At 60.2% G+C, this 57,032-nt stretch carries 52 protein-coding genes and 3 pseudogenes (2 of these 55 cut by a window edge); 26 read left to right on the top strand and 29 right to left on the bottom strand.

Annotation, left to right across the window (positions count from 1 at the left end; translation table 11 throughout):
- The 6 genes and pseudogenes from BLQ55_RS13975 to BLQ55_RS32835 all read right to left on the bottom strand — a co-directional run.
- Positions 1-27: the beginning of a heme biosynthesis protein HemY gene (locus BLQ55_RS13975; RefSeq protein WP_092254474.1), read on the bottom strand. The gene continues 1,221 nt to the left of window position 1, outside the view; 27 of the gene's 1,248 nt are visible here — the first part of the coding sequence; its start codon is at positions 25-27; the stop codon falls past the left edge of the window.
- Positions 24-1,157, bottom strand: a complete 1,134-nt coding sequence (locus BLQ55_RS32505; RefSeq protein WP_256326577.1) for a uroporphyrinogen-III C-methyltransferase — start codon at positions 1,155-1,157, stop codon at positions 24-26. The genes BLQ55_RS13975 and BLQ55_RS32505 overlap by 4 nt, the downstream gene beginning before the upstream one ends.
- A gap of 36 nt (positions 1,158-1,193) precedes the next feature.
- Positions 1,194-1,940, bottom strand: a pseudogene (locus BLQ55_RS32510) (uroporphyrinogen-III synthase); the annotation flags it as partial.
- On the bottom strand, positions 1,937-2,878 hold the full coding sequence (gene hemC, locus BLQ55_RS13985) for a hydroxymethylbilane synthase (RefSeq protein WP_092254477.1): 942 nt from the start codon (positions 2,876-2,878) through the stop codon (positions 1,937-1,939). The gene hemC and the pseudogene BLQ55_RS32510, both read right to left, overlap by 4 nt.
- A 138-nt stretch (positions 2,879-3,016) precedes the next feature.
- Complete coding sequence (locus tag BLQ55_RS13990) at positions 3,017-3,763, bottom strand: LytR/AlgR family response regulator transcription factor (RefSeq protein ID WP_060740100.1); 747 nt, start codon at positions 3,761-3,763, stop codon at positions 3,017-3,019.
- Positions 3,760-3,990 (bottom strand): annotated as a pseudogene (locus tag BLQ55_RS32835) (sensor histidine kinase); the annotation flags it as partial. The gene BLQ55_RS13990 and the pseudogene BLQ55_RS32835, both read right to left, overlap by 4 nt.
- A 235-nt stretch (positions 3,991-4,225) precedes the next feature.
- On the opposite strand from BLQ55_RS32835, the gene argH reads away from it, so the two are divergent.
- A complete protein-coding gene (gene argH, locus BLQ55_RS13995) occupies positions 4,226-5,620 on the top strand; it encodes an argininosuccinate lyase (RefSeq protein WP_092203267.1) in 1,395 nt (464 codons plus the stop codon).
- A gap of 130 nt (positions 5,621-5,750) precedes the next feature.
- Here the strand turns inward: argH and BLQ55_RS14000 are convergent, their stop codons facing one another.
- The gene (locus BLQ55_RS14000; protein WP_092203269.1) at positions 5,751-6,410 is read right to left on the bottom strand and encodes a glutathione S-transferase family protein; all 660 of its coding nucleotides are present in this window, start codon (positions 6,408-6,410) and stop codon (positions 5,751-5,753) included.
- 124 nt (positions 6,411-6,534) lie between these two features.
- Here BLQ55_RS14000 and BLQ55_RS14005 point away from each other — a divergent pair, with 124 nt between their 5' ends.
- The 3 genes from BLQ55_RS14005 (at position 6,535) to BLQ55_RS14015 (ending at position 10,382) form a co-directional block, all read left to right on the top strand.
- On the top strand, positions 6,535-6,819 hold the full coding sequence (locus tag BLQ55_RS14005) for a hypothetical protein (protein WP_092203271.1): 285 nt from the start codon (positions 6,535-6,537) through the stop codon (positions 6,817-6,819).
- A 305-nt stretch (positions 6,820-7,124) separates the two neighbouring features.
- A complete protein-coding gene (locus BLQ55_RS14010) occupies positions 7,125-7,373 on the top strand; it encodes a TIGR02647 family protein (RefSeq protein WP_060740096.1) in 249 nt (82 codons plus the stop codon).
- A gap of 168 nt (positions 7,374-7,541) precedes the next feature.
- A complete protein-coding gene (locus tag BLQ55_RS14015; protein ID WP_092254480.1) occupies positions 7,542-10,382 on the top strand; it encodes a class I adenylate cyclase in 2,841 nt (946 codons plus the stop codon).
- A gap of 13 nt (positions 10,383-10,395) precedes the next feature.
- On the opposite strand, the gene rnk is transcribed toward BLQ55_RS14015, so the two are convergent.
- From rnk to cyaY, 3 genes are all read right to left on the bottom strand, one after another.
- Positions 10,396-10,806, bottom strand: a complete 411-nt coding sequence (gene rnk / locus BLQ55_RS14020) for a nucleoside diphosphate kinase regulator (protein ID WP_060740094.1) — start codon at positions 10,804-10,806, stop codon at positions 10,396-10,398.
- A gap of 212 nt (positions 10,807-11,018) precedes the next feature.
- Positions 11,019-11,234: a DUF1289 domain-containing protein gene (locus tag BLQ55_RS14030; RefSeq protein ID WP_092203277.1), complete on the bottom strand. Its 216-nt coding sequence runs from the start codon at positions 11,232-11,234 to the stop codon at positions 11,019-11,021.
- Positions 11,235-11,238: 4 nt separating this feature from the next.
- On the bottom strand, positions 11,239-11,571 hold the full coding sequence (gene cyaY, locus BLQ55_RS14035; protein WP_092203279.1) for an iron donor protein CyaY: 333 nt from the start codon (positions 11,569-11,571) through the stop codon (positions 11,239-11,241).
- A gap of 185 nt (positions 11,572-11,756) precedes the next feature.
- Here cyaY and BLQ55_RS14040 point away from each other — a divergent pair, with 185 nt between their 5' ends.
- From BLQ55_RS14040 to BLQ55_RS14065, 6 genes are read left to right on the top strand one after another with little or no spacing between them, the layout of a single operon-like run.
- Complete coding sequence (locus tag BLQ55_RS14040) at positions 11,757-11,927, top strand: LPS translocon maturation chaperone LptM (protein WP_072406122.1); 171 nt, start codon at positions 11,757-11,759, stop codon at positions 11,925-11,927.
- A gap of 9 nt (positions 11,928-11,936) precedes the next feature.
- Positions 11,937-13,184 (top strand): diaminopimelate decarboxylase, encoded by a 1,248-nt coding sequence (gene lysA, locus BLQ55_RS14045; protein ID WP_092174851.1) that lies wholly within the window; start codon positions 11,937-11,939, stop codon positions 13,182-13,184.
- 4 nt (positions 13,185-13,188) lie between these two features.
- Positions 13,189-14,019, top strand: coding sequence for a diaminopimelate epimerase (gene dapF / locus BLQ55_RS14050; protein ID WP_092203281.1), 831 nt, complete (start codon positions 13,189-13,191; stop codon positions 14,017-14,019).
- A 13-nt stretch (positions 14,020-14,032) separates the two neighbouring features.
- On the top strand, positions 14,033-14,755 hold the full coding sequence (locus tag BLQ55_RS14055) for a DUF484 family protein (RefSeq protein ID WP_060740089.1): 723 nt from the start codon (positions 14,033-14,035) through the stop codon (positions 14,753-14,755).
- Positions 14,756-14,757: 2 nt separating this feature from the next.
- Positions 14,758-15,657, top strand: coding sequence for a tyrosine recombinase XerC (gene xerC, locus BLQ55_RS14060; protein WP_092203293.1), 900 nt, complete (start codon positions 14,758-14,760; stop codon positions 15,655-15,657).
- Positions 15,654-16,358, top strand: a complete 705-nt coding sequence (locus tag BLQ55_RS14065; RefSeq protein WP_092203283.1) for an HAD family hydrolase — start codon at positions 15,654-15,656, stop codon at positions 16,356-16,358. Before xerC ends, BLQ55_RS14065 begins: the two co-directional genes overlap by 4 nt.
- Positions 16,359-16,562: 204 nt before the next feature.
- Here BLQ55_RS14065 and sutA read toward each other — a convergent pair whose 3' ends face one another.
- The 4 genes from sutA to glnK all read right to left on the bottom strand — a co-directional run bounded on the left by sutA (position 16,563) and on the right by glnK (position 19,332).
- The gene (gene sutA / locus BLQ55_RS14070; protein WP_092204737.1) at positions 16,563-16,886 is read right to left on the bottom strand and encodes a transcriptional regulator SutA; all 324 of its coding nucleotides are present in this window, start codon (positions 16,884-16,886) and stop codon (positions 16,563-16,565) included.
- A 102-nt stretch (positions 16,887-16,988) separates the two neighbouring features.
- Positions 16,989-17,414: a secondary thiamine-phosphate synthase enzyme YjbQ gene (locus tag BLQ55_RS14075; protein WP_003177301.1), complete on the bottom strand. Its 426-nt coding sequence runs from the start codon at positions 17,412-17,414 to the stop codon at positions 16,989-16,991.
- A gap of 211 nt (positions 17,415-17,625) precedes the next feature.
- A complete protein-coding gene (locus BLQ55_RS14080; protein ID WP_092204738.1) occupies positions 17,626-18,960 on the bottom strand; it encodes an ammonium transporter in 1,335 nt (444 codons plus the stop codon).
- Positions 18,961-18,993: 33 nt separating this feature from the next.
- Complete coding sequence (gene glnK / locus BLQ55_RS14085) at positions 18,994-19,332, bottom strand: P-II family nitrogen regulator (RefSeq protein ID WP_002555808.1); 339 nt, start codon at positions 19,330-19,332, stop codon at positions 18,994-18,996.
- Between the two features lie 415 nt (positions 19,333-19,747).
- Between glnK and BLQ55_RS14090 the strand changes: the two genes are divergently transcribed.
- Positions 19,748-20,008: an accessory factor UbiK family protein gene (locus BLQ55_RS14090; protein WP_018605561.1), complete on the top strand. Its 261-nt coding sequence runs from the start codon at positions 19,748-19,750 to the stop codon at positions 20,006-20,008.
- 57 nt (positions 20,009-20,065) lie between these two features.
- Here the strand turns inward: BLQ55_RS14090 and BLQ55_RS32840 are convergent, their stop codons facing one another.
- Both BLQ55_RS32840 and BLQ55_RS32845 read right to left on the bottom strand, forming a co-directional pair.
- Complete coding sequence (locus BLQ55_RS32840) at positions 20,066-20,929, bottom strand: methyl-accepting chemotaxis protein (protein WP_371128534.1); 864 nt, start codon at positions 20,927-20,929, stop codon at positions 20,066-20,068.
- Positions 20,924-21,706 (bottom strand): annotated as a pseudogene (locus BLQ55_RS32845) (MCP four helix bundle domain-containing protein); the annotation flags it as partial. The pseudogene BLQ55_RS32845 and the gene BLQ55_RS32840, both read right to left, overlap by 6 nt.
- Before the next feature lie 512 nt (positions 21,707-22,218).
- Here BLQ55_RS32845 and BLQ55_RS14100 point away from each other — a divergent pair.
- Genes BLQ55_RS14100 through BLQ55_RS14110 form a run of 3 tightly spaced genes read left to right on the top strand, consistent with a single transcriptional unit; the run spans position 22,219 to position 25,772 of the window.
- Positions 22,219-23,589 carry a cytochrome c gene (locus tag BLQ55_RS14100; protein WP_092254551.1) on the top strand — a complete coding sequence of 457 codons (1,371 nt, stop codon included), beginning with the start codon at positions 22,219-22,221 and terminating at the stop codon, positions 23,587-23,589.
- A gap of 3 nt (positions 23,590-23,592) precedes the next feature.
- A complete protein-coding gene (locus BLQ55_RS14105; protein WP_092204740.1) occupies positions 23,593-24,141 on the top strand; it encodes a sugar dehydrogenase complex small subunit in 549 nt (182 codons plus the stop codon).
- Complete coding sequence (locus BLQ55_RS14110; RefSeq protein WP_092204741.1) at positions 24,138-25,772, top strand: GMC family oxidoreductase; 1,635 nt, start codon at positions 24,138-24,140, stop codon at positions 25,770-25,772. Before BLQ55_RS14105 ends, BLQ55_RS14110 begins: the two co-directional genes overlap by 4 nt.
- Before the next feature lie 7 nt (positions 25,773-25,779).
- Here BLQ55_RS14110 and BLQ55_RS14115 read toward each other — a convergent pair whose 3' ends face one another.
- Positions 25,780-27,057, bottom strand: a complete 1,278-nt coding sequence (locus tag BLQ55_RS14115; protein WP_092254489.1) for a sensor histidine kinase — start codon at positions 27,055-27,057, stop codon at positions 25,780-25,782.
- Between the two features lie 259 nt (positions 27,058-27,316).
- On the opposite strand from BLQ55_RS14115, the gene BLQ55_RS14120 reads away from it, so the two are divergent.
- Complete coding sequence (locus BLQ55_RS14120) at positions 27,317-28,810, top strand: YifB family Mg chelatase-like AAA ATPase (RefSeq protein WP_092254492.1); 1,494 nt, start codon at positions 27,317-27,319, stop codon at positions 28,808-28,810.
- Positions 28,811-28,816: 6 nt separating this feature from the next.
- Here the strand turns inward: BLQ55_RS14120 and BLQ55_RS14125 are convergent, their stop codons facing one another.
- The 3 genes from BLQ55_RS14125 to BLQ55_RS14140 all read right to left on the bottom strand — a co-directional run bounded on the left by BLQ55_RS14125 (position 28,817) and on the right by BLQ55_RS14140 (position 33,488).
- The gene (locus tag BLQ55_RS14125; RefSeq protein WP_092254495.1) at positions 28,817-30,031 is read right to left on the bottom strand and encodes an aldose 1-epimerase family protein; all 1,215 of its coding nucleotides are present in this window, start codon (positions 30,029-30,031) and stop codon (positions 28,817-28,819) included.
- Between the two features lie 373 nt (positions 30,032-30,404).
- Positions 30,405-32,381 carry a methyl-accepting chemotaxis protein gene (locus tag BLQ55_RS14130; RefSeq protein ID WP_092254498.1) on the bottom strand — a complete coding sequence of 659 codons (1,977 nt, stop codon included), beginning with the start codon at positions 32,379-32,381 and terminating at the stop codon, positions 30,405-30,407.
- A 186-nt stretch (positions 32,382-32,567) separates the two neighbouring features.
- Positions 32,568-33,488: a LysR substrate-binding domain-containing protein gene (locus BLQ55_RS14140; protein ID WP_092204747.1), complete on the bottom strand. Its 921-nt coding sequence runs from the start codon at positions 33,486-33,488 to the stop codon at positions 32,568-32,570.
- Between the two features lie 159 nt (positions 33,489-33,647).
- Between BLQ55_RS14140 and BLQ55_RS14145 the strand changes: the two genes are divergently transcribed.
- Positions 33,648-35,042, top strand: coding sequence for a NorM family multidrug efflux MATE transporter (locus tag BLQ55_RS14145; protein WP_092254554.1), 1,395 nt, complete (start codon positions 33,648-33,650; stop codon positions 35,040-35,042).
- A 111-nt stretch (positions 35,043-35,153) separates the two neighbouring features.
- Here BLQ55_RS14145 and BLQ55_RS14150 read toward each other — a convergent pair whose 3' ends face one another.
- On the bottom strand, positions 35,154-36,827 hold the full coding sequence (locus tag BLQ55_RS14150) for a putative bifunctional diguanylate cyclase/phosphodiesterase (RefSeq protein ID WP_092204749.1): 1,674 nt from the start codon (positions 36,825-36,827) through the stop codon (positions 35,154-35,156).
- Positions 36,828-37,099: 272 nt separating this feature from the next.
- Between BLQ55_RS14150 and rep the strand changes: the two genes are divergently transcribed.
- Both rep and BLQ55_RS14160 read left to right on the top strand, forming a co-directional pair.
- The gene (gene rep, locus BLQ55_RS14155; RefSeq protein WP_092254500.1) at positions 37,100-39,109 is read left to right on the top strand and encodes a DNA helicase Rep; all 2,010 of its coding nucleotides are present in this window, start codon (positions 37,100-37,102) and stop codon (positions 39,107-39,109) included.
- Positions 39,110-39,167: 58 nt separating this feature from the next.
- Positions 39,168-39,740, top strand: a complete 573-nt coding sequence (locus BLQ55_RS14160) for a xanthine phosphoribosyltransferase (protein WP_014340844.1) — start codon at positions 39,168-39,170, stop codon at positions 39,738-39,740.
- 103 nt (positions 39,741-39,843) lie between these two features.
- Here BLQ55_RS14160 and BLQ55_RS14165 read toward each other — a convergent pair whose 3' ends face one another.
- Positions 39,844-41,775, bottom strand: coding sequence for an acetyl-CoA hydrolase/transferase C-terminal domain-containing protein (locus tag BLQ55_RS14165; protein WP_092254503.1), 1,932 nt, complete (start codon positions 41,773-41,775; stop codon positions 39,844-39,846).
- A 713-nt stretch (positions 41,776-42,488) separates the two neighbouring features.
- On the opposite strand from BLQ55_RS14165, the gene lanM reads away from it, so the two are divergent.
- Genes lanM through BLQ55_RS14185 form a run of 4 tightly spaced genes read left to right on the top strand, consistent with a single transcriptional unit; the run spans position 42,489 to position 47,898 of the window.
- Positions 42,489-45,422, top strand: a complete 2,934-nt coding sequence (gene lanM / locus BLQ55_RS14170; RefSeq protein ID WP_170847658.1) for a type 2 lanthipeptide synthetase LanM — start codon at positions 42,489-42,491, stop codon at positions 45,420-45,422.
- The gene (locus BLQ55_RS14175) at positions 45,419-46,300 is read left to right on the top strand and encodes an ABC transporter transmembrane domain-containing protein (protein WP_092254506.1); all 882 of its coding nucleotides are present in this window, start codon (positions 45,419-45,421) and stop codon (positions 46,298-46,300) included. The genes lanM and BLQ55_RS14175 overlap by 4 nt, the downstream gene beginning before the upstream one ends.
- Positions 46,293-47,171 carry an ABC transporter ATP-binding protein gene (locus BLQ55_RS14180; protein WP_092204754.1) on the top strand — a complete coding sequence of 293 codons (879 nt, stop codon included), beginning with the start codon at positions 46,293-46,295 and terminating at the stop codon, positions 47,169-47,171. The genes BLQ55_RS14175 and BLQ55_RS14180 overlap by 8 nt, the downstream gene beginning before the upstream one ends.
- On the top strand, positions 47,164-47,898 hold the full coding sequence (locus BLQ55_RS14185; protein ID WP_092204755.1) for an AAA family ATPase: 735 nt from the start codon (positions 47,164-47,166) through the stop codon (positions 47,896-47,898). The genes BLQ55_RS14180 and BLQ55_RS14185 overlap by 8 nt, the downstream gene beginning before the upstream one ends.
- 72 nt (positions 47,899-47,970) lie before the next feature.
- On the opposite strand, the gene BLQ55_RS14190 is transcribed toward BLQ55_RS14185, so the two are convergent.
- The 5 genes from BLQ55_RS14190 to dadA all read right to left on the bottom strand — a co-directional run bounded on the left by BLQ55_RS14190 (position 47,971) and on the right by dadA (position 52,044).
- Complete coding sequence (locus tag BLQ55_RS14190; RefSeq protein ID WP_092204756.1) at positions 47,971-48,384, bottom strand: c-type cytochrome; 414 nt, start codon at positions 48,382-48,384, stop codon at positions 47,971-47,973.
- Positions 48,385-48,567: 183 nt separating this feature from the next.
- Positions 48,568-49,116, bottom strand: coding sequence for a cupin domain-containing protein (locus BLQ55_RS14195; protein WP_017135864.1), 549 nt, complete (start codon positions 49,114-49,116; stop codon positions 48,568-48,570).
- A 128-nt stretch (positions 49,117-49,244) separates the two neighbouring features.
- On the bottom strand, positions 49,245-50,318 hold the full coding sequence (gene alr, locus BLQ55_RS14200; RefSeq protein WP_092204757.1) for an alanine racemase: 1,074 nt from the start codon (positions 50,316-50,318) through the stop codon (positions 49,245-49,247).
- A 96-nt stretch (positions 50,319-50,414) separates the two neighbouring features.
- Positions 50,415-50,768 carry a RidA family protein gene (locus BLQ55_RS14205; protein WP_060740072.1) on the bottom strand — a complete coding sequence of 118 codons (354 nt, stop codon included), beginning with the start codon at positions 50,766-50,768 and terminating at the stop codon, positions 50,415-50,417.
- Positions 50,740-52,044, bottom strand: coding sequence for a D-amino acid dehydrogenase (dadA, locus tag BLQ55_RS14210; RefSeq protein WP_092254557.1), 1,305 nt, complete (start codon positions 52,042-52,044; stop codon positions 50,740-50,742). Before dadA ends, BLQ55_RS14205 begins: the two co-directional genes overlap by 29 nt.
- A gap of 156 nt (positions 52,045-52,200) precedes the next feature.
- Here dadA and BLQ55_RS14215 point away from each other — a divergent pair, with 156 nt between their 5' ends.
- Positions 52,201-52,689, top strand: coding sequence for an Lrp/AsnC ligand binding domain-containing protein (locus BLQ55_RS14215; RefSeq protein WP_003206849.1), 489 nt, complete (start codon positions 52,201-52,203; stop codon positions 52,687-52,689).
- A gap of 41 nt (positions 52,690-52,730) precedes the next feature.
- On the opposite strand, the gene BLQ55_RS14220 is transcribed toward BLQ55_RS14215, so the two are convergent.
- A complete protein-coding gene (locus BLQ55_RS14220) occupies positions 52,731-53,084 on the bottom strand; it encodes a YkgJ family cysteine cluster protein (RefSeq protein WP_092204759.1) in 354 nt (117 codons plus the stop codon).
- A gap of 145 nt (positions 53,085-53,229) precedes the next feature.
- On the opposite strand from BLQ55_RS14220, the gene BLQ55_RS14225 reads away from it, so the two are divergent.
- Positions 53,230-54,537 (top strand): NAD(P)/FAD-dependent oxidoreductase, encoded by a 1,308-nt coding sequence (locus BLQ55_RS14225; RefSeq protein ID WP_092254509.1) that lies wholly within the window; start codon positions 53,230-53,232, stop codon positions 54,535-54,537.
- Between the two features lie 113 nt (positions 54,538-54,650).
- On the opposite strand, the gene BLQ55_RS14230 is transcribed toward BLQ55_RS14225, so the two are convergent.
- Positions 54,651-54,896, bottom strand: coding sequence for a DUF1127 domain-containing protein (locus BLQ55_RS14230; RefSeq protein ID WP_092204761.1), 246 nt, complete (start codon positions 54,894-54,896; stop codon positions 54,651-54,653).
- 179 nt (positions 54,897-55,075) lie between these two features.
- Here BLQ55_RS14230 and BLQ55_RS14235 point away from each other — a divergent pair, with 179 nt between their 5' ends.
- A complete protein-coding gene (locus BLQ55_RS14235; RefSeq protein ID WP_092204762.1) occupies positions 55,076-56,509 on the top strand; it encodes an aminotransferase-like domain-containing protein in 1,434 nt (477 codons plus the stop codon).
- A 61-nt stretch (positions 56,510-56,570) separates the two neighbouring features.
- Positions 56,571-57,032, top strand: the 5' end (the start) of a protein-coding gene (locus BLQ55_RS14240) for a phospholipase D family protein (protein WP_092254512.1). It continues 1,104 nt past the right edge of the window; the window shows 462 of its 1,566 coding nt (coding positions 1-462); its start codon is at positions 56,571-56,573; its stop codon lies off the right edge, out of view.

Raw genomic sequence — 57,032 nt, forward strand, 5'->3', positions numbered from 1 at the left:
GAACAGAATCACGTAGAGACGCTTCATGGCGTGGCCTCCTGCGCGCCTGGCGCGGGCAGCGGCTTGACCGACTCCTGGGCATTGAGGTTGCGACGCTCAAGGTAGGCCTGGACGCTGCTCAGCGTGCCCGTGAGGTCCGGGGTGACCACCGTCACCGGCTGCCTGGACAGCTCGCCCACGCGCTCGAGCATGATTTTGCTTTGCGGATTGTCCTGGTTGAAGTTGTTCTTCAATACGTCCCGGGCCTCGGTCAGCGCCTGGGTGTATACCGGCGCCTGACCATTGAGGGCGGCCCATTGCGCCTGCTCCAGCGCCAGGCTCAAGGCCAGGCGCACTTGCACGAGGCTTTGTCCGGCCAGCAGCGGACGAACGTTCTCGTCGGCGTTGAAGTCGATGCGGATGTAGCGCGAGATCTGGTCCCACCACTGTGCCCACCGGCTGGCCCCATCGCCATCGGCAGTCAGGCCCAGCAGCGACTCTCCACGATCCTTGTACTCGGGTGCCAGTTCGGTCAGTTGCAGCACCTGGTCACGCAAAGCGCCCAGTTGCAGGAACAGCCCGGTACGATCCGGTTGTTCGGTGCTGCGTAGCGCAGCGAGGGTCTTGGCCAGTTGCTCGCGGGCGGCGAACGAACCGGGGTCGTTCTGTTCGCGCAGGATTTCGTCAGCGCCCTGGACCAGCGCCTGGGCACTGTCGATGTCTTGCAGGGCGGAAAGACGCAGGCTGGCCAGGCGCAACAGGTGCTCGGCTTCCGCCAGGCGCCAATCCTTGCGGCTGGCACCCAGCACGGTTTCCAGGCGCTGGTTCAGGTGCTGCTGATCGCCTTGCAGCTGGGCCACCTGGCGGCGCCGCTCCTCCAGCTCTTCGGCCGGGGGCAATTGCGCCAGGCGCTCGCTCAGGCGTTGCTCGTTGAGCTTGAGGGTCTGGGCCTGGTCGTTCAGCGCCTGGACCTGGGCGGACTGCTGCTGGTTATTGGCTTGCAGGTGACGTACCTGCCACACGCCCCAACCGCCCACGGCGACACCGGCGGCGCCGAGCAGCAAGGCAACAATGGCCAGCCCGTTGCCGCGGCGCGGCGCGACTGGGGGCGGGGGTTCAACCGGCGCATCGATCGCTGGCTGGTCTAGATCTTCTTTTGGCAAGGCTGTTTCGCTCACGTATCCATCCTTTGCATTAGAAAACGGCACGGAGTGTTCCCGTAACGCCGCCAGCAAAGCCGCGGCATTGGCGCCACGGCAATCCACAACTGTTCGGGCCCCGGCGGCACGCGCCATCTCGGCAACCCTTGGGCTTGGAACAAACAACGGTAACCGCGCCAGGGCCGGCCACGCATCGCCGGCCAGCCGCTGCAGATGCTCCAGACCCTGCCCACTGCTGACCACCAGTGCGTTCAAGCGTTCCGCTTCGACTATCGACGGCAACACCCCTTCACCGTAACTGGGCAAGTGGCGGCGGTACAATTCCAGATAATCGACACTAGCACCTTGCTCGCGCAAACGCTCTGCCAGCAAGCCGCGCCCGCCTTCACCCCGCACGATCAAGACCTTGGGGTCGGGCCGCGAAACAGCCTGGCGCAAGACCAAATGTTCCAGCAAGGCTTCGCTGTCGTCGCCGTTATCGGGATAAAACACCGTGAGGCCGGCATCGGCAAGGATCTGTCCGGTGGCCGCGCCCACGCTGAACCAGGGTTGATCCGGAGGCTGGGGCCAGTGTTGGCGCAGCAGCTCGACGCACAGGCGTGCGGCCGGCTTGCTGACCACGATCACGGCAGTGTATTGGTCCAGTGCCTGGAATATCGCCCGCCCGGCGTCGGACAGCGGGACCGGCTCGATATCCAGCAACGGCAGGCTGCTGCTGTAGACCCCCGCTTCGGCCAGGACAGCCGCCAGCGCCGACGACTCGTCCGCCGGCCGGGTGAGCAACAGCCGCCAACCCGTCACGCGTGGCCGGCCTCGCCGTAGACCGCCTTGAGAATGTCGGCGGCCCCCTGGCTCAACAAGTCTTCAGCCACCCGCACGCCCAACGCCTCGGCATCCTGGCGCGGTGCCCGGGCTTCGGCGCTGAGCAGACGGCTCCCGTTGGGCTCCCCCACCAGGCCGCGCAACCAGACCTGTTCGCCTTCCAGCACGGCATAACAGGCAATCGGTACCTGGCAGCCGCCATTGAGGTGTTTGTTCAGCGCGCGCTCGGCGAATACTCGCGTGGCGGTGTCTGCATGGTGCAGCGGCGCCAGCAGGGCGTGGATGTCGCTGTCGGCGCTGCGGCACTCGATACCCACCGCCCCTTGCCCACCGGCCGGCAGGCTGTCGTCGACGCTGATGGCCGAGGTGATGCGGTCTTCGAAGCCCAGGCGGATCAGGCCGGCGGCGGCGAGGATGATGGCGTCGTACTCACCGGCATCGAGCTTGGCCAGGCGTGTGTTGACGTTGCCGCGCAGGAAACGGATTTGCAGGTCCGGACGACGCGTCAGCAATTGGGCCTGGCGACGCAGGCTGGACGTGCCGACCACACTCCCGGCAGGCAGCGCCTCAAGGCTGGAGAAGGTATTGGAGACGAACGCGTCGCGCGGGTCTTCCCGCTCGCAGATGCAAAACAGGCCCAGGCCTTCGGGAAAGTCCATGGGCACGTCTTTCATCGAATGCACGGCGATGTCGGCTTCGTTGTCCAGCAGCGCGGTTTCCAGCTCTTTGACGAACAAGCCCTTGCCGCCGATTTTCGACAGCGGCGAGTCCAGCAGCTTGTCACCGCGACTGACCATGGGCACCAGGGTCACGATCAGGCCGGGATGAGCCGCTTCCAGGCGGGCTTTGACGTATTCGGCCTGCCAGAGGGCCAAGGCACTTTTACGGGTGGCGATGCGGATCTCGCGAGGGAACATGAATCAATCCGTACTTAAAAGATACGGCAGATAATAACAGCTCAGTCAAAACCGCTTTGATTTGAATCACGACCCCAAGGCCTCCCTGGCCGCCAGATCCTGGAAATGAAACACGTTGAACGCCTTGGACCGCCTGGCTTAAAGCTGCTGCATCATCTTGCGCACGCCGGCCACGTGCCGCCGGCTGACAATCAGCGCGTCGCCATTGAGGCCTTTGAGGAACAGCTGGAAATGCCCAAGGGGGGTGCGTTGCAGACGCTCGATGCGCTCGCGGGCCACGAGGGCGTTGCGGTGGATGCGTACGAAGCGTTCGCCGAACTCGTCTTCAAGGGCCTTGAGGGGCTCGTCGAGCAACACCTCGCCACTCTCATGGCGCAAGGTCACGTATTTATGGTCGGCAATAAAGTAGACCACCTGGTTCAAGGGGATCAGCTCGATGCCTTTTCGGGTGCGGGCACTGATGTGGCTGCGTGGGCCACTGCCGCTTTCGGCGGCTGGACGGGTCAGCGCCGCCAGTTGCACGCGGTTGGGTCGCTCAGCCTTGCGCAAGGCTTCGAGCAACGCCTCGGACGCCACCGGCTTGACCAGGTAGCCCACGGCACCGGCCTGCAACACCTCGGGTGGGAAGTCGTCCCGGGTGGTACAGAACACCACGGCGGGCGGCGACTCTCGTTCGCACAACTTCGCCGCCACCTGCAGGCCGTCCAGGCCAGGCATGCGAATGTCGAGCAGCACGATATCCGGCTTGTGGCTGTCAATAAGGGCCAATGCCTCGTCGCCATTGGTGGCGCTCGGCTCCAGGACACTGTAACCCTCGAGCTCGCCAACCATTCGGCTCAGGCGCTCGCGGGCCAGTGGTTCGTCATCAACGATCAGGACATTCATATTGCGCTGGATTCCTGCGTGAGTCTCGCACAAGGATAGCGTAGACAGGGGAAGTGACATCCGTCACCGCGATCCACGCTAAGACTCGTTCGAGGGCCAAAAAGTGCCGCGAGGCGGGTGCCTATCTTTACCAGCGCTTGCCGACCGATGCCCGAGGCCCGTTGTCGCACGGCGTTGCCGTAGGGATTATTAACTGTCGATCTGACCAATATGAGCTCCCCCTTCTTCTATGTGTCCGGTACGCCATGGATGGAAAAAGCAAAAGTCCTACCGTCCACTGTAGACGGTTGCCACGATGATATTGCTCAATCGAAAAATATCGTTGTGCGAAAACCCGGTTGGATCCCGGGTCTCGATCGAAAAAACCTGCCGACCAGTGCCAGCGCCAGTCCCGGCAACCCTGCTATCATCCGCCGCAGCCTTTAACCGCTACTTTTTCCACAGCCGATCACGAGCGAATTCATGAGCACTGACAAGACCAATCAGTCCTGGGGCGGCCGCTTCAGTGAACCCGTCGACGCCTTCGTCGCCCGCTTCACCGCCTCCGTCAACTTTGACCAGCGCCTGTATCGCCACGACATCATGGGCTCGATCGCCCACGCCACCATGCTGGCCAAGGTCGGCGTGCTGACCGATGCCGAGCGCGACAGCATCATCGATGGCCTGAAGACCATCGAGACTGAAATCGAGGCCGGCCGGTTCGACTGGCGCGTCGACCTTGAAGACGTGCACATGAACATCGAAGCACGCCTGACCGATCGCATTGGCGTGACCGGCAAGAAGCTGCATACCGGCCGCAGCCGCAACGACCAGGTCGCCACCGACATCCGTCTGTGGCTGCGGGATGAAATCGACCTGATCCTGGGCGAAATCACGCGCCTGCAAAAAGGCCTGCTGGAACAGGCCGAGCGCGAGGCCGAGAGCATCATGCCGGGCTTCACGCACCTGCAAACCGCTCAACCTGTAACGTTTGGGCATCACATGCTGGCCTGGTTCGAAATGCTCAGCCGCGACTACGAGCGCCTGGTGGACTGCCGCAAGCGCACCAACCGCATGCCCCTGGGCAGCGCCGCGCTGGCCGGCACCACGTACCCGATCGATCGTGAGTACACCGCGCAGCTGCTGGGCTTCGACGCCGTGGGCGGCAACTCGCTGGATAACGTCTCGGACCGCGATTTCGCCATCGAATTCTGCGCCGCCGCGAGCATCGCGATGATGCACCTGTCGCGCTTCTCCGAAGAGCTGGTGCTGTGGACCAGCGCGCAGTTCCAATTCATCGATTTGCCCGACCGTTTCTGCACCGGCAGCTCGATCATGCCGCAAAAGAAAAACCCCGACGTGCCGGAACTGGTGCGCGGCAAGAGCGGCCGGGTGTTCGGCGCACTGATGGGCCTGTTGACCTTGATGAAAGGCCAGCCGCTGGCCTACAACAAGGATAACCAGGAAGACAAGGAACCGCTGTTCGACGCCGCCGACACCTTGCGCGACTCGCTGCGGGCCTTCGCCGACATGATCCCGGCCATCAAGCCCAAGCACGCGGTGATGCGCGAAGCGGCCCTGCGCGGTTTCTCCACCGCCACCGACCTGGCCGACTACCTGGTGCGCCGTGGCCTGCCGTTCCGTGATTGCCATGAGATTGTCGGCCATGCCGTGAAGTACGGCGTGGACACCGGCAAGGACCTGGCGGAAATGAGCCTGGACGAACTGCGCCAGTTCAGCGACCAGATCGAGCAGGACGTGTTTGCCGTGTTGACCCTCGAAGGCTCGGTCAATGCCCGTGACCACATCGGCGGCACCGCGCCGGCGCAGGTCAAGGCAGCGGTTGTGCGCGGCCAGGCGTTGCTCGCCAGCCGCTAAAGCCAGAAGCATCGCGAGCAAGCTCGCCCCCACAATGGTTCTCCGGTGAACACACCCCTTGTGAACATCCAGAGATTCAAATGTGGGAGCGAGCCTGCTCGCGATAGCTGACTTCAAATCACCGAAAAGCTCACTTCTTGGCGGCAACCATCGCCAAAAACGTCGGCATCTCCGCCTCCTTGTCCGCAGCGATCCGCCGCACGTTCGGGTTCTGCTCCAAGCGCTCCATCAGCGCCTTGGCCGCCGGCATGTCCGCCAGCCAATCGATATCGAAGACCTTCCTGCCCACTTGCAGGGCCAGCGAAAGGCTGTAGTAGAAATACAGGTCGGCAATGCTCAGGCTGTCGCCCGCCACATAGGGCGAGAATTTGCCGTGCCGGCCGAGCGAGGCGAACCCCAGCAACAATTCGGACTTGGACTTTTCCTTGATGGCATCGGCCACCGTCATGCCGAAAAACGCCTCGCTATAGCAGGCCCGCCCCGGCAGCTCGATGTACAGCTCGATTTCCCGGCACAAGGCCAACACCTGGGCGCGCTCGAACGGTTCGGTCGGCAGCAGGGCTTTACCCGGTTGGGTTTGCTCGATGTATTCGAGGATGACGCTGGTCTCGTTGATAAAACCCTGCTCGGTCTTCAGCACCGGCACCTTGCCGCGCGGGCTGATGGCCAGGGCTTCCGGGGTCTGGTTGCCAAAGAACGGTACTTCTTCGAAGGGCACGCCCTTCTCCAACAATGCCAGCTTGACCATGTTGTAATAATTACTGACAGAGAAACCATAAAGCTTGAGCATTACAAAGCCTCCAGGCCGTGCGGGGTTGGCAGCCTTGCGTTATAGACCGTCGAGGGGTTTCTTGCCAGGCGCATCACGCCGCTGAATGCAGGTAAACTGGCGGCCTTTCCTACAGGAGCCTGCCATGAGCGAGCCAACCGATATCGACAGTGACGAAGAAGAGTTCGTCGAGAACACGCTGATCGAAGCCATCGAAAACCAGATCGAAAGCGACAACCCGCCAGCGGCCAAGGCCACGTTCAACAAGCTGACCCTGGTCGGTTACGAGCGCGAAGAAATCCTCAACCTCATGGCCCATGTACTGGCCCATGAAATCGACGCGATTCTCGAAGAAGACCGCCCGTTCGACACCCAATGGTACGAAGCGGCGCTGCGCGCCCTCCCCGAGTTGCCGCCGGAAAAGAAATAAACCGGCAGGCGCCGTTGTTAGCCGGGTCACGCTTGTAGGAGCTGTCGAGTGCAGCGAGGCTGCGATCTTTCCACCGCCAGTTGAATCGAGAGCGAAAAATCAGGATCAAAAGATCGCAGGCTTCGCCAGCTCCTACAAAGTCCGGCGGGGATAAATCCCCTCGCCACAAGGTGCTCTACCTGGCAGAACAGCGGTGTTCCGTCACCCAAAAGAAAAAAAGCATGCCCCTGACACTGGACAGCTCGGCCGACTACGCTCACCTTAGTGACGCTGTCGTCCAAATTCCTAGAAAGTCTGGAGTCCTTATGTCGCTTACCCCTGAGTTGGTTGCCGAACTGGAAATCCTTGCACTCTTCAACCTGGACAGTTCCCAGGAAGGCCTGAAAATTCATCAGACCGCTGCCCCTAAAGCGATTGCCGCTGCCCAACGCCTGTACGAGAAAGACCTGATCACCCAGCCCGACGGTGGTTACCTGACCAGCCTGGGACGGGATGCCGCCCAAAATGTCCAAACCGTCCTGACGATACTCAGCGTTCAACAAGAAGCCGCCTGATCCCCCTGCCGCCCACGGAAATCTCCTCTACGGGATTTCCGCAGGCGCACTGGCGCCCGGCGTAAAGAACCGGCATTAAAAATCCTGTTTCCAGCTTAAGTATTCCCAAGACCGGGCGCTAACCTGCCATCACCCCACGTTCGACGCCGCGAGCCGGTTTTAGCTGACATGACCCGCAACCATGAAATCCGCCCCGATCTGGACGAGGGAATCGACCGCAAGGTCCTGAGCCAGTTACGCGCACGTTTTCTCAAGCTCAACACCGTGCGGCTGGAGCGCGCCCTCGAAGGCCTGTCGCCCCGCCAGCAAGGCGTACTGACGCTGCTGCCGCTGTTTTTCCACGTCAACCATCCGCTGCTGCCCGGCTACGTCTCCGGTAGCACGCCCGCCGGGCTGTCGAACTACGAACCTGACGCCAACGTCCTTGCCGAAGCCCAGCGGCTGACCCGTTCGTTTTCCTACAAGCCCCGGCACGGCAGCAACCCGCCGCGGCCGATCCTTGGCCTGTTCCTGATGGGCAGCCTCGGCACCCTGGCCCAGGCCGACCAGAGCGACATGGACGTGTGGGTGTGCCACGGGCCGGACCTGAGCGACGATGAACTGGCCGAGCTGCGCAAGAAATGCCAGTTGCTGGAGACCTGGGCCGCGACCCAGGGCGCCGAAGCCCACTTTTTCCTGATCGACCCGGCGCGTTTCGTACGGGGCGAGCGGGACAACCAGCTCAGTTCCGACGATTGCGGCACCACCCAGCATTACCTGTTGCTGGACGAGTTCTACCGCACCGCGATCTGGCTGGCCGGGCGCACGCCGATCTGGTGGCTGGTGCCGGTCTACGAAGAAGAGAACTACGAGCAGTACACCCATACGCTGATGTCCAAGCGTTTCATTCGCGCGGATGAAACCCTGGACCTGGGACACCTGGCCTACATTCCGCCGGGCGAATTCGTCGGTGCCGGGCTCTGGCAGCTGTTCAAGGGTATCGAATCGCCCTACAAGTCCGTGCTCAAGCTGCTGCTGACCGAGGTCTATGCCAGCGAACACCCGAACGTGCGCTGCCTGAGCCTGCGCTTCAAACAGGCCGTGTTCGCCAACCGCCTGGACCTGGAAGAGCTGGACCCGTACATGCTGGTTTACCGCCGCATCGAGGAATACCTCGATGCCCGTGGCGAACCCGAACGCCTGGAGTTGATCCGCCGCGCGCTGTACCTGAAGGTCAATCGCAAACTCACCGGCCAGGCGCGCAGCAGTGGCTGGCAACGGGTACTGCTTGAGCGACTGGCCCGGGAATGGGGCTGGGACCAGCGTCAACTGGCATTGCTGGACAGCCGCAGCCAGTGGAAAGTCCGCCAGGTCAGCCACGAGCGGCGCGCCCTGGTCAACGAACTCACCCACAGCTACCGCTTCCTGACCCAGTTCGCCCGCACCGAGAAAACCGTCAGCCTGATCAACAAGCGTGATCTCAACGTGCTTGGCCGGCGCTTGTATGCCGCCTTCGAGCGCAAGGCCGACAAGGTCGAGTTCATCAACCCCGGTATCGCGCCGGACCTGGCCGAAGACACCCTGACGCTGGTCCAGTCACCCAACAAGAAGGAACCGGGGCAGAACCAGTGGGGCCTGTACAACGGCAGCCTCAACGCCTTGGAGTGGGAGAACTTCGCGCCGATCAAACGTTGCCGCGAGTTGCTGGAGCTGTTGACCTGGTGCCACCGCAACGGCGTGATCGACAGCAGCACGCGCCTGGCGCTGCACCCAGGTGACAGCGACCTGAGCGAGTTCGAACTGTTCAACCTGCTGGGCAGCCTGCAACAGTCCATCGCCCTGCCCCTGGTCACGGTGGATGAAGCGCAGTTGCTGCGCGCCAGCGTGCCCAGCGAAGTGCTGATTCTGGTGAATGTCGGCGTCGACCCGCTCAAGCACCATCGCGACCTGAATATCCTGATGACCACCGAGCGTACCGACTCCCTGAGCTATGCCGGGGTCCGGGAAAACCTGGTGCTGACCCTCGACCAGGTCACGCTCAATAGTTGGAATGAAGTGCTGGTCAACCGTTTCGACGGCGAACACGCCCTGCTCGACTGCCTGCGCGACTACCTCAACGACCTGCCCGTCACCCAGCGCCAACCGCGCTTGCAGGTGCGCTGCTTCTGCCACAACCGCGCCCAATTCATTGCGCGGCGGGTCGAGGAAGTCATCGAAACGGCGCAGACCCTGCTGTTGAGCAGGCTCAATCACCGCTACCTGCTTCAGGTCCAGCAGCATTACCACGTGCTGGAACTGGTGCCCGGCCAGGTCAATCATGTGGCCCTGGGCAGCTTGTCGGCGCTGATGGATTACCTGGGCGAGGAACTGATGGCCTACAGCCCCTTGCAGCTGGACCCGATGGCCCTGGAAGACCACGACCTGGCGCTGATCCTGCCCATGGGCCAGCCCGAGTGTATCCAGGTGTTCTACCGGACCAACGAGGACGAAGCCGATCTGTACGTGCTCGATGAATTCAATGCGCTGTGGCAACAGCACGTGCCCTATCACGACGAACAAAGCCTGCTGGTGCCGCTGCAGCGCTTCCTGCAATCGGTGCTGTACCGTCGCGACGCCCTGTTGCCGCTGGACGCCGCCCAGCCGCTGACCCTGGAAACCCTGTACTACCAGTTGCTGCCTTCAGGTGGCCGGGCGCGCCGGATCGAAGCGCGGCAAGCCCCACAGACACCGGTCGACAAGCCGTTCTATGACGTGCAGGCGATCATCGGCAAAGCGGCGCACGGGCAGGTGCACGTCACCCTGTACTGCGATCAGCAGGAATTTTCCGAACTGGAACATGGCGACCAACTGTTCCGCGTGGTCGCCAGGGAGATCGTCGAACAGCGCCGCGAAGCCCAGCGCTATCGCTGCTACATCACCGACCTGGATCTCTCGGGGCTGGTGGGCGACGGGGCCTGCTCAACCAATTTGTACCTGCGCTACAAGGCCGACCTGGAACGCGCCCTGAACGAGGCGCTGGCCCTGGTCTGAAGCACCCGGGCACTCAGAGGTGGAAATCGCCGCCTGCTTCGGGCTGGTATTCGACGTCCAGCAAGGTCAGTTTCAACGTCTTGCCGCCCGGGGCCGGCCAGTCGATGTGCTGGCCGACCTTCAGGCCCAGCAAGGCACTGCCCACCGGTGCCAGGATCGAGATCCGGCCTTCGTCGGCATTGGCGTCCTGTGGATAAACCAACGTCAGGTGATAGTCCTTGCCGCTGCTTTCTTCGCGGCAGTGCACACGCGAGTTCATGGTCACGACATCGGCAGGCACTTCTTCGTGGCCCACCACGTTCTCGGCGCGATCCAGTTCGGTTTGCAACGCAATCACGCCTGGCAGCGTTTCATCAAGACTGTCGATCAGGCGTTCCAGACGCTGTACGTCCAGGCGGGTAAGGGTGATGGAAGGTGCGGTCATGATCCAGGCAGACTCCTTTCTTCTGCACAAAAAAAGCAAAACCCCGCCACAAAAAGGCGGGGTTTTCACGGGCCTCGACGAATTGAGGCGTAGCCGGACACTATCAGTAGGAGCTGACGAGTGCAACGAGGCTGCGATCTTGATCCGAGCAATTCAGCCTCAAGCGAAAACCGCAAAGATCAAGAACAAAAGATCGCAGCCTTCGGCAGCTCCTACAGGGATCTGCGCTTGAGCGCCTCGGCACAGATGACCCGCCGGCGCTCATCATCGGCCGAGCGCCATTCGCGGATATCTTCCACATGGCGGAAACAGCCGAGGCAGACCTTCTGCTCATCCAGCTTGCACACGCTGGTGCACGGCGACGGCACCGCGGGGCTGACGTTGCTGTAGAGCGGCTTGGGGGGCCGTGGCGGGGCGGTCTGGCTCACGCCGTCACAGGCCTTCGAACTCGAGTTCCACGCCCGCCTGCAGCTTGACGATGCGCTCGAGCATCTCACCCAGTTGCTCTTCGCTCTTGTCACACATCCAGCGCTCGCTTTCCTCGTCGTAGTCGAAATGAAAGCCGCCGGAGACCGCCGCCAGCCACAACTGCCGCAACGGCTCCTGGCGACTGAAGATCAGTTGGCTGCCGTTTTCGAACTTGACGGTGAGTACACCGGCGGAGATTTCCAGATCGATGTCCAGGCCACTGTCATCGAACACATCCTCCAGCGTTTGCTGGGTCGCATCGACCAGATCGTGGAAACGGGCTTCAGTCAAACTCATTTGCGGCAACCTCGAAAATGTCTGCTCATGCTCAAGCGCCGCAAGATACGGACGCCGCCCGGCGATTGCAAAGGATATACCGATCAACGACAACAGTGCCGCCGGACGGGCGCCCCGTTGCATAGGCAAGCTGACGGGTGGCCGGTATACTCCGGCGCAATTAATGCATTTTCAAGGATTTCGCCATGAAGCGCCTGATCTCTTCCCTTGCTGCGCTCGTCGCGGTTGCCTGCCTCGTGACAGCCTGTGGTCAAAAAGGTCCGTTGTACCTGCCTGATGACAGCAAGTCCCCTGAAGAACAGGCCAAGTCGTCGCAATCCAAGACACACTCGCACGACACCCACACCACCTACTAAGGGAACGCCATGGACGCTTTTAACTACCGTGGCGGGGAGCTGTTCGCGGAAGGAGTTGCCCTGTCCGCGATCGCCGAACGTTTCGGCACGCCGACCTACGTCTATTCCCGTGCCCACATCGAAGCCCAGTACCGGACGTTCGCCGATGCGCTCGACGGCATGCCGCACCTGGTGTGTTTCGCCGTCAAGGCCAACTCCAACCTGGGCGTGCTCAATGTCCTGGCGCGCCTGGGTGCCGGTTTCGACATCGTCTCCGGTGGCGAGCTCGAGCGTGTGCTGGCCGCTGGTGGCAGCGCCGACAAGATCGTGTTCTCCGGCGTCGGCAAGACCCGCGAAGACATGCGCCGCGCCCTGGAAGTCGGCGTGCACTGCTTCAACATCGAATCCACCGATGAGCTGGAGCGCCTGCAGGTCGTCGCCGCCGAGCTGGGCGTTCGCGCGCCGGTTTCCCTGCGCGTGAACCCGGACGTCGACGCGGGCACCCACCCGTACATTTCCACCGGCCTGAAGGAAAACAAGTTCGGCATCGCCATTGCCGACGCCGAGGACGTGTACGTACGCGCCGCCCAACTGCCAAACCTGGAAGTGCTGGGTGTCGATTGCCACATCGGCTCGCAACTGACCACCCTCGAACCGTTCATCGATGCCCTCGACCGCCTGCTGGCGCTGGTCGACCGCCTTGGCGACTGCGGCATCTACCTGCGCCACATCGACCTGGGTGGCGGTGTCGGCGTGCGCTATCGCGATGAAGAGCCCCCCCTGGTGGCCGACTACATCAAGACGGTGCGCGAGCGCCTCGAAGGCCGCGACCTGGCGCTGATGTTCGAGCCCGGCCGCTATATCGTGGCCAATGCCGGCGTGCTGCTGACCCAGGTCGAATACCTCAAGCACACCGAACACAAGGATTTCGCCATCGTCGATGCGGCGATGAACGACCTGATCCGCCCGGCGCTGTACCAGGCGTGGATGGATGTCACCGCCGTGCGCCCTCGCGACACCGCGGCCCGCCCCTACGACATCGTCGGGCCGATCTGCGAAACCGGTGACTTCCTGGCCAAGGGTCGGGAGCTGGCGCTGGAAGAAGGCGACTTGCTGGCCGTGCATTCGGCCGGTGCCTACGGGTTTGTCATGAGTTCCAACTACAACACCCGCGGCCGTTGCGCCGAGGTGCTGGTGGACGGTGATCAGGCATTCGAAGTGCGTCGCCGCGAGACGGTAGCCGAGTTGTTTGCCGGCGAAAGCCTGCTGCCGGAGTAAAACCATGCTGCTGCGTTTTACCAAGATGCACGGCCTGGGCAATGACTTCATGGTCCTCGACCTGGTCAGCCAGCACGCGCATATCCTGCCCAAGCATGCCAAGCAATGGGGAGACCGGCACACCGGTATCGGTTTCGACCAGTTGCTGATCGTCGAGGCGCCCAACAACCCGGACGTGGATTTCCGTTATCGGATCTTCAACGCCGACGGTTCGGAAGTGGAGCAATGCGGCAACGGCGCGCGCTGCTTCGCCCGCTTCGTGCTGGACAAGCGCCTGACCGCCAAGCGGCAGATCCGTGTCGAGACCAAGAGCGGCATCATCGAACTGGATGTGCGCAGCGACGGCCAGATCGGCGTCAACATGGGCGCCCCGCGCCTGGTACCGGCGGACATTCCATTCGAAGCGCCGGCCCAGGCCCTGAGCTATCCATTGGAAGTCGATGGCAACACGGTGGAGCTGGCGGCAGTCTCCATGGGCAACCCCCATGCCGTGCTGCGAGTGACCGATATCAACAGTGCCCCGGTGCATGAGCTGGGGCCGAAAATCGAACATCATCCGCGCTTCCCCGCGCGGGTGAATGTCGGTTTCCTGCAAGTCATCGACCGTCACCGCGCACAATTGCGCGTCTGGGAACGCGGTGCCGGGGAAACCCAGGCCTGCGGTACCGGCGCCTGTGCCGCTGCCGTCGCTGCGATCAGCCAGGGGTGGATGGATTCGCCATTGTTGATCGACCTGCCCGGCGGGCGCCTGTCCATCGAATGGGCAGGCCCTGGCCAACCGGTGATGATGACCGGCCCGGCAGTGCGCGTATACGAAGGACAAGTTCGTCTTTGAGTGAGCCAAACCCATGACCGATCAGCCACAGGTTCCAGCCCCACAGCCCGACGAATCTCCCAGCCTTCCAGAAGTCGCGGCCGTGACCGCTTACCTGGAGGCTCATCCGGACTTCTTCGTCGAGCATGAAGAACTGCTTGCGACGATGCGCATCCCCCACCGGCGCGGCGACACCGTGTCGCTGGTGGAGCACCAGATGAAGATCCTGCGCGAGCGCAACATCGAAATGCGCCATCGTCTTTCGCACCTGATGGACGTGGCCCGGGACAACGACCGGCTCTTCGACAAGACCCGTCGACTGATCCTGGCCCTGATGGACGCCAGCACCCTCGAAGACCTGGTCATGAGCGTCGAAGACAGTCTGCGCCAGGATTTCCAGGTGCCCTTTGTCAGCCTGATCCTGTTTGGCGACAACGCCATGCCGGTGGGCCGCTGGGTGACCCACGCCGAAGCGCAAACGGCCATCGGCGGCCTGCTCACGGAAAACAAAAGCGTCAGCGGCAGCCTGCGCGAACATGAGCTGGACTTCCTGTTCGGCGAAGAACAGCGCAAGCAGATCGGCTCCACTGCCGTCGTCGCCATCGCCCACCAGGGCGTGCACGGCGTACTGGCCATCGCCAGCCGCGATCCGCAGCACTACAAGAGTTCGGTGGGCACGCTGTTCTTGAGCTACATCGCCGAAGTCACCGGCCGGGTGCTGCCAAGAGTCGCCGGTTCGCTGCGCTCGGTACGCTGATGATGGAGCGGCAACTGGACGCCTACTGCGAACACCTGCGCAGTGAGCGTCAGGTGTCGCCCCACACGTTGTCGGCCTATCGCCGCGACCTGGAAAAAGTGCTGGGCTGGTGCCAGAAGCAGAACATCGGCAGTTGGTCGGCCCTGGACATCCAGCGCTTGCGCAGCCTGATCGCCCGCCTGCATCAACAGGGGCAGTCCTCCCGCAGCCTGGCGCGACTGTTGTCGGCGGTGCGCGGCCTGTATCACTACCTCAATCGCGAAGGCCTGTGCGATCACGATCCGGCCACCGGCCTGGCACCGCCCAAGGGCGAACGCCGGCTGCCGAAGACCCTCGACACCGACCGCGCCCTGCAATTGCTTGAAGGCGCCGTCGAAGATGACTTCCTGGCCCGGCGCGACCAGGCGATTCTCGAGCTGTTCTATTCGTCCGGCCTGCGGCTTTCAGAGCTGACGGGGCTTAACCTGGATCAACTGGACCTGGCCGACGGCATGGTCCAGGTGCTCGGCAAGGGCAGCAAGACCCGCCTGCTGCCCGTCGGCCGCAAGGCCCGTGAAGCCCTGGAACTGTGGCTGCCCCTGCGGGCCCTGGCCAACCCCGCCGACGACGCGGTATTCGTCAGCCAACGCGGTCGGCGCCTCGGCCCGCGGGCGATTCAGTTGCGGGTCAAGGCCGCCGGCGAACGCGAGCTGGGGCAGAACCTGCACCCACACATGCTCAGGCACTCCTTCGCCAGCCATCTGCTGGAATCCTCCCAGGACCTGCGCGCCGTTCAAGAGCTGCTGGGCCACTCGGACATCAAGACGACACAGATCTACACCCACTTGGACTTCCAGCACCTGGCGACGGTCTATGACAGTGCCCACCCCAGGGCCAAACGCATCAAGGGCGACGAATCATGACCATCGAACTCATCACTTTCGACCTGGACGACACCCTGTGGGACACCGCCCCGGTGATCGCCAGCGCCGAAGCCATACTCCGCCAATGGCTGACCGACAACGCACCGGACCTGGGCGGGCTGCCGGTGGAGCATCTTTTTTCGATTCGCGAGCAAGTGTTGCGCGAAGAACCCAACCTCAAGCATCGCATCAGTGCGTTGCGCCGGCGGGTGCTGTTCCGCGCCTTGCAGGATGCCGGCTACGACCAGTGGCAAGCCTCTGAACTGGCGGACCAGGCTTTCGAGACGTTCCTGCACGCCCGTCATCAGCTGGAGATTTTTCCCGAGGTGCAGCCCACCCTGGAAATCCTGGCCAATCATTTCGCCCTCGGCGTGGTCACCAATGGCAACGCCGACGTGCGACGCCTGGGGCTGGCGGACTACTTCAAGTTCGCCTTGTGCGCCGAAGACATCGGCATCGCCAAGCCTGACGCCCGGTTGTTCCACGAAGCCCTGCAGCGCGGCGGCGCCACGGCACAGACCGCCGTGCACGTTGGCGATCACCCGGGCGACGACATCGCCGGCGCCCAACAGGCCGGCCTGCGCGCGGTGTGGTTCAACCCGGCAGGCAAGCCCTGGAATGCCGACCATGTACCGGATGCGGAAATTCGCAGCCTGACCGAACTGCCGGGGTTACTGGCTGGGTGGCATAGCCAACCCTGAACCCCGCTTCACAGCCGCCAAAGCCTCTGCGGGAGCGAGCCTGCTCGCGAAGGCGGCGGCACAGCCAACATCGATGCCAACAGACCCACCGCTATCGCGAGCAAGCTCGCTCCCACAGGGACAGGGCCTGGCCCGGAATAGAATCGCGCCCATGAAAAAGCCCGCAGCGACGGCGGGCTTTTTCAGCAAGCAAGAAGCCGGTACTCAGATAGGGCGGCTGCCGTACTTGTTGTCAGGCTTCTTGGGCGGATCAGCGACCACGTTGGCTTCCACTTCCTGCACCTTACCGCCCCTGGCCAGGAACTCCTCCATGGCCTTGGCGAGCGCATCACGCTCCTTGTTCTTGGCCTCTACGCTCGGCAACTCGTCGACCGACACCGCGGCCTTGGCCTTGCCCTTGGCGGTAGGTGCCGGAACATCGGCCCCATCGTCGTCGGCAACGTCTTCAGCCACCGCTTCAAGGCCTTCTTCGGTCTCGTCTTCGTCGCCTACTTCGAGGTCGTCGTTTTCCAGATCATCGTCGCTCATGTTCTACCTCATGACTTGCGAAAAGCAGATTAGTTATAGCCCAGCTTCGCCATCTGTTCGAAGGCTGCCGGAAAAAATTCAACATCCGCTGGCAATCAGCGGTTATGCCCCTTCACCGTACAAGGTGGCGAGGACTTTACGAGCACCGCCGTGATCACGGTGCTCGCCCAGATAAACACCTTGCCAGGTTCCCAATGCCAGCCGTCCCGCCGTAACCGGCAGGCTGAGCTGGCAACCGAGCACACTGGCCTTGAAGTGCGCCGGGAGGTCGTCCAAGCCTTCGTCGTTGTGCTCATAGCCGGCGGTTCCTTGTGGGATCAGCCGGTTGAAAAATCGTTCGAAGTCTCGACGTACCGCCGGATCGGCGTTCTCGTTGATGGTCAACGAGGCCGAGGTATGCTGCAGCCACAGATGCAACAGACCGACACGACACGCCTGGAGTTCAGGCAGGCCGGCCAGCAACTCGTCCGTCACCAGATGAAAGCCCCGGGGCCTTGCCCGCAGGGTTATCAGCGTCTGTTGCCACATACAGATCTCCGCACGTTCGGCGCGCATTCTAGCGCGCTCTGGGAAAAAACAAAGGCCCTAATATTCTTGCCTCGATGTAAGCCTTTGGCGGTATAAAAACCCATGTCGCATCCACAACAAAAGGCGTCGGAAAAACCGCCACACCTTGTGAGCAATGACAAATTCCAGACAAAAAAATGCCCGGCGAACCGGGCATTTTTTTTGCGTGTGCTTACAGGTTGTAGCCACGCTCGTTGTGCTGGGCCAGATCCAGGCCCACCGCTTCTTCTTCCTCGGTGACACGCAGACCCATGACGGCGTCCAGGACCTTGAGGATGATGAAGGTGACGATCGCGGTGTAGACCACGGTGAAACCCACGCCCTTGAATTGAATCCATACTTGCGCGCCGATATCGGTCACGGTGCCGAAGCCACCCAAGGCCGGTGCGGCGAACACACCGGTCAGGATCGCGCCGAGAATACCGCCGATGCCATGCACGCCAAAGGCATCCAGGGAGTCGTCATAACCGAGCTTGCGTTTGAGGGTAGTGGCGCAGAAGAAGCACACCACACCTGCCGCCAAGCCGATAACCAGGGCGCCCATCGGGCCCACGGTGCCGGCAGCCGGGGTGATTGCAACCAGGCCAGCCACCACGCCCGAGGCAATGCCCAGCGCGCTTGGCTTGCCGTGGGTGATCCACTCGGCAAACATCCAGCCCAGCGCCGCCGCAGCGGTAGCGATCTGGGTCACCAGCATCGCCATGCCGGCAGTGCCGTTGGCGGCGACAGCGGAACCGGCGTTGAAGCCGAACCAGCCGACCCACAGCATGGCCGCGCCCACCAGGGTATAACCCAGGTTATGGGGTGCCATTGGCGTGGTCGGGAAGCCTTTGCGCTTGCCCAGTACCAGGCACGCCACCAGACCGGCGATACCGGCGTTGATGTGCACCACGGTGCCGCCAGCGAAGTCCAGCACGCCCCAGTCCCACAGCAGGCCGCCGTTGCCGGACCAGACCATGTGCGCAATCGGTGCATACACCAGGGTGAACCACACGCCCATGAAGATCAGCATGGCGGAGAACTTCATCCGCTCGGCAAATGCACCGACGATCAGGGCCGGGGTAATGATGGCGAACGTCATCTGGAAGGTGATGAACACCGCTTCAGGGAACAGCGCCGCCGGGCCGGTCAGGCTGGCTGGCGTGACACCCGCCAGGAACGCTTTGCCGAAACCGCCAATGAAGGAGTTGAAGTTGACGACGCCCTGCTCCATGCCGGTGGTGTCGAACGCGATGCTGTAGCCATAGATGACCCACAGGATGCTGATCAGACCGGTAATGGCAAAGCACTGCATCATCACGGAAAGAATGTTTTTCGACCGGACCATGCCACCGTAGAACAGTGCAAGGCCTGGAATGGTCATGAACAGTACAAGAATCGTGGCCGTGAGCATCCAGGCGGTATCGCCGGAGTTCAAGACGGGGGCTGCCGCTTCTTCTGCCATGGCCAGGCCAGGCATTGCGAAGGACAACAGGGCTCCTAGCCCTGCGAATTTACGCAGAGTCATATTGTTTTCTCCTGGGGCGTTGGGTTTGGCGGCTTAGATAGCGTCGGTATCGGTTTCGCCGGTACGGATGCGGATAGCCTGTTCCAGATTGACCACAAAGATCTTCCCGTCACCGATCTTGCCGGTGTTGGCGGCCTTGGTGATTGCCTCGATCACCCGGTCCAGATCCTTGTCGTCAATGGCGACATCGATCTTCACCTTGGGCAAGAAATCGACCACGTATTCCGCGCCGCGATACAGCTCGGTGTGACCTTTCTGCCGACCAAAGCCTTTGACCTCAGTAACGGTAATGCCCTGCACGCCGATCTCGGACAACGACTCGCGCACGTCGTCCAACTTGAACGGCTTGATGATGGCAGTGACTAGCTTCATGAAACTTTCTCCCGAATTGGTGGACTTGCCCCAGGAAAACAAACCCGACTCAAGTCTAAGCGCAGTGCCTGGCTTTGTAACGCGTCGTCGGCCCAAGTTGCCCGACAGGTGCCAGTTAACCGATCCTGACGAAACTCCCCGTTCCGCCTGCTGCACTGCATTCGTCACAGCGACTGCATCAGTGCATGGGTCATCAGCCTCTAAGCAGAAACCTTGCCATCTGTGCCCAAACCCTCTGATTTCAGCCCCTTGGCCACCGGCTCGACGTGCACCGCACCACGAACCGCAGCGATACGCACAACAACAGTGCAGCGCCGCCCGGCCCCATGCGCGAAAAGCGTGCATCCCTGGCTGGCGAATTGACTATAGACACTGCGTGGTACACTGCCCGCCATCGTTTCCAGGACACCTGCACATGCTTGCGCCCAAAGACCTCCTCGACGCCCTGAGCGGCCACGCCTCCCGTATCTTGAGTGGCGACACGCCGCTGCCCAAAAGCGAAATCGAAAGCCAGTTCAAGGCCCTGCTGCAAAGCGGCTTCAGCAAGCTGGACCTGGTCAGCCGGGAAGAATTCGACAGCCAGATGGTCGTGCTGGCCCGGACCCGGGCACGCCTCGAAAGCCTGGAGGCCAAGGTCGCCGAGCTGGAAGCGCGACTGGCTCCAGCCCAGCAATAAATAAGCCGCGCGCCTGCGACATACGCCCGGGAGCCCAGGCGTATTCAACCTGAAGGGTCAGAGACGGAAACGGCCAACCAGGGTATTGAATGACAGGGCCAGGTTGGACAGCTCCTGGCTCGAAGCATTGGTCTGGTTCGCCCCGGCCGCAGTCTGGGTCGAGAGATCCTGGATATTCACCAGGTTGCGATCGACCTCGCGGGCCACATGGGCCTGTTCCTCCGACGCCGTGGCAATCACCAGGTTACGGTCATTGATCTGCGAGATGCCGTCGGCGATCTGCTCCAGCGCCTCGCCAGTGGCCCGGGCCAGGCCCTGGGTCTCGGTCACCAGCACCTGGCTCTTGCCCATCGCATCAACCGCACTGTCGGCACGGTCCTGGACCGCGTGGATCATGCTCTCGATTTCACCGGTTGACGCCTGGGTGCGGGCCGCCAGGGCGCGAACCTCATCGGCCACCACGGCAAAACCGCGGCCCTGTTCCCCGGCGCGTGCCGCCTCGATGGCCGCGTTGAGCGCCAACAGGTTGGTCTGTTCAGCGATCCCGCGGATCACATCCAGCACCTTGCCAATATCGCGCACCTGCACCGCAAGATCCCTGACCAGCCCGGTGGACGCGGTGATTTCCTGGGTTGCGGTATTGATCGCCTGCACCGCGCTACGGGCCTGATCACGCCCTTCGCTGGCTTGTGAGCTGGTCGATTGCGAAGCCTGTGAAGTGGAGACCGCGTTGCGGGCCACTTCCTCGACGGCGGAAGTCATCTCGGTCACGGCCGTGGCGGCCTGCTGGATTTCATCATTCTGTCGGATCAAGGCACGACTGCCATCATCAGTGACCGCCGTCAGCTCCTCGGCGGCGGAAGCCAATTGGTCCGAAGCGCTGGCAATCTGCTGGATGGTGGTCTTCAAACTCGTCTGCATGTCGCCCAGGGCCTTGAGCAACTGGCCGGCCTCGTCGCGACTGTTGCTGGTGATGTGCTGAGTGAGGTCGCCCTGGGCGATGCGTTGTGCGCAATCGACCGCCACGGCAATCGGTCGACTGATCAGGCGACTGATAAACATGCCCAACAGCAGCGCGGCGATAAACGCCACGACGATGCCGCTGTACAACACGGTCTTGGCCGTCAGCTCCTGCTGCGTGGCGGCCTTGGCGTCTTCGCTGATCTGTCGGTCATTGGAGTCGATCATGATGGTCAACTGATCCATCACCTTGCGATAAGCCTTCTGCAAGTCACCGAGCAACAGGGTACGACCGTTCTCCAGGTCGCCAGCCGCCATCATCGCCACGTACTGCTGCACCATGGCCTGGTAGACCGGCCAATCGCGGGCCATCTGGTCGCCGGCGATGCGCTCGTCTTCAGCCAGATTGCCTTTGCGGTAATCGGCGAAAGCCTTTTCGCTGGCCAACTGATTGGCTTTCATCGAAGCGAGGAACTCATCCTTCATGCTCTGCGGAGCATTGCCGGCGGTAGCGACATACAGCCGGTACATGTCGCGCGTCTGGCCGACCGCCTTGGTCTTGGTCTGCGACGTATTGGCGACCGAGACCAGGTTGTTGTTGAACACTCCCTGCAAACGTGTCGACAGCGCGGAAACCCCACTGACGCCAAGCATGCCCACGGCGAGCGTTATCAGGGCGCAGAGGAAAAACGAGGCGATCAATTTGGTCGATAGTTTTGCGTCGTTGAGCCAGTTCATCGGTGGATCCTCATGGGATGCTGGTCCAGCAGCCCGGTCATGTGTGCATTTCCCTGCCCCGCGTAACGCCAGGTTAAGGGCCTGTGTCCTGATTCCATCGCCGCTCGGGTCCGCCCTGCCGACACGGGCATCGTTGGCGCGGCGCTTGATGGTTTTTCGTCATGACGTCGTACAACATCACGAAAATGTTAGCCACATCCCTTTGTTTACCCTCAATCTGGATGAAGCAATTTCCTTTCTTTCTTGCCCGTTTCGTTGACGGCGATTTTGCTCAGCATTTCCTGAAATGCCCGTAATAGAGCTATCAAATAAAACAAATAGATAGTAGCTCTTAGCCATAATCGTTGCAAAATGTTACATCATGTGAAATCTTTATCGCAACGCAAGACATCGTACAACTATGCAGATTCAACGAACCGAGCCAAAGGCCGCGCGTCGAAATTCATGAGGAGTGACACATGTATCCGCAGAGGAGGGATCAGCCATTGCCCGGCGTGGGCAAGGTGAAGTCCATGATGAATATGCTCGCGGGTGGCCTGGTCCTGATGACGGTCAGCCTGGCGACCCACGGCGAGACACTCGACACCAGCGCTTCGCCCGGCAAGCGACTGGCGGTGGCCGCCGATTGCGTGGCCTGCCATAGCACCGTCGGTGGCAAGCCCTTTGCCGGCGGTTACCCACTCAGCTCGCCGATGGGCACCCTCTACTCGACCAACATCACCCCTTCCAGGAGCGCCGGCATCGGCCAGTACACTCAGGCAGACTTCGCCCGCGCCGTGCGCGACGGCGTGACGCCGGACGGCACCCACCTGTATCCGGCGATGCCCTACACCTCCTACGCCAAGATGACCGACAGCGACGTCGCCGCCCTGTACCGGTACTTCATGGATGAAGTCGCGCCGGTGGATACGCCCAGCCCCAAGACCGAACTCGACTTTCCGTTCAATGTCCGCGCCTCGATGCTCGGCTGGAACGCCTTGTTCCATAGCCAGAAACGCTTCGAGGCGGATCCGGGCAAGTCCGCCCAGGTCAATCGCGGCGACTACCTGGTCAATGCACTGGCCCATTGCGACACCTGCCATACCCCACGCAATGTCCTGATGGCGGCGGATAACGCCAAGGCGCTTTCCGGTGGTTCATTGGGGGCCTGGTACGCCCCGAACATCACCTCGGACAAGACCAGCGGGATCGGCGCCTGGTCGAGCGACGAGCTCGTTGCCTACCTGCGCAGCGGTCATGTGGAGGGCAAGGCGCAGGCTGCCGGGCCCATGGCCGAGGCGGTCGAGCACAGCCTGCAGTACCTCGGCGAGGAGGACCTCAAGGCCATCGCCGCCTACTTGCTGCAGACCCAGCCAATCGCCACCGGCGAACGCCAGGCCCGCCATACCTTCGGCCAGGCCTCGAACGACGAACTCAACCTGCGCGGCGGCAAGCCGCAGGACAATCCGGGCTGGCACATCTACAGCGGCACCTGCGCCAACTGTCACCAGGCCAACGGCGAGGGCACTCGTGAGTATCCGTCACTGTTCCACAACACCGCGACCAGCCGCCGCGACAACCTGATCGCGACCATCGTCTACGGCGTGCATCGCGAAGTCGACGGCGTGGCAATCGACATGCCGGCCTTCGGTCCCGGCGCGCTGTTCACCGATCGCCTCGACGACCAGCAGATCGCCGACGTCAGCAACTACGTCCTGTCCCGCTACGGCAACGCCGGCTTGAACGTGACTGCCACCGATGTGGCACAGGTACGCGAAGGCGGACCCAAGGCCCCCATCGCCGTGCTGGCGCGCTACAGCGTACCGGCACTGGTTGTGCTCGGCCTGCTGGTCCTCCTGGGGCTCTACAGACTCAAGGCTCGTCGCCGACCGCAGGAGGCCTGAGCAATGGACACTTCAATGATCGACACCCACATGCCCGTTTCATCCACCCCCACCGCCCAACTGTCCCGCCGCAGCCTGCTGCGCGGGTCGGTCACCCTGGGCCTGGTGGCCCTGGTCGGAGGCCTCGGCCCCTGGCAATCGGTGATGGCCGAGGGCGACCAGGACTTTATCGCCCTGTCGCAATTCCTGGTCAGCCGTCCGGTCAATCCGGTCCTGGCGGCGCGCTACTACCGCGCCCTGAGCCGGCGCGCACCGAACTTCAGCGGCAATGTCGGCGCCCTCAGGCAACTGGTCGACGGGCAGGGCTTCAAGCATGTGGATGAATACCTGGCCCAGGCCAACCCGGACCCATCGTTGAAAGCGACGGCCATCAGCATCATTTCGGCCTGGTACCTGGGCATCGTCGGCGAGCTCGCCGATGCCGAACTGATCAGTTACTCCGAGGCGCTGATGTATCGGCCGACCCACGGCATTCTCATCATTCCAACCTACGGTGGCGGCCCCGCATCCTGGGGCGCCAAGCCAGCCGACACGCAGGATTTCAAACTATGAGCAGCGTTGTTTACGACGCCGATGTGGTCGTCATCGGCTCCGGCGTGATGGGTGGCCTGATTGCCAGCGAGCTGGCCAAGGCGAATAAATCCGTGATCGTCCTCGAAGCGGGCCCACGGGTGAACCGCCGTGACATCGTCGAGACCTTCCGCAACGCGCCGGTCAAGCTCTCGCTGGCCAACGCCAAGCTGCAGGGTGCCGGCTCGCCTTACCCGAGCCTGCCTCATGCACCTTCCACCTATGGCGACTACCTGCAGCAGGTCGGCCCGGTGAAATACAACACCTCCTACCTGCGGGTGGTCGGCGGCACCACTTGGCACTTCGGTTCCTCGCTGTGGCGCATGCTGCCCAATGACTTCCGCCTCAACTCCCTCTACGGACGCGGGCGTGACTGGCCGATCAGCTATGACGAACTGGAACCCTTCTACGCCCGTGCCGAGACCGAGCTGGGCGTGTCCGGGGTCGACGGCCAGGATGAAAGTGGCCAGGGTGGCGCGGCTTATCCACCACGTTCGATTCCCTACCCGATGGAAGGCCTGAAGCCCAGCTACATGTTCAAGCGCCTCTCGAGCCTGTTGAGCAAGGGTGGCTACAACCCGATCCTCGAACCCAATGGCCGCGCCACCCGCCCCTATGGCAAACGCCCACCGTGCGCGGGCAACAACAACTGCAACCCGGTCTGCCCGATTGCCGCCAAGTACGACGGCTCGATGCATATCGACGAGGCCGAGCGCCATGGCGCCAAGGTGCTGGACAACTCCGTGGTGTACCGGATCGAGGCCGGCGACGACGGCAAGATCAGCGCGATCTGGTACATGCGCCCCGACAAGACCCAGCATCGCCTGACCGCCCGGTACTTCGTGCTGGCGGCCTATGGCATCGAATCGCCGAAGCTGTTGTTGATGTCCACGTCCGAGAAATACCCCAACGGCATCGCCAATACTTCCGATCAGGTCGGTCGCAACCTGATGGACCACACCGGCGTGAGCATGAACGTGATGACCAAGGAGGACATGTGGCCCGGCGAGGGACCGACCCAGTTGCTGGTCTACCTGAACAGCCGCGACGGCGCGTTCCGCAAGGACTACCCGAGCTACAAGATCAAGGTTCGCAACACGGTGCCCACCTCGCAGATCACCACCAACCTGATCGCCAAGGGTGTGTTGGGCTCCAAGCTCGACGAACAGATCCGCCTGCAGTCGGCGCGCTCCTTGAACTGGGCGGTGGACTTCGAAACCCTGCCGCTGCCGGAAAACCGCGTCACCCCGAGCAAGACTCGCTTCGACGCGATTGGCCTGCCGGTACCGGAGATCTACTACAGCGTTCCCGACTACTGGCACGCGGGCAAGGAAAAGGCCCTGGAAGACCTCAAGCAGTTCGCCCACCTGCTCGACGCCGACATCCTCAGCACCGACGTCAACTTCCAGAACCGCCAGCACATCATGGGCACCACCATCATGGGCGACGACCCGAAGAACTCGGTGGTCGACCGCGACTGCCGTAGCCACGACCACGCCAACCTGTTTATCGCCGGGACCAGCGTGATGCCGTCATCGTCCTGCGTGAACCCCACGTTGACTGGGGCCGCACTGAGCATTCGTATCGCCGATCAATTGCTGAGGGAGGTGTAAGGCCTGTTCAACCCCCCGCCGTCCGCTGAGAGGGAGCCAGGGTCAGTACCAGCGGCAGCTCCAGGATAAACAGCGCGCCGCGGCCTGGCCCGGCGCTCTGCGCAGTCAGATCGCCGCCCATCTCGTGCGCCGCCAGAATGCAGCTGTGCAAACCAAAGCCATGACCGTCGACACGCGTGGTGAAGCCGTGCTCGAACACCCGCGCAAGATTGTCCTGCGCGATCCCCTCGCCATTGTCCTCGACCTCGACCCGCACGCGCCCATCGTCAACGATCTTCAGGCGCAGGATGATCCGCGGCGGCCGGTTCACACCCGCGTCCAGCGCCTGCTTGGCGTTGTTGATCAGATTGACCAGGATCTGCAGCACTCGGTGCTTGTCCAGTGGCATTTGCGGGATATCGCTGAACTCCTTGATCAGCGAGATGTGGTGGCGGGCCAGGGACACATCGCAAATGCGCACGACATCCTCGACCAGCTCTCGCAGCGAGCCCGACTCCAGGACGCTGGCATTGCCGGCATAGGATTGCTGGGTGGCGACGATTTCCTTGATGTGGTCGATTCGGCGGGTCAACTGCGCCAACTCGGCGATCATGCCTTGCTGCTCGACGGCCAGCGCGTCGGCCAGCTTGTCGAGATAGTCCGGTAGCGTGCGCCCTTTCGGATCGCTGCTGATAAAGTCGCCGAGATCGTCGGGATGCTCCTTCATCAACTGGACGACCTTGGCCACCCCGGGCCCCTTGGAGGTGTGCACCTTCTCGTAGAGGACCTGGGCCGACACGTTGACGCTGTTGAGCACATTGCCCACGTTGTGCAACACATTGGTGGCGATTTCCGCCATGCCGGCCCGGCGCGCAGTGGTCACCAGTTCGGCCTGCGCCTCGCGCAACTCTTCGTTGACCTTGGCCAATTGCCGCGGGCTGGGGATCTTCAGGGCCACCGGCACCAGCCGGACCAGCAGGATGGCGGTAATCACCGAAGCTATCGCGGTGATTACCTTGACCAGCGCCGACAACCAGTAATAAGGCTGCCAAATGGTCAGGATTTCCATCACGTGGCTGGTCCCGCAGGCCAGGATAAATACGCCAAAGGCCGCCAGCATCCAGTCGAACGGCACGTCCTTGCGCTTGTGGATAAAGTACAGGAGCGTGAAGGGAATGGTGACGTAGGACAGGGCGATCAAGCCATCGGCAATGACATTGGTCCACAGCAGATCCGGCCGCCACATGTAGCAGTGCCCATGGGGCATGAAGCGCTTGTCGGTTAACAGAGCCAGCAGATCGTTCATGGCCACTTCCTCCCTGTGCCGTTGATACCGCCAAGTGCCGACTGGGCAAGTCGGAGTCTAGGCCGGTCCCGGGCATTTCGCCTGGGCGGGTGAAGGACGGCATCGGCTGAACCGTATCGCGCTAGCCGCCTCGGCTGTCACTGGCCGTCGAAACATCCTGCCAAATTTTCTCCCCTCGATTGCTGCGCCCAAGTTCTTCCCCACGACTACCCTTCAAAAGTCGCAGGACGCGGCACCCCATTCACTCAAGGAACGATTCATGTCGCTCGCCATTGTCCACAGCCGCGCCCAAGTGGGGGTCGAGGCTCCTCCCGTTACCGTTGAAGTCCACCTGGCCAATGGCTTGCCGTCGCTGACGATGGTTGGCCTGCCGGAGGCGGCGGTAAAGGAAAGCAAGGATCGGGTGCGCAGCGCGATCATCAACTCGGGGCTGAATTTTCCGGCGCGGCGCATCACCCTGAACCTGGCGCCGGCGGACCTGCCAAAAGACGGCGGCCGCTTCGACCTGGCCATCGCCTTGGGGATCCTGTCGGCCAGCGTGCAAGTGCCAACCCTGACGCTGGACGACGTGGAATGCCTTGGTGAACTGGCCCTGTCCGGCGCGGTGCGTCCGGTGCGTGGCGTACTACCCGCGGCGCTGGCGGCGCGCAAGGCCGGGCGCATGCTGGTGGTGCCACGGGCCAATGCCGAGGAAGCCTGCCTGGCCTCGGGGCTGAAGGTGATCGCCGTGGATCATCTGCTCGAAGCGGTGGCGCATTTCAACGGCCACACGCCGGTCGAGCCGTTCGTGTCCAATGGGCTGCTCTCGGCCAGCAAGCCCTACCCCGACCTGAATGAAGTACAAGGCCAGGCCGGGGCCAAGCGGGCCTTGCTGATTGCCGCCGCGGGGGCCCACAACCTGTTGTTCAGCGGACCACCGGGTACCGGCAAGACCTTGCTGGCGAGCCGTTTGCCAGGGCTGTTGCCGCCACTGGCCGAGAGCGAGGCCCTGGAGGTCGCGGCCATCCAGTCGGTGGCCAGTTGCGTGCCCTTGAGCCATTGGCCGCAACGCCCGTTTCGCCAGCCGCACCACTCGGCTTCCGGTCCGGCGCTGGTGGGTGGCGGGTCAAAACCGCAGCCAGGGGAGATTACCCTCGCCCACCATGGCGTGCTGTTTCTGGATGAGCTGCCGGAATTCGACCGCAAGGTGCTGGAGGTCTTGAGAGAACCGCTGGAGTCCGGCCACATCGTGGTTTCTCGCGCCCGGGATCGAGTGCGCTTCCCTGCCCGTTTCCAGCTGGTGGCGGCGATGAACCCCTGCCCCTGTGGCTATCTCGGCGAGCCCAGCGGCCGCTGTGCCTGTACACCGGAGATGGTGCAGCGCTACCGCAACAAACTCTCCGGCCCGTTGCTGGACCGTATCGACCTGCACCTGACCGTCGCCCGGGAAGCCACGGCATTGAACCCCAGGCTCGAAGCCGGGGACGATACGGCGACGGTCGCCGAGCGCGTAGCCGAAGCTCGGGAGCGCCAGCACCGCCGCCAGGGCTGCGCCAACGCCTTCCTCGACCTACCGGGGTTGCGCCGGCATTGCAAGTTATCCACAACCGATGAAACCTGGCTGGAAACCGCCTGCGAGCGGCTGACCCTGTCGCTGCGCGCCGCCCACCGCTTGCTCAAGGTCGCCCGGACACTGGCGGACCTGGAGCAGGCGGGGAACATTCGCCGTGAGCACCTGGCCGAAGCGTTGCAGTATCGGCCGGCCACGGCTTGAACCGCTTCACGGTTTGCTCAGGTCTACCAACGGTGTTTCCCGGACCTCGGTTTTTTGACCGTTCTGGATCGCATCGATGCGCTTGAGCGCCTTATCCACTGCGCCCTTGTCTGCCAGCAGGCTGTAGTGAATCTGGAATTGCCTGTGCTCTTTCGGCCCGATCGTGGGCACCAGGCCCAGTGGCCGCTGATACCGGCGGTTATAGGAAAAACTGGTGCCTGGTTCCAACCCGGTCACGTAGCCCTGGCCTTGGGTATCGGTGTTTTTCCACAGGGAGAATACGGGCAGCGTGCTGGTGTTGAAGCCTACCGACACACCGAGGCTGCCGGCCTTGTTGTGCAGCACGGTGAGGGTGTCGCCCTTGGCGTCGGCGTAGGGCACGACGTTATAGACGGTTTCGTCGTAATCCTTGGTCGGGGCTCGGTAGGTTTGCCAATCCGGCAAGTCGCCCTTGGCCTTGTCGTTGAACGGCGAGACCTGCTTGACCGGTGCCGCGAAACGAGCGCCCTGCTCCAGGAAAGGCGTGCTGAAATTGCTGTGGTAGAGCGCTTGGTATTCCTTCGGGTAATCGCCGTTGTTGGTCAGTGTGTCGCTGAGCGCGAACGTCACGCTGCCGGGCTCGGTGACCAGTTCGGTCTGTACCGAGAAATCGACCTTCTTGAACGCCTGCTCCTTCAACTCGCCCCGCAGGGTGATGGCGTAGGGTGGCTTTTCATCGATGTGCAAGGTGACTTTGTTGGCCGGAATATTGGCCGCGCGACCATGCAGGGTCAGCAGCTCGCCATTGTCCATGCCGGGATGGCCGACCCATTCGTAGCCACAGCGGGTCACCAATTCATTGAAACCTTCGAGCCAACCCAACCCACCGCGACCGTTGAGCTCGATGAACGCCGGATTGACCACTTCCTTGACCGGCGAATCCCAACCCATGCGCACGTTCCCGACCGACGCCTGCAGCACATTCATGCCACGGGTCGGGACGATCGAAAGCTTCAGGGTGCCGTTGTCGATATCAACGATGCTGACGCCCTCCTGCCGGCCACCGTGCAGGGTGCGCATCGTCACGGAGAAGGGTTTATCGGTTTTCACGCCGAGCTGCTGGCTGGTGATTTGCCAGGGTTGGGCGGCTTTATCGGTATCCAGCAGGACGTAATCCCACGCCATCGCCTGGGAGGCAGCGCCCAAGGCGCCAAGGGTAACGAGGAGTTTGAGCGGAGTCATGGACGCGACCTTTTATTGGAGTTGTGCGGTTTTTATAGACTTGAAGAAACGTTTCAGCAAGCTTAAAAACAGCAATTACCTTAAAAAAGCATGACTACACGATCAGCAGCGTTTGTGGGAGCGAGCTTGCTCGCGATGGCGGTGGGTCAGATTGAGATGATGTTGGCAGGACAACCCCAATCGCGAGCAAGCTCGCTCCCACAGGGAATCGAGGGTGGCCCGGATTTCGTATTCACGGGGAATCAAACTGTGGGAGCGAGCTCGCTCGCGATGGCGGTGGGTCAGATTGGGATGATGTTGGCTGGGCGGCCTCAATCGCGAGCAAGCCCGTTCCCACTGAAAATCTCTGGGAGCGGGCTTGTGACAGGAGGCTTCAGCGGAACCGATCAACCTCTTGGCGCAGGTCCTGGGCCAGTTTTTCCAGTTCCTTGGCGGTGACCGCCAGGTTCGAGACCACCTGGCGCTGTTCGCTGTTGGCCATGGCGATGCTTTGCAGGTTGCTGCTGAGCAAGGTCGCAGTGCTGCTTTGTTCCTGGGTGGCGGTGGTGATCGCCGCGAATTGCTGGCCAGCCGAACGGCTCTGCTCGTCGATTCGCGCCAGGGCCGAGGCCACATTGGCGTTGCGCGCCAGGCCTTCCTGCATCAACAGGTTGCCCTGTTCCATCGTGCTGATGGCATTGCCGGTTTCCTGCTGGATGCTGTTGATCATGCTGGAGATTTCGTCAGTGGCCTGGCGAGTGCGGGACGCCAGGCTGCGGACTTCATCGGCCACCACGGCGAAACCACGGCCCTGCTCGCCGGCGCGGGCAGCTTCGATGGCCGCGTTCAAGGCCAGCAGGTTGGTCTGCTCGGCAATCGAGGTGATGACCCCCACGATGCCGCCGATTTCCTGGGAACGCTGGCCCAGGGTATTGATGACCGTGGCCGTGCTGTTCAGCGCGCCGGCGATTTGCTCCAGGGACGACGACGCTTCATCCATCGAGGTCCGGCCAATGCGGGTTTGCTGGGCGTTTTCCTGGGCCAGGCGCTCGGTGTTGCCCATGTTGTCGGCAATGTTCAGGGAGGTCGCACTGAACTCTTCCACCGCGCCGGCCATGCTGGTGATTTCGCCGGATTGCTGCTCCATGCCCTCGTACGCCCCGCTGGACAACCCGGACAGGGCCTGGGCGCGGCTGTTGACCTCCTGGGAGGCCTTGCGGATGTGCTCGACCATGGTCGACAGGGCCTCGCTCATCTGGTTGAAGGCACGGGCCAACTGACCGATTTCGTCATGGCTCGACACATTCAGGCGCACGCTCAGGTCGCCAGCACCCAACGCTTCGGCCTGGCGCACCAGATCCCCCAGTGGCGCCAGTTTGCTACGCAACAACCACATTGCCGAACCGACCGCCAACAGCATCGCCAGCAGGCTGCCAATGGCCAGTTGAATGCCGACGCTCCAGGTCACGGCGCGGATCTCGGTTTTCGGCATGCTCGCCACCACCGCCCACGGCCCGCCCTCGAACGGTACGGCAACGCTGTAGAAATCTTCGGCGGTATCGGCCCAGAACGCGCCCTTGCCCGGCTTTTTGATCAAGCCGGTAATGGTCGTGGTAGCGTTGTCCAGCGCCTGCACGCCGGCGGGCGGCACCAGCCATTTGTTTTGTTCGTCCAGCAGCGCCAGGGAGCCGGTCTGGCCGATACGGAAGCGCTTGAGGTTTTCGAACTGTGCGTTCTGCGCGTCGGTGTAATCGAAGCCTACGTACAACACGGCAATGATCTTGCCGCTGCTGTCGCGCACAGGCGTGTACTGCGACATGTAGAAGCGCCCGAAAAGCAGCGCCCGGCCAATGTAGCTCTGCCCACTGATCACCGGGCCGTAGGCGGGGCCGGCGCGGTCGAGCACGGTGCCGATGGCCCGCGTACCGTCCTGTTTGCTGACGGAGGTACTGACTCGGATGAAATCGTCGCCGCTGCGCACGAATACCGTGGCGACCCCGGCGGTCATCGCTTTGAAGTCATCCACTTCCTTGAAGTTGTTGTTCAACACTTCGCTACCCAGGCTCAAGCCAGGGGTTTGTACGCCCGCCACCGTCACCGGCTGGTCCGGATGCACGCTCAGGCCCGCGCTGAAGCGCTTTTCGAACAGGCCGGCCAACCGCTGGGTGCTCTCGCGCAGGGTGCTGTGGAACGTATTGAGCTGGTCGGCCATCAGGCGCGCTTCGCTGGCCAGGTGCTCTTCACGGGTGGCAAGGTTGGCAGCGTCCAGCGAACGCAAGGCGAAGACGGTACTGCCGGAGATCACGATCGCCAGTATCACGGCGAGGGCAAGGCCTAGCTGTGAGGCGATCCGGGCGCGGGGTTGAGACATGACGGCTCCTGGCCGAGAGACCGGATCATTCTGATCACGTCGCACGCTCGGCATTTTATTCGGGTGAGGTGTAAGTAGACCCTTTCTGAACGAGGGTTCCATGTTCACGGATTCGGCGGCAAAGCCAAATACTTGAGCGGTTTGCACGGATTAGTGCCAAGTGGCTAGCACGCCAACTTCAACGTTTCAGCTCAGACGTTGTACATCGGGCAGTTGCATGGCCTTGACCTCGCCTTGGAGGAAGTCGCTGAGCCGGCGCAAACGTTCACCTCCCGGCCGGGTTTTCGGCCAGACCAGGTAATAGTGTTCCCCACTGGCGACAGCCGTCGGCCATGGCAGGCTCAGGCGCCCTTGGGCAACGTCCTCGGCCACCATCAACAGGTCGCCCATGGAGACCCCATAGCCACGTGCGGCCGCGATCATGCCCAGCTCCAGGGTATCGAACACCTGCCCCCCCTTGAGCGAGACCTTGTCGGACAGGCCCATGCGTTGCAGCCAGTTGCGCCAGTCCCGGCGATCCGGCGTCGGATGCAGCAGTTCAGCACTGGCCAGCCGCGCCACGTCCCAGGGCTGATCGTTCAACAGGTTCGGCGCGCCCACCGGGATCAACTCCTCGGGGAACAGCAAACTGGCCTCCCAATCCGCCGGAAAATGCCCGTTGCCCAGCAACACGGCGCAATCGAAGGGCTCGACGTTGAAGTCCACCGAATCGATGTCCATCCAGGCACTGGTCAGTTGCACCTCGTTGCCGGGCTGCAAATGCCGGAAGCGACTCAGGCGCGCCAACAACCAACGCATGGTCAGCGTCGAAGGCGCTTTCATGCGCAGGATGCCGTCTTCGCCATGCAAGGTGTGGCAGGCCCGCTCCAGCGCCATGAAACCCTCGCGCACGCCCGGCAGCAGCAACCGCGCCGCCTCGGTCAACTGCAGGTTGCGACCGCTGCGCTGGAACAGCCGGCAGGCAAAGTGATCTTCCAGCGTGCGGATGTGCCGGCTGACGGCGCTCTGGGTGATCGACAGCTCTTCCGCGGCCCGGGTGAACGAGCTGTAGCGCGCCGCGGCTTCGAATGCTCGCAACGCATAAAGAGGAGGAAGACGACGGGACATCGCAAAAGCTCCATGGCGTGGTTCTGCAAACCCTACCAGAAACCCATCCAGCATGAGTTTTAATCATGCCAGCGATCTTTTTTATCCTTTTGTGCAATCCGCCGAGAGCGTCGAGAATCGTCGCTTTACTGCCTTGTTTGAACATGGAGTGTGATGATCATGCGGCATCCGGTGCGCACCGAACTCTGGGCCATCCTGCGGCTGGCGGGGCCGTTGATTGCCTCGCAGTTGGCGCACATGCTCATGGTGCTCACCGACACCGTGATGATGGCGCGCCTGAGCCCTGAAGCCCTCGCCGGCGGCGGGCTCGGGGCGGCCACCTATTCGTTCGTGTCGATCTTCTGCATCGGCGTGATCGCCGCGGTGGGCACCCTGGTCGCGATCCGCCAGGGCGCGGGCGATCTCGAAGGCGCCACCCGGCTGACCCAGGCCGGGCTTTGGCTGGCCTGGTTGATGGCGCTGATGGCCGGGTTGCTGCTGTGGAATCTCAAGCCCGTGCTGCTGATGTTCGGCCAGACCGAAACCAACGTGTTGTCCGCCGGCCAGTTCCTGCTGGCGCTGCCGTTCGCCCTGCCCGGCTACCTGAGCTTCATGGCCCTGCGCGGCTTCACCAGCGCCATCGGCCGGGCCACGCCGGTCATGGTGATCAGCCTCGGCGGCACGGTGGCCAACTTCCTGCTCAACTACGCGCTCATCACCGGCATGTTCGGCCTGCCAAAACTCGGCTTGATGGGCATCGGCCTGGTCACGGCCATTGTCGCCAACTGCATGGCCCTGGCACTGGCCTGGCACATCCATCGGCACCCGGCCTACCGTGCCTATCCGCTGCTGGATGGGCTGTCGCGGCCCAATCGCCAATACCTCAAGGAGCTGTGGCGCCTGGGCCTGCCGATCGGTGGCACCTATGCGGTGGAAGTCGGGCTGTTCGCGTTCGCCGCGCTGTGCATGGGCACCATGGGCAGCACGCCGTTGGCGGCCCACCAGATCGCCCTGCAAATCGTCTCGGTGGCGTTCATGGTGCCGGCCGGAATGTCCTACGCCATCACCATGCGCATCGGCCAGCACTACGGCGCCGGGCAGCTGTGGAGGGCGCGCCTGGCCGGTCGGGTCGGCATTGGTTTTGGCGCGGCCGCGATGCTGGCGTTCGCCATGGTGTTCTGGTTGTTGCCCCATCCATTGGTCGGCTTGTTCCTGGACCACGATGACCCGGCGTTCCACGACGTGATCAACCTGGCCGTAAGCCTGTTGGCGGTGGCGGCGTGGTTCGAGCTGTTCGACGGCACGCAAACCATCGCCATGGGCTGCATTCGCGGGCTCAAGGACGCCAAGACCACCTTCCTGGTGGGCCTGGGGTGCTATTGGCTGATCGGCGCACCGTCGGCGTGGTGGATGGCGTTCCACCTGAACTGGGGACCGACCGGTGTCTGGTGGGGCCTGGCCCTGGGGCTGGCCTGCGCGGCCGTGAGCCTGACGGCAGCGTTTGAATGGAAGATGAAGCGGATGATTCGCAGTGAGGCTGGGCAGCCCGGTTTCGAAGCCATTCAGGCCAAGTGAAATCCATCCCTTTGCGGGAGCGAGCTGGCTCGCGATAGCGGTGTGTCAGTCAAAATCGATGTGACAGACCTATTGCTATCGCGAGCAAGCTCGCTCCTACAAGGGTTTGCGTCAGACCACGACGTCGTGTGTGGACTGCTGATCACCCTCGAACGTCAAGTACTCAACCAGTTCCGGCAACGGCAACGGTTTGCTGATCAGGAAGCCCTGCACCTGGTCGCAACCGAAACCGCGTAGCAGGTCCAGTTGTTCCTGGGTTTCCACACCTTCGGCCACCACCTCCAGGTTGAGGTTGTGGGCCAGGTTGATCATGGCGTGCACCAGTTTGCGGTTCTCTTCGCGCTGCTCCATGCCGCCGACGAAGCTCTTGTCGATCTTGAGCAAGGCGATCGGCAGGCTGTTGAGGTGCACGAACGAGGAGAACCCGGTGCCGAAGTCGTCCAGGGAGAAGCGCACCCCCAGGCGGCCCAGGGCATCCATGGTCTGCTTGACCAGTTCGCTGCGGCGCATGACGGCGGTTTCGGTGAGTTCGAACTCCAGCCATTGCGCCTCGACACCCCGCTCGGCAATCAGCCGGCTCAAGGTCGGCAGCAACTGGCTGTCCTGGAACTGCCGGAACGACAGGTTGACCGCCATGTGCAACGGTGCCAGCCCCCGTTCGCGCAGGACCTGCATGTCCCGCAGCGCCCGGGAAATCACCCAGTAGCCCAACGGCACGATCAGGCCGCTCTGTTCGGCCAGTGGCACGAACTCACTCGGTGGCAGCAAGCCGCGTTCGCCATGACGCCAGCGCACCAGGGCTTCGAGGCCGACGATGTGGCCGCCATCGAGGTCCAGCCGCGGCTGGTAATGCAACTCCAGCTCGTCACGGCGCAGTGCCCGGCGCAGTTCGCTTTCCAGGTCGGCAAGGCTGCGGGCATTGCGATTGATGCGCTCGTTGAAGATATGAAAGGTGCAGCCCTGGGTGCTCTTGGCCTGCTGCATGGCGATGTGGGCATGCCACATCAGCGGATCGGCACCGGCCTGGGCGCGAGCATGGGCGACGCCCAGGCTGCAACCGATCAGCAGGCTTTCGCCGTCCACCCAATAGGGTTCGGCCAGGGCTTCGGTAATACGCTCGGCCATCCACTCGGCCCGTTGCGGTGCGCGGCGGGTGTCGATCAGCAACGCAAATTCATCACTGCCCAGCCGCGCCAATTGATCGCCGGCTTCGAGCGAACCCTTGAGCCGCGCCACCACTTGCAGGATCAAGCGGTCGCCGGCCTGGTGACCGAGGGCGTCGTTGGCGTGGCGAAAGTTGTCCAGGTCCAGGTGACCGAGGGCCAAGCCTCGGCCGTCGTTTTCCGCCAGGCGCGCCGCCAGCAATGTCTGGAAACCCTGGCGGTTGGCGATGCCTGTCAATGGATCCTGCTCGGCGAGGCGCTGCAGGGTGTTTTCCAGCACGCCACGCTCGCGCACATGGCGCAGGCAACGACGCAGGGTCGCGCTGTCGAGGACGTCACGCACCAACCAGTCGCTGGCACCATCGGGGGCAACCGCCGGCTCGTGCTCGAGCAGCAGGATGGTCGGCAGGCTGCAACGGCCCGGTGCCGGTTGCAACGCCGCAACGGTCAGCAACACCGCGTTGCGATTGTCTTCGAACAGGCTGCTGACGGACTCCCAGCTCGGGGCGCTGATCAACACGACCGAGGGCCCCAAGGGCACCAGGCACTCGCGCAGTATCGCTGACCACTCTGGCTCTTGGGCCAATAACAGCAAACGCAAGGGTTCGACAGGCGTTGACAAGCTGACTCCCTAGACTCTGCAAGGTGGTAGGCGCCGGGCATTATGACCTGCCGATGGGCAATGACCAATGCCAACGGTTCTCAAACACGCGCTTTCGGTGGTTTTTCCCGCTCGAAATGCTGCGCGGGACCCAATTGGTTCCCCATCCTGCGTGAAAGTGGCAGAAGCGGCAAATGACAATCCTGCGTGCGTCACAAGTCGGACAGAGCAGCACAATTCTCAGAGCCTGTTAAAATGCCGGCCCATTTCGCAAACGACTCCCTGACTCTGTCATGTCCCGACTCAATCCCCGGCAGCAAGAAGCCGTGAACTATGTCGGCGGCCCTCTTTTGGTGCTCGCCGGTGCAGGCTCCGGCAAGACCAGCGTAATCACCCGCAAGATCGCGCACCTGATCCAGAACTGCGGCATCCGTGCCCAATACATCGTCGCCATGACGTTCACCAACAAGGCCGCCCGAGAAATGAAAGAGCGGGTCGGCGGCCTGTTGCGCGCCGGCGAAGGCCGCGGCCTGACGGTCTGTACCTTTCACAACCTGGGCCTGAACATCATCCGCAAGGAGCACGCGCGGCTGGGCTACAAACCGGGCTTCTCGATTTTCGACGAGACCGACGTCAAGGCCCTGATGACCGACATCATGCAAAAGGAATACTCGGGCGACGACGGCGTGGACGAGATCAAGAACATGATCGGTTCCTGGAAAAACGACCTGATCCTGCCCGCCGAAGCCCTGGAGAACGCCCGCAACCCCAAGGAACAGACTGCCGCCATCGTCTACACCCACTATCAGCGCACCCTCAAGGCGTTCAATGCGGTGGACTTCGACGACCTGATCCTGTTGCCGGTCAAGCTGTTCCAGGACCACGCCGACATTCTCGAGAAATGGCAGAACAAGGTCCGCTACCTGCTGGTGGACGAATACCAGGACACCAACGCCAGCCAGTATTTGCTGGTGAAGCTGCTGATCGGCAAACGCAACCAGTTCACCGTGGTGGGCGACGATGACCAGTCGATCTATGCCTGGCGCGGCGCGCGGCCGGAAAACCTGATGCTGCTCAAGGACGACTACCCGTCGCTCAAAGTGGTGATGCTGGAGCAGAACTACCGCTCCACCAGCCGCATCCTGCGCTGCGCCAACGTGCTGATTTCCAACAACCCCCACGAGTTCGAAAAACAACTGTGGAGCGAGATGGGCCACGGCGACGAGATCCGCGTGATCCGTTGCCGCAATGAAGACGCCGAAGCCGAGCGCGTGGCCATGGAAATCCTCAGCCTGCACCTGCGCACCGACCGGCCGTACAGCGACTTTGCGATCCTGTACCGCGGCAACTACCAGGCCAAGCTGATCGAGCTGAAACTGCAGCATCACCAGATCCCCTATCGCCTGTCGGGGGGCAACAGCTTCTTCGGACGCCAGGAAGTGAAGGACCTGATGGCCTACTTCCGCCTGATCGTGAACCCGGACGACGACAACGCCTTCCTGCGGGTGATCAACGTGCCGCGCCGGGAAATCGGCTCGACCACCCTGGAAAAACTCGGCAACTACGCCACCGAACGCAAGATCTCGATGTACGCCGCCACCGATGAAATCGGCCTGGGCGAACATCTGGACAGCCGCTTCACCGATCGCCTGGCGCGCTTCAAGCGTTTCATGGACAAGGTCCGCGAACAGTGCGCCGGCGAAGACCCGATCGCGGCGCTGCGCAGCATGGTCATGGACATCGATTACGAGAACTGGCTGCGCACCAACAGCTCCAGCGACAAGGCCGCCGATTACCGCATGGGCAATGTCTGGTTCCTGATCGAGGCGTTGAAGAACACCCTGGAAAAGGACGAAGACGGCGACATGACCGTCGAGGACGCCATCGGCAGACTCGTGCTGCGGGACATGCTCGAACGCCAGCAGGAAGAGGAAGAAGGCGCCGAAGGCGTGCAGATGATGACGCTGCACGCTTCCAAGGGCCTGGAATTTCCCTACGTGTTCATCATGGGCATGGAAGAAGAAATCCTGCCGCACCGCTCCAGCATCGAGGCCGACACCATCGAGGAAGAACGGCGCCTGGCCTATGTCGGCATTACCCGGGCACGCCAGACGCTGGCCTTCACCTTCGCCGCCAAGCGCAAGCAGTACGGCGAAGTGATCGACTGCGCCCCCAGCCGCTTTCTCGATGAGCTGCCGCCGGACGACCTGGCCTGGGAAGGCAACGACGACACGCCGACGGAAGTCAAAGTCGTTCGCGGCAACAGTGCCCTGGCGGATATACGCGCGATGCTAAAGCGCTAGAATCGACTACTTTTTTTCAACGACTTCAGGCGCTGAAGGCGTCATCAGAGGAGGCTTCATGGAAGCCCTGCACCAGAAAATTCGTGAACAAGGCATCGTGCTTTCCGATCAGGTCCTGAAAGTCGACGCTTTCCTGAACCACCAGATCGACCCGCAATTGATGAAGCTGATCGGCGACGAATTCGCCGCGCTGTTCAAGGATTCGGGCATCACCAAGATCGTCACCATCGAAGCCTCGGGCATCGCCCCGGCGATCATGACCGGGCTGAACCTTGGCGTACCGGTGATCTTCGCCCGCAAGCAACAATCCCTGACCCTGACGGAGAACCTGCTGTCGGCCACCGTGTATTCGTTTACCAAGAAAACCGAAAGCACCGTCGCCATCAGCCCACGTCACCTGACCAGCAGCGATCGGGTGCTGATCATCGATGACTTCCTGGCCAACGGCAAAGCCTCCCAGGCGCTGATTTCCATCATCAAGCAGGCCGGCGCCACCGTCGCCGGGCTGGGGATCGTGATCGAGAAGTCGTTCCAGGGCGGCCGCGCGGAACTGGATGCCCAGGGCTACCGCGTCGAGTCGTTGGCCCGGGTGCAATCGCTGGCGGGCGGGGTCGTGACCTTCATCGACTGACCCAGTGCCCCCTGTGGGAGCTTGCTCGCGATAGCGGCGTACCTGTTACATAAAATGGGTCTGACAGACCGCCATCGCGAGCAAGCTCGCTCCCGCAGGGGTTTCAGGTTGATTGTTGCGCAGTAGCCTTGAGACCGGCCAGCAACAACCGCTGGAACAGCTCCTCCTTCAGCCCTTCAGGACTGGTCAGCTGCATCCGCTCCAGATGCCCGGCAAACTCCCAGGGCTCCGGCGCATCCAGCGCGGCTTTGCCCAACTCCAGGATCTCGGTGAGCTTGAATTTGCTCTTGAGCCAGTTCAGCGCCCGCAACAGGTCCCGCTCGACCCCATCGAAATCACAGCCCAGCGGGTATTCGGGAAACAGATTCGGATGCCGAGCCTGGATCGCCTGCAACCGCTCCGACGTGTTGTCGGCGAACCGTGGATCGAGGCGGAAATCCTTCGGCAACTTGCCGGCCTTTTGCGCCTGCTCGATCAGCCCGGGCTGGAAGCGTGAGTCGCTGATGTTCAGCAACGCCTCGATCACCGCGGCGTCGGTCTTGCCACGCAGGTCGGCGATGCCGTATTCGGTCACCACGATGTCGCGCAGGTGCCGGGGGATCGTGCAATGGCCGTACTCCCAGACGATGTTCGAGCTGATCTCGCCCCCGGCCTCGCGCCAACTGCGCAGCAGCAGGATCGAGCGTCCGCCCTCCAGCGCATGGCCCTGGGCAACGAAGTTGTATTGCCCGCCCACGCCGCTGAGCACCCGCCCGTCCTCCAACTGATCGGCCACCCCGGCCCCCATCAGGGTCATGGTGAAGACGGTATTGATGAAACGGGCATCGAGGCGCTGCAGGCGCTTGAGCGGTTCCTGGCCGTAGAGCTCGTTGATGTAACTGATGCGCGTCATGTTGAATTCGAGAAGACGGCTCTGCGGCAACTCACGCAGGCGCTCGTAAAAACTGCGCGGGCCGAGGAAGAAGCCGCCGTGTATGCAGATACCGTCGGGTTGTGCCGCCTCGTCGAGGGTCCCGGCGTTGGCTTGCGCCTGGGTCGGCTCGTCGGGGTAGACCTTGCGCCGGATGATCCCGGCCTCGGCCAGCACCAGCAAACCGTTGACGAACATTTCACTGCAACCGTACAGCCCTTTGGCAAACGGCTCGACCCCACCCTCTCGCTCGATCAGTTGCGCCCACTGGCTAAGGTTCAGGTCCGCCAGCAACGCCTGGTAACCGGCGTTATCGGCCTGACGCGCCAGCAGCGCCGCCGTCAACGCGTCGCCCATGGCGCCGATGCCGATCTGCAGCGTCCCGCCGTCGCGCACCAGGGTACTGGCATGTATACCAATCAGATGATCCTGGAAACCCACCGGCATGTTCGGCGTGGAAAACAGCGTGTGACTGTCCTTTTCGTCGACCAACAGGTCAAAAGCGTCGATGCCGACCTCCGCGTCGCCCGGCATGTAGGGCAAATCGTCGTGCACCTGGCCGACCAGGAGAATGGTCTCGCCGGCCGCCCGGCGCTTGGCGATCATCGGCAGCAGGTCGAGGGTGATGTCCGGGTTGCAGCTCAGGCTCAGGCGATCCGGGTGTTCCGGGGCGCTCGCCACCAGTTGCGCCACCAGGTTCAAGCCGGCGGCGTTGATGTCCCGGGCGGCGTGGCTGTAGTTGCTGCTGACGTAGCTCTGCTGGGCCGATGTACTGTGCAGCAGGCTGCCGGGCTGCATGAAGAACTGCTGGACGCGGATGTTGGCCGGCAGGCTGTCCTGGTGCAGATCGACCAGGTAATCCAACTCGGGATAGTCGCCAAAGACCCGTTCGACAAAGGGTTCGAGGAAGCGCTTCTGCAAACCATCGCCCAGGTTTGGCCGGCCCAGGCTCAGGGCGGTGTAGATCGTCAGCTGTCGCTCGGGCAGCTGTGCGATGCGCCGGTACAACGCGTTGGCGAACAGGTTGGGCTTGCCCAGCCCCAGGGGCATGCCGAGGTGAATATGCGCGGGCAGGCGCTCGAGCACGTCATCCACCGCCTGTTCGATTGAACACAACTGCACCATCGGACCCTCCGGGACATTCCATGAATGTGGGTTGGACCGAGCTTGCCGGGTCTTGGTTGCGATGAACAGTCCCATGAGGGGAAATTCTATCTGTAATCAGCTACTTGGAAGGGAGCATATAAAGCCCAAAACAATTGAATATTTCCAGCATTCAAAAAAATCCTACGCAACATCCTACAAACACCCAAGAAGCAAAGAATATTCTCACCTACAGATTGAGCACGCACTACTTAAACTCTTCAAAATTCACTCAATGTTATCGGCAGCCTCCGATTGATACTCATTGGAGGAGGATTAATATTTATTACTGAAAACATCAAAAAAAATCCAATAGTAAAAAACCGACCACTCATATCACCTTCAATCAATACAAAAGGAACACAAACATGAATACCTCCTGACATTCAACCTTTCACAACCGGCAAAGTCGCCCTCTGCACTTGACTCAGCTAATTACTTTAGAGGTATCCATATGCAAATTGATCTAAAAGCCATACAGAGCGCGAGGAAAATATTGCTCACTGACAGCACCCCGATTTTATCACTAGCTATTCAGGCTTATAGCAACCTAACTGCCGCATCAAGTGGGACACGGCCTTGCACAAGCTGCTGCTCCCAATGTTGGCACCAATGCTGCTGGGCTACTCACAGTTAATTGAAAATGGTGGCCGATGTCTTATCGGCCACCTATATCTACATCTACGGGACGCATCATGATAATACCTTTAGATTTCCTAACCAATTCCGCCTTAGCAAAATCAGTAGACATCAGTACCGACTGCCCCGTATGGCCGTATCTCGCATACTACACATATAAAAGTAAGCAAGCGTTCAATGAATTGCGTGAACTGTCAGACAACGACCAATCAGTCATCATTAATGGTTTTCTTCACAATTTGACCGCTCGAGTCACGGCGACAGCTAACAATGTTCTTTTCGCCGAACGAAGCATTTTGGAGAAAACAGCCCCCACAGCAAGAGTCACTGTAAAAGAGCATTATAAAATCCTCAGGAACACCACGAGTTATCTGCACGACATATTAACCGCCTATCCAGAACTGGACAGACTGCTAGAAACAATTTCCCATAATTTTTTTGAGCAAAGCTTGCGCCTGGCAAAACATCTCATATGTGACAAAAACGCCTTGAGTAAGATAGCTAATATTAATAGCTTTAATTCTCTGAAAAAATGTGAAGTTTCGGAAGGCGAAACTCATAACGGCTCCGCGACGGTGTGCATATTGACCTTCTGTAACGGGGAACGAATAGTCTATAAACCAAGGAATTTAGAGCTTGAGTCTTCGATGTCAGCGTTGCTGCGAAATTTATCGGATAATGCTGGCGGTGATTATAGCGAATGGACAATTCCTAATTATATAATCGGCTCAGATCATGGATGGACACAATATGTACCGCAGCTGCCCGCCCAATCTCAGTTGCAGGTAGCACAATTTTATAAACGATCAGGTTTCTTACTCGGATTCTGCACCGCCTTTACAGCTTCAGATATTACATCCGACAATCTCATCGCCCATGCGAGCAGTCCGATCCCTATCGATTTGGAGACAATTTTTTATAATGTTCTTAATATCGATAGTATTCCCAAGGAGATACGTTGGAATGCTACTCAGACCAGTATATTACCGAACTGGACTTGGAAGGGCACCGACGGGATAGGGGTGGATTTAAGTGCATTAGGTGGCTTAAACGAACAATATGTCAGTTTAAATCTATACCAGCATATAGAGGATAAACATGGCAACGATAGCTTTGGCATGGACGGAGTGAAAATTCTACCTGGAAAAAACGTTCTATACTTTAAGGGGCGAGTTGTAAAGCCTTGGGAGTACTATAAAGAAATAACCGAAGGATTCCATTGCGTCTTCCAGCTGATCGAGAAGAGAAAAGAATCGCTCATTAGCTCTATCAGCCGGCTCTCTGGTCTGCCCTGTAGATACGTACCCAGAGCAACAGCTACTTATCATTATGCCATTCAATGCTCACTTCACGCTTCTCTGATGAGTTCCAGCGAAAACCGAAGAGCTTTTCTAAAAAAAATCCTTGATAACGAGACCGCTCCCGCTATTGGTTTTTTGGAGGCAGAGATCCAAGCATGTATGAACTTAGATATCCCATATGCTAAAAGCCAAGTGGGGCAACTTGAATTTTTCGAACCTTGCTACCTAGGAAAGGGGCATTTGGATTCCCTCGAATACGTGGACGGATTAACCAATAGCGTTGATTACTTGAGAAATCTGTCAACGTGTCGAACAGCTTTCGAAACAAGCTTAATAAAGAACACATTGATTGCCATGCAGAATATGTATGAGCACGACAAGCGCTTGACCGACCATGAATTTCGTCAGCATGATTGCCTGGATAATATAGCTAACCAAAGCTTAGACTCGATACTACACGCCGTCCGACTAGCACAAAATCGAAACGTCGAGTTTATTAACACCCAGATCATCGATGAGTTATCGACAAATGGTTTATGGCTAGGGTTCCATGCGTCTCCTGGCGGATATGTAGAATACTCCGAATTAGGCGACGACTATTACTATGGTTTATCGGGTATCCTTTATGGATGCATATTGGCTGGTCAGTGGGTGGCCATTTCAAAAGATGCTACACACGATTTATTAAATCATGTATATACCAGAGTCCACACAAAACTGACTAACCCAGGCAGTCACTTGGGCGGTCTTCATTTCGGTTTGTCGTCCACCATCCTCCCCTTATACATAAGCCTGAAATTTTATAAAGACAACAGAAGCGATGTTTTGTTATCTATGTACAAAAGCTATTTGAATGACGTCATTACTGACAGTTGGTGGCAGAAATATTTCTGGGGAAACGACCTGCTTTCTGGATCATTTGGAACGCTAACAGTTATTACCAGACTTTATGAACTGACAAATGATTCGGAGTTTTCGTCATTAGGAAAAACTCTTTATAGCAAAATCGAAACCGAATTAAGCATAGTAAACGGACGAAACACGGTGACATTTGGAAAGTCGATAACCACTCGTGACGATGGATTACTCAGCGGCATTTCTCACGGCGTTATGGGCTGCGCATATGCCATTTTCTATTTCTATAACACCATCATGCAAAGCGAATCAATTCACTCAGTATTTTTGGACTTATTGAACTGGGAACTATCTGAGTTTGATTCTGACATCGACAATTGGAAGGACTATAGAAGAAGATCTGCCGACTCATCTCCAGGAGAATTTTCATGGAGCCATGGCTTACCCGGAAACTATCTGGCACTTCGTTACTTTGCATCTAAAGATATTCATGAGGCAATCACATTTCTAGACAAAAATCCACCAAACAAACTATTCACTTTTGATAGCTTATTGAAAAGAAAACGTCCCGTAAACGACTCGCTTTGCCACGGCGCGTACGGATTGCTAAATTTGATTAAGGAACTAAACCCTGAAGCCTTATCGGACTATCGAACGTATATTTGGGCCAACGTACTAAACTTGGCCGAATATGACACACGAGAGTTGAGAACAAGATCGGCGGATCCGTTAGGTTTATGGGTGGGAAAGGTTGGCTCGTTGCTAGGATCAATAGGATTGCTTAACCAGAAATTTAAATTCCCATTTCTCGCCCACGAAATGAAACTCATATGACAATGTTTTTGAATCTGCGAGTCATTTTAATTGGGATAGCCGGTGCTTTAATTGGCATCGCGCCCCCCTACCTCATAGGTCAAGCAATTAACTTTTATACCAAGCATGGAGAAATAGATACATTGATCATTTCTGTCGCCTGTGTACTAATTATCGCCACTCCCTGCGGGAGGCTGGCTTCACACCTATATATCCAAAAGCTTTCTACAGCCACCCGAAAAAGCTTAAAAACCAGACTAACCGAAAAAATCATCCTCAAAACTACCCTTGAAAACCATGGCGAAGCAATCGACTTAATAGATGGCGACGTAGAAGGCAGCATTTATCTATATCACAATATTTACTTAGACATCGCATCAAGCCTTAGCGCTCTACTTCTCGCTCTATTCATAGTGTTTCATTACAACCCATCATTAACTATCGCACCATTATCGGCAATCCTGTACATCGCCACATTCAAAATACTTACACGAAGAGCCTACTTAAGCTCATATAAAAAGTATGTTGAGACAAACACTCAACTGATTTCTAACATCAGCAACCTCAGAAATTCCTCTTCACTGTCAGACCTTGAACTTATTAAAGAAAACAACCGCCAGATCAAGCTTTTATCATTAATTTCCAGGGCAAAAATAGCCTTGCTCGAACTCGTCTCCAACCTTTCTTACTTAATAGGTATAATTTTATTATTCTATATTGGCTCCAATTCCATCGCGAACGATACATTATCTATCGGAGATTTTGTCTCCGCTGCTGTATATCTAGAACGAGTGCTCGTACCAACAGGCGCACTCGTAAGTATATATTATGCAACCGGTGAAGCACGCTATCGCCGGATGAGAATTGATCGGTGCCTTTCAGGAGCAACAGATGGGTAATGTGCTAAAGACGAATTCTTTAATTCTAATGCTGGTCAGCCTATGCCTTGTGTTATCAGCAAGCTGTCAATTGCTCATCCCATATATTATTTCTGAGGGAATAACAAAGATCACGGATACAGCTTATATTCTGGAATCACTAAAGAAACTGGCCTCTGCCTTTATTGCAAGAGCTATTTTGCAAGGTGCTGCTGATAGTTTGAATGCCTATGCCGAGACGAGTCTACGTATGAGCCTCATAGAACATATTTACAACCACCGTAGCTCTACGACACATAGCGCATTTATTACCCGCATCACGGAAGATACGGCGCGCATAGCAGCGGCAATTTCAAGCGCACTTTATCTGTTCGGCTCCGGCTTACTGGTTGTAACGACATCCTACTTACTTATAATAGAAACACCTTATTTTCTAATACCTTTACTGCTCATTTGGTCGCTGGCTGCACTGCAGCTGAAGAAATCGTCCCTTATTATTGCCAAGCTTTATCAAGCTGAAATATTGAAGGAGGAACAATACAAGCTTTCTTTCTTGACACTCATTAATTCAGCCAACATCGCTCGGTATCGCGACAACTATAGAAAACACTGTCAGCGGCTTAACAAGGCGGCGGGCGCCCGCCATGAGCATCAGAAATTAAATTTGATACTTTGCTCCATACCAGAAATTCTAATTGCGATCGCTACTGTATTCATTGTGATTTTTATTGCCTCGGCAACTCCGGAACTACTGGGATCAAAGTATATTTATTTACTGGGATACATTGGTTTATTCGCAATGGCAAGTCGCCAATCACTTGAGACCGCTCTTTCTCTGGTCGGAATCAATGAATCAGTAAAAAGGATATTCGAGGGCGCTCAACATGAATAATTTCTATTTGCGAGAAGTTCGATTAAAACCGGCGGCGAGCATTCCTCCTTGTTTGCGCAACCTGTTTCCAATAAACTTTACGCGACCTATCACCGTCATCATCGGGGAAAATGGATGTGGTAAATCTACTTTACTTGAAGGTATTGCGGTCAAGCTCGGCTGTAACCCTGAGGGTGGGGGGAAGAATTTTATATTTAAGACGGAAGACACGCACTCTGACCTTCATCGGGAACTGATACTATCAAAAGGACATATCAAGGAAAAAGATCTATTTTTTTATCGAGCAGAAACCTTCTATAACCTGAACACGGAAATTCGGCGCCTGGATGAAGAAAATAGCTTTTCACCGGAGATAAAGACCTATTATGGCGGCCGTGACTTACATACCATTTCCCACGGGGAAGCCATGGAGAAACTATTCCAGCTAAGATTTAATGATAAAGGACTTTATATTCTTGATGAGCCTGAAGCTTCCTTGTCGCCGCAGCGGCAATTAGCATTCATTTTACGAATTTTTGAACTTGCCAGCGAAGGCGCTCAATTTATAATTGCGACACACTCCCCCATAATAATGTCCATGCCAGGGTGCGAGTTACTTCAGATTAACGATGGGACTTTAGAAAAAATCGAGCCTGCCGAAACAGAGGCCTATAGCATCTACAAGGCTGTCTTGAACTCTTCAGGTGAGTATTTGAAAAAGCTGGTTCTTGATAAGCATCATGTCTAAGTGCTGATCAACCATCACCTCGAAATCAATGGTTGAGGTAGCCTTACGGCTCACCTCAACGATCTGTTTGATTTACAGGCCAGACATCTCTTTGATAGCGCCCTTGAGGTCGTCATCCGAGCAATCGGCGCAGGTGCCTTTAGGCGGCATGGAGTTGATGCCGGTAATGGCCTTGGCCAGGATGCCGTCGAGACCGCCCTGGTGATCGGCGCGTTCTTTCCAGGCGGCCTTGTCACCGATTTTCGGCGCGCCCAGCAGGCCCGTGCCGTGGCATGCGTTGCAATGCTTTGCAATCACATCAGCCGGTTTCTTGGCACCGCCAGCGCCGCCAGCGGCAGTGGCAACTTCCATACCCTTGCATTCCTTGCCCTGGACGCAGACCTGGCCGACGGGTTCAAGGCGCTTGGCGATTTCGTCGTTCGGCGCAGCTTGAGCGGTCGCAGCCCATAGGGCCAATACGGTTGCTGGTGCAGCCAGCATTTTCATAATTAGGTTCACGCGTACACCCTCAATGGTGGCTAGTCACGCCTGCGGCCACGGTTTGCAGGCGGGCGCAAGTATAGCGGTAAGCCTGTCACTCTGAAACAACCCCAAAGTCGCAAGGGTCTTGTTTGTCATGACAGCCCAACAGGTGGGCGCCTTTGCCACGGGGGCCTGGCGCCTCTTGGTCTAGAAATTGGCCGGCGTGGCTGCGCTGATCAGTCGCGCCGGCACGTCGAACGGATTACGGAAACGGTGGGGCTTGGTGCTTTCGAAATAGTAGCTGTCGCCCGCCTCGAGCACGAAGGTTTCGAGGCCTACCACCAGTTCCAGCCGCCCTTCCACCAGAATCCCTGTCTCCTCGCCCTCATGGGTGAGCATCTCTTCACCGGTATCGGCACCCGGCGGATAGATCTCGTTGAGGAAGGCAATCGCCCGGCTCGGGTGTGCCCGACCCACCAGCTTCATGGTCACGGCACCATCGGAGATGTCGATCAGTTCGTTGGCTTTGTAGACGATCTGAGTCGGTTTTTCCTGAAGGATCTCCTCGGAGAAAAACTCGACCATGGACATGGGAATCCCGCCAAGGACCTTACGCAACGAGCTGATCGAGGGGCTGACGCTGTTCTTCTCGATCATCGAAATAGTGCTGTTGGTGACGCCCGCGCGCTTGGCGAGTTCACGCTGGGAAAGGCCTTTGAGTTTACGAATGGATTGCAGTCGTTCACCGACGTCCAATGCTGGAGCCTCCAGGGAATCAGGTTGTGAGGAAAGTGAGCGTTATCATGGCGACAGCGTTCAGTATTTACAACACTTTGACCCGAATCCTGTGCGGTGAAGCGACTTTCGGTAGGTGGCGCTTCGTCTCAGCCCCCGGAATAGAGCCGTGGCACCCGCCGCAGGTTGCAGAAAATCTGGTAAGGAATCGTGTCGGCGGCCTTGGCGACGTCGCTGGCGAGGATGTTCTTGCCCCACAACTCCACGGTCGAGCCGAGTCCGGCCTGGGGGACATGGGTCAAGTCGACACACAGCATGTCCATCGACACCCGCCCGACCAGCTGGCTGCGCTGCCCATCCACCCGCACCGGGGTGCCGTTCGGCGCCTGGCGCGGGTAGCCGTCGGCATAGCCCATGGCGACCACCCCGACCCGGGTCGGTTGCGTGGTCACGAAGCGAGCACCGTAGCCCACCGGCTCACCGGCGGGCAATTCACGCACACAGATGATCTTCGATTCCAGGGTCATCACCGGTTGCAGGCGCGAGGCGACCGTGTTGGGTTCGTCGAAGGGGGTCGCGCCGTAGAGCATGATGCCCGGCCGCACCCAGTCGCTCGGCATCTTTGGCCAGCCCAGCACCGCTGGGGAGTTGCGCAGGCTGACCTCTGCCACCAGCCCCTGACGGGCCGCCTCGAACACGGCCAGTTGCTCGGTGCTGCTGGAGTCGTGCAGTTCATCGGCGCGGGCGAAGTGGCTCATCAGGACAATCTTCGCCACTTTGCCGCTGGCCAGCAGGCGACGGTAGGCCGCCTGGTAATCCGCCGGATGCAGGCCGACCCTGTGCATGCCGGAATCGAGCTTGAGCCAGACCGTGATCGGCTGGCTCAGTGCGGCTTTTTCAATCGCTTCGAGCTGCCATAACGAATGCACCACGCACCAGAAGTCGTGCTCGACGATCAAGGGCAGCTCATCGGCTTCGAAAAAACCCTCCAACAGCAGGATCGGCCCACGGATCCCACCGGCCCGCAGCTCCAGGGCTTCTTCGATGCAGGCCACGGCGAACCCGTCCGTCGTGTCCTGTAGCGCCTCGGCGCACCGCACGGCGCCGTGCCCGTAGGCGTCGGCCTTGATCACTGCAAGGGCCTTGGCCCCCGTGACCTCACGGGCCAATTGGTAGTTGTGACGCAGGGCTTGGAGATCGATCAGGGCACGGGCAGGACGCATGGCGGCAGGCTTCTAGGCGGTCATGAAGAAAAAACCGGCGCGGGCTGGCAGGGTGGTCCACCCACAGCGCCGGGAGAGGAATCGTTTGGGCCGGTATTAAGGCAGCGCAGCCACGACGGACAGCTCCACCAGGATCTGCGGTTCACACAGCTTGGCCTCGACCGTGGCCCGGGCCGGGGCGACGCCTTTGGGCAGCCACTTATCCCAGACGGCATTCATGCCTGCGAAATGCGCCTCGATGTCCTTCAGGTAGATCGTCACCGATAGCAGCCGCGTCTTGTCGGTCCCCGACAACTCCAGCAAACGCTCGATATTGGCCAGGCATTCGCGGGTCTGCTGTTCAATACCGGCGTTCATGTCGTCGCCGACCTGCCCGGCCAGGTAAACGGTGCCGTTGTGCACGACAACTTGGCTCATGCGGTCATTGGTGAGCTGGCGCTGGATTGACATGTTTTGCAGACTCCTGGGGTTTGCTGCCATAACGGGAAATATCGAGGCCTTCGGCGCTGATCTGCGGCTTTTTCTTCGCCATCAGGTCGGCCAACAGGCGACCGGAACCACAGGCCATGGTCCATCCGAGGGTACCGTGGCCGGTGTTCAGGAACAGATTCTTGAAGGGCGTGGCACCGACGATGGGCGTGCCATCCGGGGTGGTCGGACGCAAGCCGGTCCAGAAACTCGCCTGGGCCAGATCGCCGCCCTGAGGATAAAGGTCGTTGACGATCATCTCCAGGGTTTCACGCCGACGCGGGTTGAGGGAGAGGTCGAAACCGGCGATTTCCGCCATGCCGCCCACCCGAATGCGATTGTCGAAACGGGTGATCGCGACCTTGTAGGTTTCGTCGAGAATGGTCGAGGTCGGGGCCATCGCCGGGTTGGTGATCGGCACGGTCAGGGAGTAACCCTTGAGCGGATACACCGGCGCACGGATCCCGAGGGGCTTGAGCAATTGCGGCGAATAGCTGCCCAGGGCGAGCACATAGCGGTCGGCGGTTTCCAGCTTGCCGTCGATCCAGACACCGTTGATACGGTCGCCAGCGAAGTCCAGGCGCTGGATATCCTGGCCGAAGCGGAATTGCACACCCAGCTTCACCGCCATTTCCGCCAGGCGCGTGGTAAACATCTGGCAGTCGCCGGTCTGGTCGTTAGGCAGGCGCAAGGCACCGGCCAGGATGTCGGTGACATTGGCCAGGGCCGGCTCGACCCGGGCGATGCCTTCGCGGTCGAGCACTTCGAACGGTACGCCGGACTCTTTCAGCACGGCAATGTCTTTTGCCGCGCCATCGAGCTGGGCCTGGGTGCGGAACAACTGTGTAGTCCCCAGGCTACGGCCTTCGTAGGCAATGCCGGTTTCGGCGCGCAGCTCGTCGAGGCAGTCACGGCTGTACTCGGACAGGCGCACCATGCGTTCCTTGTTGATGGCATAGCGGCTGGCGGTGCAATTGCGCAGCATCTGCGCCATCCACAGGTACTGGTCGATATCGGCAGTGGCCTTGATCGCCAGCGGCGCATGCCGTTGCAGCAGCCACTTGATGGCCTTGAGCGGCACGCCCGGCGCGGCCCATGGCGAGGCATAACCCGGCGACACTTGGCCGGCGTTGGCGAAACTGGTTTCCATGGCAGGCGCTGGCTGACGGTCGACCACCACCACTTCAAACCCGGCACGAGCCAGATAATAAGCACTGACGGTACCGATGACGCCGCTACCCAAGACCAGAATGCGCATGTTGATGCCCTCATCGCGGATGAACCGCTGACGTTTGTTGTACACAGCTTAGATGGGCGCAGTGTAAAAAAGATCAGCCAGTGCTTTTCACTATATAAACACCTATATTTGGCGAGAATTCTCGGCAAAACCCCTTTTCATGGAGGCGCATCACCTGTGCGTACCAATACCCAGACCAAACGCGAGCTGGACAAGATCGACCGCAACATCCTGCGCATTCTCCAGGCGGACGGGCGGATCTCCTTCACCGAGCTGGGGGAAAAGGTCGGCCTGTCCACCACGCCCTGTACCGAGCGGGTCCGGCGCCTGGAGCGCGAGGGCATCATCATGGGCTACAACGCCCGGCTCAATCCGCAGCACTTGAAGGGCAGCCTGCTGGTATTTGTCGAGATCAGCCTCGACTACAAATCCGGCGACACCTTCGAAGAGTTCCGACGCGCCGTGCTGAAACTGCCTCACGTGCTGGAATGTCACCTGGTGTCAGGGGATTTCGACTATCTGGTGAAAGCACGGATTTCCGAGATGGCTTCGTACCGCAAGTTGCTGGGGGACATCCTGCTCAAGCTGCCCCACGTGCGCGAATCCAAGAGTTACATCGTGATGGAAGAAGTGAAGGAGAGCCTGAACCTGCCGATTCCGGATTGAGCCTGGCTCCAGACCGCCCTCGCGACTCGGTCTCCTGGCGACTAGACCAACACCTGCCGGGTGCTGGCCATGTACTCATGAATCTGTTTCTCGACCCGCGGATGAATCAGCTCCACCGGCCGCCGGCCATTGGGACACGGCAAGGTCGCCGTGGTGCCGAACAGCCGGCAGATCAGCGGCCGCTCGTCGTAGACGGTGCAACCATCGGGCCCCAGGTGCACGCAGTCCAAGGCTTCCATGGCCGCGTCCTGTTCGGCGCGGGTCTTGCGGGGCAGGCGGGCCATTTCCTCGGGCGAGGTGGTGACCGGACCGCAGCAGTCATGGCAGCCCGGCACGCACTCGAACGAGGGAATCTGCTGGCGTAGCGTGCGGATTTTTTGACTGTTGCAGCTCATCGAGACGATTACCGAGAGGGATAAACCGGGATTCTGCCTCAAAGGCCGCGTGCCAGACAGCGCCAACCGACCGATGTTGCCCAGGAAGGAATCCCCGGCTTATGCTCCGTAAAATTTCTCAAACACAAAAATCAGGATTACGCACATGAACGCCCGTGTTCAGCAACCGAACCACGCGCACGCCGCCTCTTACTACGCCGCCAGCAGCCTGCCGCAACCGGACCATCCGCTGCTGCAGGGTGAGTTGCGGGCGGATGTCTGCGTCGTCGGCGGCGGGTTCTCCGGGTTGAACACGGCGATCGAACTGGCCGAGCGCGGCATGAGCGTGGTGCTGCTGGAAGCGCACCGGATCGGCTGGGGGGCCAGCGGGCGCAACGGCGGCCAATTGATCCGTGGTGTTGGTCATGGTCTCGACCAGTTCGCGCCGATCCTCGGCACCGACGGCGTGCGCCAGATGAAACTCATGGGGCTTGAGGCCGTGGAAATCGTCCGACAGCGCGTCGAGCGTTTTCAAATCCCCTGCGACCTCACCTGGGGCTACTGCGACCTCGCCAACAAACCCAGCGACCTGGAAGGCTTCGCCGAAGACGCCGAAGAATTGCGCAGCCTGGGTTATCGCCACCCGACCCGACTGCTGCAAGCCGACGAAATGCACAGCGTCGTGGGTTCGGATCGCTACGTCGGCGGATTGATCGACATGGGCTCGGGCCATTTGCATCCGTTGAACCTGGCCCTGGGCGAAGCCGCCGCGGCGCAGCAATTGGGGGTCCGGCTGTTCGAACAATCGGCGGTCACGCGCATCGACTACGGCCCTGAGGTGAGCGTGCACACCCAACAGGGCTTGGTTCGTGCCAAGACGCTGGTGCTGGGCTGCAATGCCTACCTCAATGGACTCAATCCGCAACTCGGCGGCAAAGTCCTGCCGGCCGGCAGCTACATCATCGCCACCGAACCCTTGAGCCAGGCCCAGGCACAGGCGCTGTTGCCGCAGAACATGGCGGTCTGCGACCAACGGGTCGCATTGGATTACTACCGGCTTTCGGCGGATCGCCGCTTGCTGTTCGGTGGGGCCTGTCACTATTCCGGCCGCGACCCGCAGGACATTGGCGCCTACATGCGTCCGAAAATGCTCAAGGTGTTCCCGCAATTGGCGGATGTGAAAATCGATTATCAATGGGGCGGGATGATTGGCATTGGTGCCAACCGTTTGCCGCAGATCGGCCGGCTCAAGGACCAGCCCAATGTGTATTACGCCCAGGCTTATTCCGGCCATGGGGTGAATGCCACGCACCTGGCCGGCAAACTGTTGGCCGAAGCCATCAGCGGCCAGCACAGCAGCGGTTTCGACCTGTTCGCCCAGGTCCCGCACATGACCTTCCCGGGGGGCAAGCACTTGCGCTCACCGCTGTTGGCGCTGGGGATGTTGTGGCATCGGTTGAAAGAGTTGGTTTAAAGAGCTTCACCAGGACTGACGACGCGATCGCGGGCAAGCCTTGCTCCCACAGGCCATTTCAATCTGTGGGAGCAAGGCTTGCCCGCGATAGCCGTCTCCGGGCCGGCACCACTTCAAAGCCGCCAGAACGGTTTGAGCCCCTCCTCCAACGCCTGCTCCCGAGTCAGCCCGATGTCACGCAACTGTTCGGGTGTAAGTTCCAACAAGGCCTTGCGTGTATGCAGACGATGCCAGAACAGGGCCCAGCGGCTCAGGCCGGACGGCGGATTGCGCAATGACGCGCTGCGCAGCCCCTTTTCCTGCCCTGCCACCAGTTCCTGACTGTGTAACGTCAGCCGCACATCGCTCAAGCCGTTCATTTTGATCGCTCCTGTTTACTTGGGTAGCCAGAGGTTTCATGATGCGCGGACGGCTAAAAGCAATACAGATTCAACCCATTTCTTTTATAAGCATACAGATTCGGTATTTCCGCCACTGAATTGTCATTTTCCAACCCAACTGTATCGGTTACAGTTGTCCAACTCATCGGGAGCGCACCATGACCCTCTACGTGAACCTCGCCGAACTGCTTGGCACCCGCATCGAGCAGGGCTTCTACCGCCCCGGCGACCGGCTGCCATCTGTGCGGGCATTGAGCACGGAACACGGGGTCAGCTTGAGTACGGTGCAGCAGGCCTATCGCGTGCTGGAGGACAGTGGGCTGGCGATGCCGAGACCCAAGTCCGGTTACTTCGTACCCGTGGGTCGCGAGTTGCCGGACCTGCCGGTCGTAGGCCGTCCGGCCCAGCGTCCCGTGGATATTTCCCAGTGGGACCAGGTGCTGGAGCTGATACGCGCCGTACCGCGCCCGGATGTGGTGCAACTGGGACGCGGGATGCCGGACATCAACTCGCCGACCATGAAACCGCTGCTGCGCAGCCTGGCGCAGATCAGCCGCCGGCAAGACATGCCCGGCCTGTATTACGACAACATCTACGGCAACCTCGCGCTGCGTGAACAGATCGCCCGACTGTCGTTGGACTCCGGCTGCCAACTGGGCCCCAACGACCTGATCGTCACCACCGGCTGCCATGAAGCCCTGTCGGTCAGCATCCGCGCCACCTGCGAACAAGGCGATATCGTCGCAGTGGATTCACCCAGCTTTCACGGGGCCATGCAAACCCTCAAGGGCCTGGGCATGAAGGCCTTGGAAATCCCCACCGACCCGCTCACCGGCATCAGCCTGGATGCACTGGAGCTGGCCTTGGAGCAATGGCCCATCAAGGCCATACAGTTGACCCCCAGCTGCAATAACCCGCTGGGCTACATCATGCCCGACGCCAATAAGCGCGCGCTGCTGAACCTGGCACAGCGCTTCGACGTGGCGATCATCGAAGATGATGTGTATGGGGAATTGGCCTACACGTACCCCCGCCCACGCACCATCAAGTCCTTCGATGAAGACGGTCGCGTCCTGCTCTGCAGTTCATTTTCCAAGACCCTGGCGCCTGGCCTGCGCATTGGCTGGGTCGCGCCAGGCCGTTACCTGGAGCGGGTGCTGCACATGAAATACATCAGCACCGGCTCTACCGCGCCACAGCCGCAGATCGCCATTGCCGAATTTCTCAAGGGCGGGCATTTCGAACCCCATTTGCGGCGGATGCGTACGCAATACCAGCGCAATCGCGACGTGATGATCGACTGGGTCAGCCGCTATTTTCCACCGGGCACCCGTGCCAGTCGCCCACGGGGCAGTTTCATGCTGTGGATCGAATTGCCCGACGGCTTCGACACGTTGAAGCTCAATCGGGCTCTGCTGGACCAAGGCGTGCAGGTCGCCGTCGGCAGTATTTTTTCGGCCTCGGGCAAGTACCGCAACTGCCTGCGGATGAACTACGCTGCCAAGCCAACGGCCCAGATCGAAGAGGCCGTGCGCAAGGTCGGAGCCGCCGCTATCGCGCTGTTGAACGAAACCCAGCGCGACGTCGTCTGAACTTTACCCAGAGAAGCAGTACCCAACAGCCGATCAATGTGAACAAGCGGAACGATCCTACGTGAGATCCAGACCGATCCTGCCTGCGCTGCTGTTAGTCGCCTCACTGCTGAGCGGCTGCGCCGGTCTTGATATCACCCGCGAGCCCTCCCAGGCCCTGCCGGCCACCGATTCTTCGTTCGGCCGCTCGGTCCAGGCCCAGGCCGCCGCCCATGAAGGGCGCTCGGGCTTTCGACTGCTGTCGGACAGCACCGAGGCCTTCACCGCCCGGGCCGAGCTGATTCGCCATGCCCAAGGCAGCCTGGATTTGCAGTACTACATCGTCCATGACGGCATCAGCACGCGAATGCTGGTGGATGAACTGCTCAAGGCCGCCGACCGGGGCGTACGCGTACGGATCTTGCTGGACGATACCACCAGCGATGGCCAGGATCAGATCATCGCCACCCTCGCCGCCCATCCGCAAATCCAGATCCGCCTGTTCAATCCGCTGCACCTGGGACGCGCCACCGGCGTGACTCGC

It is taken from the genome of Pseudomonas sp. NFACC13-1, from assembly GCF_900104425.1.
GTDB lineage: Bacteria > Pseudomonadota > Gammaproteobacteria > Pseudomonadales > Pseudomonadaceae > Aquipseudomonas > Aquipseudomonas fluorescens_AA.

Coding starts and splice junctions, on each gene's coding strand:
- hemC (WP_092254477.1), bottom strand. CDS start 2,878: ATGTTCCCTCGCGAGATCCGCATCGCCACCCGTAAAAGTGCCTTGGCC.
- BLQ55_RS13990 (WP_060740100.1), bottom strand. CDS start 3,763: ATGAATGTCCTGATCGTTGATGACGAACCACTGGCCCGCGAGCGCCTG.
- argH (WP_092203267.1), top strand. CDS start 4,226: ATGAGCACTGACAAGACCAATCAGTCCTGGGGCGGCCGCTTCAGTGAA.
- BLQ55_RS14000 (WP_092203269.1), bottom strand. CDS start 6,410: ATGCTCAAGCTTTATGGTTTCTCTGTCAGTAATTATTACAACATGGTC.
- BLQ55_RS14005 (WP_092203271.1), top strand. CDS start 6,535: ATGAGCGAGCCAACCGATATCGACAGTGACGAAGAAGAGTTCGTCGAG.
- BLQ55_RS14010 (WP_060740096.1), top strand. CDS start 7,125: ATGTCGCTTACCCCTGAGTTGGTTGCCGAACTGGAAATCCTTGCACTC.
- BLQ55_RS14015 (WP_092254480.1), top strand. CDS start 7,542: ATGACCCGCAACCATGAAATCCGCCCCGATCTGGACGAGGGAATCGAC.
- rnk (WP_060740094.1), bottom strand. CDS start 10,806: ATGACCGCACCTTCCATCACCCTTACCCGCCTGGACGTACAGCGTCTG.
- cyaY (WP_092203279.1), bottom strand. CDS start 11,571: ATGAGTTTGACTGAAGCCCGTTTCCACGATCTGGTCGATGCGACCCAG.
- BLQ55_RS14040 (WP_072406122.1), top strand. CDS start 11,757: ATGAAGCGCCTGATCTCTTCCCTTGCTGCGCTCGTCGCGGTTGCCTGC.
- lysA (WP_092174851.1), top strand. CDS start 11,937: ATGGACGCTTTTAACTACCGTGGCGGGGAGCTGTTCGCGGAAGGAGTT.
- dapF (WP_092203281.1), top strand. CDS start 13,189: ATGCTGCTGCGTTTTACCAAGATGCACGGCCTGGGCAATGACTTCATG.
- BLQ55_RS14055 (WP_060740089.1), top strand. CDS start 14,033: ATGACCGATCAGCCACAGGTTCCAGCCCCACAGCCCGACGAATCTCCC.
- xerC (WP_092203293.1), top strand. CDS start 14,758: ATGGAGCGGCAACTGGACGCCTACTGCGAACACCTGCGCAGTGAGCGT.
- BLQ55_RS14065 (WP_092203283.1), top strand. CDS start 15,654: ATGACCATCGAACTCATCACTTTCGACCTGGACGACACCCTGTGGGAC.
- sutA (WP_092204737.1), bottom strand. CDS start 16,886: ATGAGCGACGATGATCTGGAAAACGACGACCTCGAAGTAGGCGACGAA.
- BLQ55_RS14075 (WP_003177301.1), bottom strand. CDS start 17,414: ATGTGGCAACAGACGCTGATAACCCTGCGGGCAAGGCCCCGGGGCTTT.
- BLQ55_RS14080 (WP_092204738.1), bottom strand. CDS start 18,960: ATGACTCTGCGTAAATTCGCAGGGCTAGGAGCCCTGTTGTCCTTCGCA.
- glnK (WP_002555808.1), bottom strand. CDS start 19,332: ATGAAGCTAGTCACTGCCATCATCAAGCCGTTCAAGTTGGACGACGTG.
- BLQ55_RS14090 (WP_018605561.1), top strand. CDS start 19,748: ATGCTTGCGCCCAAAGACCTCCTCGACGCCCTGAGCGGCCACGCCTCC.
- BLQ55_RS32840 (WP_371128534.1), bottom strand. CDS start 20,929: ATGCAGACGAGTTTGAAGACCACCATCCAGCAGATTGCCAGCGCTTCG.
- BLQ55_RS14100 (WP_092254551.1), top strand. CDS start 22,219: ATGATGAATATGCTCGCGGGTGGCCTGGTCCTGATGACGGTCAGCCTG.
- BLQ55_RS14105 (WP_092204740.1), top strand. CDS start 23,593: ATGGACACTTCAATGATCGACACCCACATGCCCGTTTCATCCACCCCC.
- BLQ55_RS14110 (WP_092204741.1), top strand. CDS start 24,138: ATGAGCAGCGTTGTTTACGACGCCGATGTGGTCGTCATCGGCTCCGGC.
- BLQ55_RS14115 (WP_092254489.1), bottom strand. CDS start 27,057: ATGAACGATCTGCTGGCTCTGTTAACCGACAAGCGCTTCATGCCCCAT.
- BLQ55_RS14120 (WP_092254492.1), top strand. CDS start 27,317: ATGTCGCTCGCCATTGTCCACAGCCGCGCCCAAGTGGGGGTCGAGGCT.
- BLQ55_RS14125 (WP_092254495.1), bottom strand. CDS start 30,031: ATGACTCCGCTCAAACTCCTCGTTACCCTTGGCGCCTTGGGCGCTGCC.
- BLQ55_RS14130 (WP_092254498.1), bottom strand. CDS start 32,381: ATGTCTCAACCCCGCGCCCGGATCGCCTCACAGCTAGGCCTTGCCCTC.
- BLQ55_RS14140 (WP_092204747.1), bottom strand. CDS start 33,488: ATGTCCCGTCGTCTTCCTCCTCTTTATGCGTTGCGAGCATTCGAAGCC.
- BLQ55_RS14145 (WP_092254554.1), top strand. CDS start 33,648: ATGCGGCATCCGGTGCGCACCGAACTCTGGGCCATCCTGCGGCTGGCG.
- rep (WP_092254500.1), top strand. CDS start 37,100: ATGTCCCGACTCAATCCCCGGCAGCAAGAAGCCGTGAACTATGTCGGC.
- BLQ55_RS14160 (WP_014340844.1), top strand. CDS start 39,168: ATGGAAGCCCTGCACCAGAAAATTCGTGAACAAGGCATCGTGCTTTCC.
- BLQ55_RS14165 (WP_092254503.1), bottom strand. CDS start 41,775: ATGGTGCAGTTGTGTTCAATCGAACAGGCGGTGGATGACGTGCTCGAG.
- lanM (WP_170847658.1), top strand. CDS start 42,489: ATGATAATACCTTTAGATTTCCTAACCAATTCCGCCTTAGCAAAATCA.
- BLQ55_RS14175 (WP_092254506.1), top strand. CDS start 45,419: ATGACAATGTTTTTGAATCTGCGAGTCATTTTAATTGGGATAGCCGGT.
- BLQ55_RS14180 (WP_092204754.1), top strand. CDS start 46,293: ATGGGTAATGTGCTAAAGACGAATTCTTTAATTCTAATGCTGGTCAGC.
- BLQ55_RS14185 (WP_092204755.1), top strand. CDS start 47,164: ATGAATAATTTCTATTTGCGAGAAGTTCGATTAAAACCGGCGGCGAGC.
- BLQ55_RS14190 (WP_092204756.1), bottom strand. CDS start 48,384: ATGAAAATGCTGGCTGCACCAGCAACCGTATTGGCCCTATGGGCTGCG.
- alr (WP_092204757.1), bottom strand. CDS start 50,318: ATGCGTCCTGCCCGTGCCCTGATCGATCTCCAAGCCCTGCGTCACAAC.
- BLQ55_RS14205 (WP_060740072.1), bottom strand. CDS start 50,768: ATGTCAATCCAGCGCCAGCTCACCAATGACCGCATGAGCCAAGTTGTC.
- dadA (WP_092254557.1), bottom strand. CDS start 52,044: ATGCGCATTCTGGTCTTGGGTAGCGGCGTCATCGGTACCGTCAGTGCT.
- BLQ55_RS14220 (WP_092204759.1), bottom strand. CDS start 53,084: ATGAGCTGCAACAGTCAAAAAATCCGCACGCTACGCCAGCAGATTCCC.
- BLQ55_RS14225 (WP_092254509.1), top strand. CDS start 53,230: ATGAACGCCCGTGTTCAGCAACCGAACCACGCGCACGCCGCCTCTTAC.
- BLQ55_RS14230 (WP_092204761.1), bottom strand. CDS start 54,896: ATGAACGGCTTGAGCGATGTGCGGCTGACGTTACACAGTCAGGAACTG.
- BLQ55_RS14235 (WP_092204762.1), top strand. CDS start 55,076: ATGACCCTCTACGTGAACCTCGCCGAACTGCTTGGCACCCGCATCGAG.